At 65.1% G+C, this 56,477-nt stretch carries 56 protein-coding genes and 1 pseudogene (2 of these 57 only partly in view); 31 read left to right on the top strand and 26 right to left on the bottom strand.

What is annotated here, in order from left to right; genetic code table 11:
- The 3 genes from PRN20_RS21030 to PRN20_RS21020 form a co-directional block, all read right to left on the bottom strand.
- Window positions 1-738, bottom strand: the 5' portion of a protein-coding gene (locus tag PRN20_RS21030; RefSeq protein WP_273959596.1) for an ABC transporter substrate-binding protein. Its footprint begins 561 nt before the window's first position; the window shows 738 of its 1,299 coding nt (coding positions 1-738); its start codon is at window positions 736-738; its stop codon lies beyond the left edge, outside the window.
- Between the two features lie 80 nt (window positions 739-818).
- A complete protein-coding gene (locus tag PRN20_RS21025; RefSeq protein ID WP_273959595.1) occupies window positions 819-1,988 on the bottom strand; it encodes a serine hydrolase domain-containing protein in 1,170 nt (389 codons plus the stop codon).
- Complete coding sequence (locus PRN20_RS21020; RefSeq protein WP_273959594.1) at window positions 1,985-2,953, bottom strand: glycoside hydrolase family 68 protein; 969 nt, start codon at window positions 2,951-2,953, stop codon at window positions 1,985-1,987. The genes PRN20_RS21025 and PRN20_RS21020 overlap by 4 nt, the downstream gene beginning before the upstream one ends.
- A 114-nt stretch (window positions 2,954-3,067) precedes the next feature.
- Between PRN20_RS21020 and PRN20_RS21015 the strand changes: the two genes are divergently transcribed.
- A complete protein-coding gene (locus PRN20_RS21015; RefSeq protein WP_273959593.1) occupies window positions 3,068-4,087 on the top strand; it encodes a LacI family DNA-binding transcriptional regulator in 1,020 nt (339 codons plus the stop codon).
- Window positions 4,088-4,238: 151 nt separating this feature from the next.
- On the opposite strand, the gene PRN20_RS21010 is transcribed toward PRN20_RS21015, so the two are convergent.
- On the bottom strand, window positions 4,239-5,720 hold the full coding sequence (locus PRN20_RS21010) for an ABC transporter substrate-binding protein (RefSeq protein WP_273959592.1): 1,482 nt from the start codon (window positions 5,718-5,720) through the stop codon (window positions 4,239-4,241).
- 193 nt (window positions 5,721-5,913) lie between these two features.
- Between PRN20_RS21010 and PRN20_RS21005 the strand changes: the two genes are divergently transcribed.
- From PRN20_RS21005 to PRN20_RS20960, 10 genes are all read left to right on the top strand, one after another.
- Complete coding sequence (locus PRN20_RS21005; RefSeq protein WP_273959591.1) at window positions 5,914-6,615, top strand: GntR family transcriptional regulator; 702 nt, start codon at window positions 5,914-5,916, stop codon at window positions 6,613-6,615.
- 63 nt (window positions 6,616-6,678) lie between these two features.
- On the top strand, window positions 6,679-7,830 hold the full coding sequence (locus PRN20_RS21000) for a mandelate racemase/muconate lactonizing enzyme family protein (protein WP_273959590.1): 1,152 nt from the start codon (window positions 6,679-6,681) through the stop codon (window positions 7,828-7,830).
- 54 nt (window positions 7,831-7,884) lie between these two features.
- Window positions 7,885-9,060, top strand: coding sequence for a galactonate dehydratase (gene dgoD, locus PRN20_RS20995; RefSeq protein WP_273959589.1), 1,176 nt, complete (start codon window positions 7,885-7,887; stop codon window positions 9,058-9,060).
- A 638-nt stretch (window positions 9,061-9,698) separates the two neighbouring features.
- Window positions 9,699-11,996 (top strand): Tex family protein, encoded by a 2,298-nt coding sequence (locus PRN20_RS20990; protein WP_273959588.1) that lies wholly within the window; start codon window positions 9,699-9,701, stop codon window positions 11,994-11,996.
- Window positions 11,997-12,244: 248 nt separating this feature from the next.
- Window positions 12,245-13,201 carry a LysR family transcriptional regulator gene (locus PRN20_RS20985; RefSeq protein ID WP_273959587.1) on the top strand — a complete coding sequence of 319 codons (957 nt, stop codon included), beginning with the start codon at window positions 12,245-12,247 and terminating at the stop codon, window positions 13,199-13,201.
- A gap of 131 nt (window positions 13,202-13,332) precedes the next feature.
- A complete protein-coding gene (locus PRN20_RS20980; RefSeq protein WP_273959586.1) occupies window positions 13,333-14,364 on the top strand; it encodes an extracellular solute-binding protein in 1,032 nt (343 codons plus the stop codon).
- Between the two features lie 31 nt (window positions 14,365-14,395).
- The gene (locus PRN20_RS20975; RefSeq protein ID WP_273959585.1) at window positions 14,396-15,262 is read left to right on the top strand and encodes an ABC transporter permease; all 867 of its coding nucleotides are present in this window, start codon (window positions 14,396-14,398) and stop codon (window positions 15,260-15,262) included.
- On the top strand, window positions 15,259-16,050 hold the full coding sequence (locus PRN20_RS20970) for an ABC transporter permease (RefSeq protein WP_273959584.1): 792 nt from the start codon (window positions 15,259-15,261) through the stop codon (window positions 16,048-16,050). Before PRN20_RS20975 ends, PRN20_RS20970 begins: the two co-directional genes overlap by 4 nt.
- A complete protein-coding gene (locus PRN20_RS20965; protein ID WP_273959583.1) occupies window positions 16,050-17,135 on the top strand; it encodes an ABC transporter ATP-binding protein in 1,086 nt (361 codons plus the stop codon). Before PRN20_RS20970 ends, PRN20_RS20965 begins: the two co-directional genes overlap by 1 nt.
- A 15-nt stretch (window positions 17,136-17,150) precedes the next feature.
- Window positions 17,151-17,921 carry a 5-formyltetrahydrofolate cyclo-ligase gene (locus tag PRN20_RS20960; protein ID WP_273959582.1) on the top strand — a complete coding sequence of 257 codons (771 nt, stop codon included), beginning with the start codon at window positions 17,151-17,153 and terminating at the stop codon, window positions 17,919-17,921.
- A gap of 62 nt (window positions 17,922-17,983) precedes the next feature.
- Here PRN20_RS20960 and PRN20_RS20955 read toward each other — a convergent pair.
- The 13 genes and pseudogenes from PRN20_RS20955 to dctP all read right to left on the bottom strand — a co-directional run.
- Window positions 17,984-18,149: pseudogene (locus PRN20_RS20955) on the bottom strand (alpha-hydroxy-acid oxidizing protein); the annotation flags it as partial.
- Between the two features lie 368 nt (window positions 18,150-18,517).
- Entirely contained in the window at window positions 18,518-19,561 is a 1,044-nt protein-coding gene (locus PRN20_RS20950) for a 3-carboxy-cis,cis-muconate cycloisomerase (RefSeq protein WP_273959581.1), read from the bottom strand.
- Window positions 19,561-20,766, bottom strand: a complete 1,206-nt coding sequence (pcaF, locus tag PRN20_RS20945) for a 3-oxoadipyl-CoA thiolase (RefSeq protein WP_273959580.1) — start codon at window positions 20,764-20,766, stop codon at window positions 19,561-19,563. Before pcaF ends, PRN20_RS20950 begins: the two co-directional genes overlap by 1 nt.
- Before the next feature lies 1 nt (window position 20,767).
- Entirely contained in the window at window positions 20,768-21,439 is a 672-nt protein-coding gene (locus tag PRN20_RS20940; RefSeq protein WP_273959579.1) for a 3-oxoacid CoA-transferase subunit B, read from the bottom strand.
- Window positions 21,436-22,158, bottom strand: a complete 723-nt coding sequence (locus PRN20_RS20935; RefSeq protein ID WP_273959578.1) for a 3-oxoacid CoA-transferase subunit A — start codon at window positions 22,156-22,158, stop codon at window positions 21,436-21,438. Before PRN20_RS20935 ends, PRN20_RS20940 begins: the two co-directional genes overlap by 4 nt.
- Before the next feature lie 8 nt (window positions 22,159-22,166).
- Window positions 22,167-22,748: a protocatechuate 3,4-dioxygenase subunit alpha gene (gene pcaG / locus PRN20_RS20930; protein ID WP_273959577.1), complete on the bottom strand. Its 582-nt coding sequence runs from the start codon at window positions 22,746-22,748 to the stop codon at window positions 22,167-22,169.
- Window positions 22,748-23,494, bottom strand: coding sequence for a protocatechuate 3,4-dioxygenase subunit beta (gene pcaH / locus PRN20_RS20925; protein ID WP_273959576.1), 747 nt, complete (start codon window positions 23,492-23,494; stop codon window positions 22,748-22,750). Before pcaH ends, pcaG begins: the two co-directional genes overlap by 1 nt.
- Window positions 23,491-23,862: a 4-carboxymuconolactone decarboxylase gene (gene pcaC / locus PRN20_RS20920; RefSeq protein ID WP_443112597.1), complete on the bottom strand. Its 372-nt coding sequence runs from the start codon at window positions 23,860-23,862 to the stop codon at window positions 23,491-23,493. Before pcaC ends, pcaH begins: the two co-directional genes overlap by 4 nt.
- Window positions 23,855-24,649: a 3-oxoadipate enol-lactonase gene (pcaD, locus tag PRN20_RS20915; RefSeq protein WP_273959574.1), complete on the bottom strand. Its 795-nt coding sequence runs from the start codon at window positions 24,647-24,649 to the stop codon at window positions 23,855-23,857. The genes pcaC and pcaD overlap by 8 nt, the downstream gene beginning before the upstream one ends.
- A gap of 1 nt (window position 24,650) precedes the next feature.
- On the bottom strand, window positions 24,651-25,082 hold the full coding sequence (locus PRN20_RS20910) for a type II 3-dehydroquinate dehydratase (protein WP_273959573.1): 432 nt from the start codon (window positions 25,080-25,082) through the stop codon (window positions 24,651-24,653).
- Window positions 25,079-26,389 carry a TRAP transporter large permease gene (locus PRN20_RS20905; RefSeq protein WP_273959572.1) on the bottom strand — a complete coding sequence of 437 codons (1,311 nt, stop codon included), beginning with the start codon at window positions 26,387-26,389 and terminating at the stop codon, window positions 25,079-25,081. The genes PRN20_RS20910 and PRN20_RS20905 overlap by 4 nt, the downstream gene beginning before the upstream one ends.
- A gap of 2 nt (window positions 26,390-26,391) precedes the next feature.
- Entirely contained in the window at window positions 26,392-26,910 is a 519-nt protein-coding gene (locus PRN20_RS20900) for a TRAP transporter small permease (RefSeq protein WP_273959571.1), read from the bottom strand.
- A 60-nt stretch (window positions 26,911-26,970) separates the two neighbouring features.
- Complete coding sequence (dctP, locus tag PRN20_RS20895) at window positions 26,971-27,960, bottom strand: TRAP transporter substrate-binding protein DctP (RefSeq protein ID WP_273959570.1); 990 nt, start codon at window positions 27,958-27,960, stop codon at window positions 26,971-26,973.
- A 221-nt stretch (window positions 27,961-28,181) separates the two neighbouring features.
- On the opposite strand from dctP, the gene PRN20_RS20890 reads away from it, so the two are divergent.
- A complete protein-coding gene (locus tag PRN20_RS20890) occupies window positions 28,182-28,859 on the top strand; it encodes a GntR family transcriptional regulator (RefSeq protein ID WP_443112602.1) in 678 nt (225 codons plus the stop codon).
- Window positions 28,860-28,862: 3 nt separating this feature from the next.
- On the opposite strand, the gene PRN20_RS20885 is transcribed toward PRN20_RS20890, so the two are convergent.
- On the bottom strand, window positions 28,863-29,783 hold the full coding sequence (locus tag PRN20_RS20885) for a shikimate dehydrogenase (protein WP_337956274.1): 921 nt from the start codon (window positions 29,781-29,783) through the stop codon (window positions 28,863-28,865).
- A gap of 162 nt (window positions 29,784-29,945) precedes the next feature.
- Between PRN20_RS20885 and PRN20_RS20880 the strand changes: the two genes are divergently transcribed.
- From PRN20_RS20880 to PRN20_RS20855, 6 genes are all read left to right on the top strand, one after another.
- Entirely contained in the window at window positions 29,946-30,632 is a 687-nt protein-coding gene (locus PRN20_RS20880) for a TetR/AcrR family transcriptional regulator (protein WP_273959568.1), read from the top strand.
- 80 nt (window positions 30,633-30,712) lie between these two features.
- Entirely contained in the window at window positions 30,713-32,596 is a 1,884-nt protein-coding gene (locus tag PRN20_RS20875; protein ID WP_273959567.1) for a bifunctional sugar phosphate isomerase/epimerase/4-hydroxyphenylpyruvate dioxygenase family protein, read from the top strand.
- Between the two features lie 148 nt (window positions 32,597-32,744).
- On the top strand, window positions 32,745-33,068 hold the full coding sequence (locus tag PRN20_RS20870) for a hypothetical protein (RefSeq protein WP_273959566.1): 324 nt from the start codon (window positions 32,745-32,747) through the stop codon (window positions 33,066-33,068).
- A 222-nt stretch (window positions 33,069-33,290) separates the two neighbouring features.
- Window positions 33,291-33,497: a cold-shock protein gene (locus PRN20_RS20865; RefSeq protein WP_273959565.1), complete on the top strand. Its 207-nt coding sequence runs from the start codon at window positions 33,291-33,293 to the stop codon at window positions 33,495-33,497.
- A 322-nt stretch (window positions 33,498-33,819) separates the two neighbouring features.
- Window positions 33,820-34,170, top strand: coding sequence for a hypothetical protein (locus PRN20_RS20860; protein ID WP_273959564.1), 351 nt, complete (start codon window positions 33,820-33,822; stop codon window positions 34,168-34,170).
- 111 nt (window positions 34,171-34,281) lie between these two features.
- Entirely contained in the window at window positions 34,282-35,409 is a 1,128-nt protein-coding gene (locus tag PRN20_RS20855) for a calcium:proton antiporter (RefSeq protein WP_273959563.1), read from the top strand.
- Between the two features lie 8 nt (window positions 35,410-35,417).
- Here the strand turns inward: PRN20_RS20855 and PRN20_RS20850 are convergent, their stop codons facing one another.
- Window positions 35,418-35,966: an AAA family ATPase gene (locus PRN20_RS20850; RefSeq protein WP_273959562.1), complete on the bottom strand. Its 549-nt coding sequence runs from the start codon at window positions 35,964-35,966 to the stop codon at window positions 35,418-35,420.
- Window positions 35,967-36,017: 51 nt separating this feature from the next.
- Entirely contained in the window at window positions 36,018-36,557 is a 540-nt protein-coding gene (locus PRN20_RS20845) for an NUDIX domain-containing protein (RefSeq protein ID WP_337956273.1), read from the bottom strand.
- Window positions 36,558-36,600: 43 nt separating this feature from the next.
- On the opposite strand from PRN20_RS20845, the gene PRN20_RS20840 reads away from it, so the two are divergent.
- A complete protein-coding gene (locus tag PRN20_RS20840; protein ID WP_273959561.1) occupies window positions 36,601-37,308 on the top strand; it encodes a gamma-glutamylcyclotransferase in 708 nt (235 codons plus the stop codon).
- 2 nt (window positions 37,309-37,310) lie between these two features.
- Here the strand turns inward: PRN20_RS20840 and PRN20_RS20835 are convergent, their stop codons facing one another.
- On the bottom strand, window positions 37,311-37,622 hold the full coding sequence (locus PRN20_RS20835) for a DUF1905 domain-containing protein (RefSeq protein ID WP_273959560.1): 312 nt from the start codon (window positions 37,620-37,622) through the stop codon (window positions 37,311-37,313).
- 118 nt (window positions 37,623-37,740) lie between these two features.
- Between PRN20_RS20835 and PRN20_RS20830 the strand changes: the two genes are divergently transcribed.
- Window positions 37,741-38,160 carry a VOC family protein gene (locus tag PRN20_RS20830; protein ID WP_273959559.1) on the top strand — a complete coding sequence of 140 codons (420 nt, stop codon included), beginning with the start codon at window positions 37,741-37,743 and terminating at the stop codon, window positions 38,158-38,160.
- A gap of 18 nt (window positions 38,161-38,178) precedes the next feature.
- Here PRN20_RS20830 and PRN20_RS20825 read toward each other — a convergent pair whose 3' ends face one another.
- The gene (locus tag PRN20_RS20825; RefSeq protein WP_273959684.1) at window positions 38,179-38,766 is read right to left on the bottom strand and encodes a winged helix-turn-helix transcriptional regulator; all 588 of its coding nucleotides are present in this window, start codon (window positions 38,764-38,766) and stop codon (window positions 38,179-38,181) included.
- A 191-nt stretch (window positions 38,767-38,957) separates the two neighbouring features.
- On the opposite strand from PRN20_RS20825, the gene PRN20_RS20820 reads away from it, so the two are divergent.
- Window positions 38,958-40,187: an MFS transporter gene (locus PRN20_RS20820; RefSeq protein ID WP_273959558.1), complete on the top strand. Its 1,230-nt coding sequence runs from the start codon at window positions 38,958-38,960 to the stop codon at window positions 40,185-40,187.
- Window positions 40,188-40,241: 54 nt separating this feature from the next.
- Here PRN20_RS20820 and PRN20_RS20815 read toward each other — a convergent pair whose 3' ends face one another.
- On the bottom strand, window positions 40,242-40,622 hold the full coding sequence (locus PRN20_RS20815) for a hypothetical protein (RefSeq protein WP_273959557.1): 381 nt from the start codon (window positions 40,620-40,622) through the stop codon (window positions 40,242-40,244).
- A gap of 143 nt (window positions 40,623-40,765) precedes the next feature.
- Between PRN20_RS20815 and PRN20_RS20810 the strand changes: the two genes are divergently transcribed.
- The 3 genes from PRN20_RS20810 to PRN20_RS20800 all read left to right on the top strand — a co-directional run bounded on the left by PRN20_RS20810 (window position 40,766) and on the right by PRN20_RS20800 (window position 42,990).
- Window positions 40,766-41,788: an LLM class flavin-dependent oxidoreductase gene (locus PRN20_RS20810; RefSeq protein ID WP_273959556.1), complete on the top strand. Its 1,023-nt coding sequence runs from the start codon at window positions 40,766-40,768 to the stop codon at window positions 41,786-41,788.
- Window positions 41,789-41,827: 39 nt separating this feature from the next.
- Window positions 41,828-42,409, top strand: a complete 582-nt coding sequence (locus PRN20_RS20805) for an SOS response-associated peptidase (protein WP_273959555.1) — start codon at window positions 41,828-41,830, stop codon at window positions 42,407-42,409.
- A 197-nt stretch (window positions 42,410-42,606) separates the two neighbouring features.
- Complete coding sequence (locus PRN20_RS20800; RefSeq protein WP_273959554.1) at window positions 42,607-42,990, top strand: hypothetical protein; 384 nt, start codon at window positions 42,607-42,609, stop codon at window positions 42,988-42,990.
- 19 nt (window positions 42,991-43,009) lie between these two features.
- Here the strand turns inward: PRN20_RS20800 and PRN20_RS20795 are convergent, their stop codons facing one another.
- The 3 genes from PRN20_RS20795 to PRN20_RS20785 all read right to left on the bottom strand — a co-directional run bounded on the left by PRN20_RS20795 (window position 43,010) and on the right by PRN20_RS20785 (window position 45,975).
- Window positions 43,010-44,029 (bottom strand): TerC family protein, encoded by a 1,020-nt coding sequence (locus PRN20_RS20795; RefSeq protein ID WP_273959553.1) that lies wholly within the window; start codon window positions 44,027-44,029, stop codon window positions 43,010-43,012.
- Window positions 44,030-44,175: 146 nt separating this feature from the next.
- Window positions 44,176-45,423, bottom strand: a complete 1,248-nt coding sequence (locus tag PRN20_RS20790; RefSeq protein WP_273959552.1) for an NAD(P)/FAD-dependent oxidoreductase — start codon at window positions 45,421-45,423, stop codon at window positions 44,176-44,178.
- 63 nt (window positions 45,424-45,486) lie between these two features.
- Complete coding sequence (locus PRN20_RS20785) at window positions 45,487-45,975, bottom strand: Lrp/AsnC family transcriptional regulator (RefSeq protein ID WP_273959551.1); 489 nt, start codon at window positions 45,973-45,975, stop codon at window positions 45,487-45,489.
- A 102-nt stretch (window positions 45,976-46,077) separates the two neighbouring features.
- Between PRN20_RS20785 and PRN20_RS20780 the strand changes: the two genes are divergently transcribed.
- From PRN20_RS20780 to PRN20_RS20750, 7 genes are all read left to right on the top strand, one after another.
- Window positions 46,078-48,444, top strand: a complete 2,367-nt coding sequence (locus tag PRN20_RS20780; RefSeq protein ID WP_273959550.1) for a transketolase — start codon at window positions 46,078-46,080, stop codon at window positions 48,442-48,444.
- Window positions 48,445-48,718: 274 nt separating this feature from the next.
- Window positions 48,719-50,329, top strand: a complete 1,611-nt coding sequence (locus tag PRN20_RS20775) for a peptide ABC transporter substrate-binding protein (RefSeq protein ID WP_273959549.1) — start codon at window positions 48,719-48,721, stop codon at window positions 50,327-50,329.
- A 233-nt stretch (window positions 50,330-50,562) separates the two neighbouring features.
- A complete protein-coding gene (locus tag PRN20_RS20770; protein WP_273959548.1) occupies window positions 50,563-52,158 on the top strand; it encodes a peptide ABC transporter substrate-binding protein in 1,596 nt (531 codons plus the stop codon).
- Between the two features lie 58 nt (window positions 52,159-52,216).
- Complete coding sequence (locus PRN20_RS20765) at window positions 52,217-53,986, top strand: ABC transporter ATP-binding protein (RefSeq protein WP_273959547.1); 1,770 nt, start codon at window positions 52,217-52,219, stop codon at window positions 53,984-53,986.
- A gap of 13 nt (window positions 53,987-53,999) precedes the next feature.
- Window positions 54,000-54,932 (top strand): ABC transporter permease, encoded by a 933-nt coding sequence (locus PRN20_RS20760; RefSeq protein ID WP_273959546.1) that lies wholly within the window; start codon window positions 54,000-54,002, stop codon window positions 54,930-54,932.
- The gene (locus PRN20_RS20755) at window positions 54,929-55,828 is read left to right on the top strand and encodes an ABC transporter permease (RefSeq protein WP_273959545.1); all 900 of its coding nucleotides are present in this window, start codon (window positions 54,929-54,931) and stop codon (window positions 55,826-55,828) included. The genes PRN20_RS20760 and PRN20_RS20755 overlap by 4 nt, the downstream gene beginning before the upstream one ends.
- Window position 55,829: 1 nt before the next feature.
- Window positions 55,830-56,477: the 5' portion of an aminotransferase class V-fold PLP-dependent enzyme gene (locus PRN20_RS20750; protein ID WP_273959544.1), read on the top strand. It continues 558 nt past the right edge of the window; the window shows 648 of its 1,206 coding nt (coding positions 1-648); the start codon lies at window positions 55,830-55,832; its stop codon lies off the right edge, out of view.

Raw genomic sequence — 56,477 nt, 5'->3', positions numbered from 1 at the left:
CTTCACCCAGTTCTCGAGATGCTCGGCGGCCTTGACGTTGGCCTCGGTGTTGATGGTTGCGCCGTCCTTCTGGAAGATCCAGTCATTGATGGGCTCGGGCGGGCCATAGGAGCCCATCAGGTCCTGCAACGGGAAGGCGAGGCCGCCGGTCCCCTTGTTGAACTGCATGATCGGGACGATACCCGCGTCCTTCGCCTTCTGCATCAGCGCGTCGAGCTCGGCCAGCGTCTTGGGCGCCTCGGTCATGCCGATCTTGGCGGCCAGCTCCTTGTTGTAGAAGACGCCGGTCATCGAATAGTTGAGACCCATCGCCCACAGCGAACCGGCGCCGCGCGGGCGGCCGCCCTCTTCGACGCGCAACTGGATCAGCTGGCTCGGCGGGAACTTGTCCCAGCCGAAATCGGTGAAGTAGCCGTCGAGATTGGCAAGCAACTCGTTGGCGACCAGGTCGCTCATCGACGGCAGGCGGATCAGGTCGGGCGCATTGTCCTCGGAGAGGATGCGCGGCGAGTTCTCCATCATGTTGGCGAACTGATCTTCCTTGATGTCGAAGGTCACGTTCGGGAACTGCCTGGTGAACTCCTCAGCCAGCTTGCTGGGCAGCGGGAAGCCGGTCTCGAAATAGGCGTTCATCACCACCGGATCGGCGCCGCAGGTGGGAGCGGCCATAGCCGTTCCGGTGAGCGCGGCAGCGGTCAGCACCGCGAGGCCAGCGGCGTTCAGATGTCTAAGCTTCATGTTCATTCCTCCTCCAGTGATGCGTTCAGCATTCCGTTTGCTTTTGCTAAATGGATTTAGCACCAGACCCACGATCCTCGTCAAGAGGCTCCGAGCAGCTGGCGCAGCGTATCGACCAGCGCGGTGCCGCGGTTGTCGCCGGGACCCCGCATCCAGTTGGTAATGAAGGCAAATCCGACGCGATGCCGCGGATCGGCGAACGCCACCTGCCCGCCCGCGCCGTCATGGCCGAAGCTCTCCACGGTGAGAAAACGCCTGGCCTCCGAATCGAGCTGGAAGCCCCTGCCCCAGCGCGCATAGGGCGGCTCGGCCGGAAACACCGGCGCGCCCTCGCTCACGGTTGCCGTCGCCCGCTGCAACACATCCGCCGAGGCCAGCCTGACGCCGCGCGTCTCGGTGACCGCCGCCGACCAGATCGTGGCCAGGGCTTCCGCGGTGGCGATGCCGCCGGCACCGGGGATCTCAGCCTGCTGGACGCGCCGATCGTTGAAGCCTCCGTCACTGGTGACGAGGGCCGCCGGCAGCGCCCGCCCCAGCGTCATGGCGCGGTAGGGCCAGTTGATCTCGCCGGCTGCAGCCTTCGCGGCATCCGCCACCCACAGGTCAGCGAGTTCGGGCGCCACCTGCAGGTGCGCGACATTGCCGCGTGACGGCGGCAGGCCGATCCATGCTTCGGCCCCGAGCGGTGCAATGGTCTCGCGGAGATAGGCTCCGGGCGATTGCCCGGTCACCCGCCGGACCAGCTCGCCGGCCAGCCAGCCATGGGTCAGTGCGTGGTAGGCGTAGCCCTCGCCGGGCGGCCACAAGGGGGCCTGCGCCGCGAGCTTCGAGGTCGCCGCGTCCCAATCGAGGATGTCGGCGAGCTCGAAATCCTCGCGTGGCGCCGAGAGCCCGGCGCGATGGCCCAGCGCCTCCGACACCGTCACGGCGCCCTTGCCCGCGGCAGCGAATTCCGGCCAGTAGCGAGCAACTGGAGCGCCGTAGTCGAGACGCCCCTGCTCCACCAGCCGCGCCACCAGCAGCGACATCAGGCCCTTGGTGCACGAGAAGATCACCGAGGCGGTGTCGTGTTCCCAGCCCCGCCCGTCGCGTTCGTCGGCGATGCCGCCCCAGAGGTTCGCCACCAGCTCGCCCTCCACCAGGATGGCGAGCGCCGCGCCCATGCTCGGCACGCCGTCGAACGCAGCCTCGAACACGGTGCGGATCGGCTCGTAGCCGGGGGCTACGGTCCCAGCGATCGAAACGCTCATGACTGCGCCTCCAGTTCGAGCCTGGGCATCCCGTCGGCGTCGCGGCCGAGCGTCACCGGCAGCGGATCGGAAATGGAGCCGGCAAACACGCCGTCCGCCTGGACGTTGTTGAACGCCAGCAGCACCGCCCGACCGTTGCGGTCGTTGGCGATACGTCCGGCATAGAGTTCCTCGGGCACCAGCAGGCTTGCCCGGTCGATCGGATAGGGTCCGAGTTCCGATGGAACAGCGACCGACCATATGCCGCCCTTCTGGCCGGCGAGCCGGCCAGAGAGCTTGGGGCTGTCGCAGCAGAAGATCAGGTGCAGCGTGCCTTCGACGGTGACGATCTGCGGCACTTCGATATGGGCGAAGCCGCCGTTGATTTCGCTCAGCGCTGGCTGCACCTGCCAGGTCTGCATATCGGCCGAGGTCGCATGGCCGACAACGCCGCGCTCCTCGACTGCGCCATTGTTGGCACGCGCAGTGATCAGCATATGCCACAGGCCATCCTCGCCCTGGAACACCCAGGGGTCGCGGAAAGCCTCTTCGGGCCAGGCCGAAGTGCCCAGCGTCTCGTAGTTGGCGGGGTCGGCCACGGCAATTGGACCCGCCTGCTTCCGCCAGGCAAAGAGGTCGTCTGACACCGCCATGCCGATCGTCTCGACATTGGCATTGCTCGAGGGCGAGAGGAAGCGCGAGCCGGTGTAGTAGAGCCGCCAGAGCCCATCGCCACCGCGCACCACGCTGCCGGTCCAGGTGGCGGTGTCGTCGAAGCTGCCGGCTGGGCCGGTTTCGAGGATCTGGCCGTGGTTCTGCCAGTTGATCAAATCGCGCGAGGTGGCGTGGCCGATGCGGGCGTTGCGGTGCCGGAGATCCGGATTTCCCAGCGCGTGCGGCGCGTGCAGGTAGAAGATATGATAGTCGGCGCCGTCGTCGGCCAGCCAGAAATCCCAGACCCAATGGTCGGGCAGTGAAAAAGCCATCGCTTTCAACCCCTCGAACTTGCTAAATGGATTTAGCAGGCAGTGTGGGCCGCGCCAAGTTGTCAAATCGCCCGCGGCCCTTCTATGTAGAAACCTACGGAAAAAGCTGGAGCCATGGCGGGATTGTCGAAGAAGCGCGTTACCCTCGCCGATGTCGCAAGGCTCGCCGGCCTTTCGTCGGCCGCCGCTTCGATGATCCTGACCGGTCGTCCTGATACGCGGCTCTCGGCCGAGGCGCATCGGCGCGTCCATGAGGCGGCGGCGCAGTTGGGCTACCGCCCGAACCTCGCGGCCCAGGCGCTGCGCACCGACAAGACCCGAACCATCGCCTTCATCTCCGACTACGTCGCCACCACCCGCTATGCGAACGGCCTGATCCGCGGCGCCCTCGCCGCCGCGCAGGAGGCTGGTCACGTGCTGCTGCTGCTCGAAACCGGCGGCGGACCCGACCGCGAAGTCCAGGCCATCGAGGCCGCCCTCGACCGCCAGGTGGACGGCATCATCTTCGCTGCCATGCGGGCCCGCGAGATCTTCGTGCCGACGTTGCCGGCGGCAACGCGCGTGGTGATGCTCAACGGCACCAGCAGCCGCTTCCCGCTGTCGGTGCTGCCCGATGAACTGACAGGCGGCCGTACCGCGGTAGAACTGCTGGTCGCGGCGGGCCATCGCGATGGCATCGCCCTCGTTGGTCACAACAAGGTCGCCGAGCAAGGGCTGTTCCGCTCGGAAACCGTGGCGCGGCGCATCGCCGGCATCCACGCGGCGATGGACGAACATGGGCTCGATTTTGCTGTCGAGGAGAGTTGCTGGGAATGGGAGCCGCAGCACGGCTTCGAGCTGACGCGCAAGATCCTGGCGCAGCAACCGGACGTAACGGCCCTGCTCTGCCTCAACGACCGCCTCGCCTTCGGCGCGTACCAGGCGGTTGCCGAGGCGGGTCGGTCTGTTCCGGGCGACATTTCCATCGTGGCCTTCGACAATGACGAGGTCGCGGGCTACCTGCGTCCGGGGCTGACCACCGTTGCCCTGCCGCACGAGGAGATGGGCAGAGCCTCGGTCCGCCTGCTGCTGTCGCCCGACACCAGCGGCGAACACCTGATCCCGATGCCGGTCATCGTCCGCGCCTCGATCTGATCGGAAGGCCTGGAGCACCATCGGCAAGAGACTGCTCAGGGCACCGGATCAACCGAACCATTGGTTCCCGTCAACGGCCGGAAGACCTCGAATTGTGGGATTTTCCGGATCGGCGCGGGCCGGGCAATGTGCGCGGCCCGCGCCATGATCTTTAGAGCCCGCCGCCGCCGTGCAACTTGCGCACTTTTTCGACGGCGTCCTTGGCGGCCTGTTCGACCGTCATGGTGCCGGTGAGGGCGTTCTGCAGCATGTCGGGGACGATGATGTTCATGATCTCGGGCGCCTCCGGCAGCGCCGGGAACGGGATGCCGTTGGGCAGCATCGAGGTCGTCACATCGAGGAACTTGATGGTGTCGAGGCGCTCCTTCATCCACTCCGTCTTGAAGCCGTTGACATTGCCCGGGTTGGACCCAGCCCAGGCGAGCTTCAGCGACCATTCGGGGCTGGTCCACATGCAGATCAGCGCCTTGGCAGCGGGTTCGTCGACCTTGCCGCCCTCGACATATTCCGATTTGACGATGTGGATGTTGGAGCCGCCGAAGACCACGGCGCGCTTGCCGTCCGGCCCAGTCGGGATCAGCCCGTAGCGCATGTTCTCGAGCACCGAGTCAGCCACCGCCTTGTCGGCGCCGGTTGCCGTGCCGGCGAGTTCGACCATCCGCGCATACTCGGATGGATGCGAGATCATCATGCCCAACTGACCCGAGATGAACGGCGCCTGGTTCTCGCCCTGCGTGTTGGTCAGCGCCGAAACCGGCACCGACTTGTCGCGCACATACATGTCGTAGGAAGCCTGCAGCGAGCGGATGCTCTCCGGACTGTCGAGCCGGATCTCGCCGTAGGTCGGGTTTGCGTCGGCCTCGTCGAACACCCCGCCGCCGTAGCCCCAGAGCTGCGGCATGTAGCGATAGGGTGTGTTGCCCGCGTTCTGCTTGGCCACCATGCCGTAGCCGGCGATGCCCAGCTTGTCGTGGATCTGCTTGGAATATGCGACCACGTCGTCCCACGTGGCGGGCGGATTGTCTGGGTCGAGCCCTGCCCGCTTGAAGATGTCGGCATTCCAGATGAACGCCATCGTCTCGTTGTTGGTGGGAATGCCGTAGATCTTGCCGTCCCAGGTCACCGCCTTCATGGCGCCCGGCCAGAAGTCATCGGGCTTGTAGCCGACGTCCTCGGGCTTCAGCTCTTCGAGATAGCCCTTGGCCGCGAACTCGGTACCGCCGAGAATCTGCAGGCGGATCGTCATCGGGGCGGAGTTGCCGAGCAGTGCGGTGCGGAACTTGTCGAGCAGTTCGTTGTAGGTAATGCCCTGCTCGGTGAGCTCGATATTGGGATAGGTGGCGCGGAACGCCGCGAAGAAATCGCGGTAGTTGTCGCGCATGATCTGCGGGTCGGCTTCGAAGATCCCCTGGTACCAGAAGGTCAGCTTGCCCTTGTAGTCGGTCGGGGTGACCGAGTTGCAGTGACCGACGGTGTCGAACGTTTCCGTTCCGGCGATCGAACGCACATATTCGGGCGACCATTTGCTGATGTCGATGCCTTCTGCGAGCGCCGTCGAGGCCAGAAGACTCGTGGCCAAGGCAGCCGACAGCACGCCGTGCGCAAGCGCACGGCCAGTTCCGTGTTCTGACATGAATTCCTCCTCCCATCCGCGTCCTGCGCCCCTCGCGCAGTCGAGAATGCCTGCCGGCAACCGGCCGGTTACGCAATTAACGCCCGGATTTCGGCACAGGCAACCGGAATTTTGCAAAATCCTGGCCGCCTCTCTGGAAATCAGCGCAAGAAACCGGCAAAGCTGACGCGTGCACACGAAGAGATCGAAACCGATGAGTGAGTTCAGGGCCCGGCCGCCTGTAGGAATCGACCCGACCGGCGTGTCGGAAGAAGGCGCCGCGGTCTATGACCTGATCCGGGACGACATCATCTCCGGCCGTCTCGAAGCCAACTCCCGGCTGGTGGTGGCTGAGCTATCGGTACGGCACAACTCTCCGGCCAATGCGGTGCGGGAGGCGCTGCAGCTGCTCCGCTCGCAAGGGTTCGTGCTGATCGTTCACAACAAGAGCGCCCGCGTTCGTCCGATCGACCAGGATCTCGTGCGCGACGTCTACGAGATCGGCGTCTTGATCGAGCCCTCGATGGTGCGCTGGTTCGTCGACATGGCGACCCCGGCCGACATCGCCGAACTCGAGCGCATCCAGCACCAGATCGAGGCCAACAATTTCACCGACCCGATCCTGCACAGCGAGCTCGACACGCAGTTTCACACCGTGATGTACGAGCGCCACTACAACCACCTCGCGGCGGAGCTGTGGTGGCGACACCGCGAAATCCTGCGCGCCCTCGGGCGACGCTACAATTTCACGCTGTCCCGTCGCGCCCAGGTGCTGCGCGATCACCGCGATCTGATCCGGCTGGTCAAACAAGGCGACGCGACGAGCGCGGCGACGCTGATTGCCCAGCACGTCGATGGCGCCGGCCGACACGTCCTCGAGCAGATGCGGGCGGCCAGCTCGGCGCGTGCCGGCTGAGAGGTAGAATTTCGCATGCGCAACTATCGCGACATGCACATAGCCATTTGAGGGAGGCAGCAGATGAAGATCACGGGCGTTCGGCCCTGGCTGGTCAAGGCCAGCAGCTCGTATTGGGGTGAATACCTGTTCGTCGAAGTGACGACCGACGAGGGGGTTTCGGGCTGGGGCGAGATTACCTCGACCACCAGGATCGCCAACCGGGCGCTTTGTGCCATCCTCAAGCAGGTGGGCGGCCAGATCGCCGGCGAGGACCCGAGCCAGATCGAACGGCTGTGGCACAAGCTGTTCCGCAGCTTCACCTATATGGGCAGCCGCGGCGCCGCCTGCGAATGCGTCAGCGCCATCGACATCGCGCTGTGGGACATTCGCGGCAAGGTACTCGGCCTGCCGGTCTACGAACTGCTGGGCGGCGCGGTGCGCGACGAGATCTCGCTCTACACCCACCCCGACCAGAGCAAGTTCACCTCCGACGCGGGCGTGGTGGCCGAGATCACCGACATCGTGAAGTCGGGCCACAAGGCGCTGAAGTTCGACCCCTACCCGCACCAGCGCGGCGGGGCGGAGCAGCGCGACGGCTATCTCGATGGGATGATGAGCCGGGCCAACGAACGCAAGGCCGCCGACCTCACCGCCCTGATCCGCCAGACCGCCGGCCCCGACGTCGAAATCCTGATCGATGCGCATGGCCGCTTCGACGTGCCGACGGCGATCCGCCTCTGCCGCTCGCTCGAAGAGGCCGGGCAGATCGACTGGTTCGAGGAGCCGGTGCCGCCCGAGAGCTATGGCGCATTGCAGCAGGTGCGCGAGAAGGTGAATGCCGCCATCTCGGTGGGCGAGCGGGCCCACACCAAGTGGGATTTCGTGCCGATCCTCGAAAACAAGCTCGCCGACTACATCATGCCCGACGTCACCTGGACCGGCGGCATCACCGAGCTGAAGAAGATCGCGACGCTGGCCGAGGCCTACTACGTCCCGATCTCGCCGCACGATGCCGGCGGGCCGATCAACGTGCTCGCCGGTGCCCACGTGATGATGACGGTGCCCAACTTCTATCGGCTCGAAACGTCGCGCTGGGACCTCAGCGGCTACAACGAGCTGATGCACACGCGGCTCGACAACTCCAACGGCGCGCTGAAGCTGCCACGCGTCCCGGGCCTCGGCATCGAGCTGAATCGGGATTACCTCGAGGCCAACGAGATCAAGACGGCCTAGGCCGCCCATCGCACAGTCGCTCCAAGCAACAGCCATTCCCCGGGGGAACCAGCCGTGAAGATCACCGGCATCGAAACCGTCGTCGTCAACGCCGTGCACCGCAACTGGATTTTCGTCAAAGTGCTGACCGACCAGCCCGGCCTGTGGGGCTGGGGCGAGGCAACGCTGGAGTGGAAGACCCGGGCGGTCAAGGGCACCATCGACGACCTGGCGCCCTTCCTCATCGGGCAGGATCCGATGCGGATCGAGCACCTGGTCAACACGATGACGCGCTTCAGCTTCTGGCCGCTGGGCTCGATCGGCCTCACCGCCGTCTCGGGCATCGAGCACGCGCTGTGGGACATCAAGGGCAAGGCGCTCGGGGTGCCGGTGTGGCAGCTGCTCGGTGGCCGGGTGCGCGACAAGGTGCGGGTCTACACGCATTTGCGGCGCGGTGACGCTTCGGCTCGGGTACCCAATACCGACATTTCCCGCTTCTGCGACGCGGTGCAGGAGACGGTGGAGATGGGTTACGACGCCATCAAGCTCGGCTTCGTTCCCTACACCGGATACGACGCCCCCCTCCCCGCCGTCCGCCACGTCGAGAAGCTCGCCGCGGCGGTGCGCGAACGCGTCGGCGACGGCGTCGAGATCATGACCGATTTCCATGGCCGCCCGGATTCCCTCGATGCCGCCATCGCCTACATCAAGGCCATCGAGCCGATAAAGCCGCTGTTCTGCGAGGAAGTGATCCAGCCCGGCGATACTGCGGGAATGGCCGACATCGCGCGGCGCGTCGATTGCCCGTTGGCCACGGGGGAGCGCCTGTTCACGCCGCGCGAGTTCCTCGAAGTCGCCCAGACCCGCGCCGTCGCCTATATCCAGCCTGACCTCGCGCACTGCATGGGCTTTACCGGTGGCCGCAAGATCGCCGCCATTGCCGAAGCGGCACACATGGGTGTCTGCCCGCACAACCCGATGGGCCCGGTCGCCGGCGCCGTCGCCCTGCAGTTCGACGCCGCGACCACCAACTTCGTCATCCAGGAGGAAGCCGTCGGCATCGTGCCTTGGTTCGAGGAGATCTGCTCGACCTATCCGCTGAACCTGGTGAACGGCGCGTGGGCAATCCCCGACGGACCCGGCCTCGGCATCGAAATCGACGAGCGCGCCGCAGCCCGGCACCCGTTCGCGCCGGAGATCATCCCGGCCACGGAATCCGTACTGGCGGATGGCCGCATCGCCAACTGGTAGACGGGGCGCCGCGGCTGGGCACGAAGTAGGCGATCGAGTGAAATCCGCTATGTGCCGCAGGGGCCTACAGTCGCCGTCGAGTGGCGCGAGCAGTCAGACGACCTCCAGTCCCGCGGCCGCGAATGGCATTCAGCCGGAAGCAACTACTAGTTGTCGCCGGATGGCCTGCGGGTGGTGCGCTAGGACAGCTAGCTAGTGCAGGGTACTCCGCGGGAGGGTGCCAAGACGACCACCTGCGGGCCTAGATCACTTAGCCGCTCACCGCTGCCAGTCGTCACCTACCAAGATATCCTGATAAACCACCGCGAAACCGGCATCGTCAAAACCGGTCATTCCCACGCCCACGCCCCTAGCGCTACCCGCCGAGCTTGGTGCGCCTTTTGCGGCAAGTCGGTCGCACAGCCGACCTTGAGGCTACCCGGATCCTCATCCGACAACGTACCGTCTCAGACCGGGGACTCTGCCACTTCAGCTGTTCGAGTTCGGCGGACCGCGCTTGACCGCCGAGCCGCTCTGGCGCATCTGCCAGCTGGCCGCGCTTGTGGTCGCCCTGACAACTGAGGAAATCGCCCTGCGCTGGAAGTGCCCTCCGGCCCGGGGGGCGACCTTGGTCGTTCCAGCCGAACAGGAAGTGGCTCATGTCCCAACTCGACACCCGTATTGCCGCCCAGATCGCCACCGAAGTCACAGCCCGCCCCGAGCAGGTGCGCGCTGCGGTGGAACTGCTCGACGGCGGCGCAACGGTGCCGTTTATCGCGCGCTACCGCAAGGAAGTGACGGGCGGCCTTGATGACACCCAGTTGCGGCTGCTGGCGGAGCGGCTGACCTATCTGCGCGAGCTGGAGACCAGACGCGCTGCGATCCTCAAATCCATCGACGAACAGGGCAAGCTCACCCCCGCGCTCACTGCCTCCATCACGGGCGCCGCTACCAAGGCCGAGCTCGAAGACCTCTACCTGCCGTTCAAGCCCAAGCGCCGCACCAAGGCCGAAATCGCCCGCGAGCGCGGCCTGGGCCCGCTGGCCGAAGCCATCCTTGCCAATCGCAGCGCCGACCCCACTCTGCTCGCCGAGGGGTACATCACCGAAGAGGTCGCCGGAACCAAGGAAGCGCTTGAGGGCGCCCGCGACATCGTCACAGAGGGCCTGTCGGAAAACGCAGCCCTGCTCGGCCAGCTCCGTACCTATATGCGCGACAAGGCCATGCTCAGCGCCAAGGTGCTCAAGGGCAAGGAAGAGGCTGGCGCCAAGTTCTCCGACTACTTCGACCATTCCGAACGCTGGAACAAGGTGGCTGGCCACCGCGCCCTCGCCATGATGCGCGGCCGCGACGAAGACTTCCTCAGCCTCGATATCGAGGTGGATGCCGACGTCACTGATCCGATCAAGCCAGCCGAGCGCTTCGTCGCTGGCGCACTCGATGTCCAGGGCAATGGCGCGGGCGACAAATGGCTCCGCGAAGTGGTCGGCTGGGCCTGGCGAACGCGCCTCCGCATCTCGCTCTCCATCGACCTGATGGTCGAGCTGCGCGAGCGCGCCGAAGTCGAAGCCATCGGCGTCTTCGCCCGCAATCTCAAGGACCTGCTGCTGGCCGCCCCCGCCGGTGCCCGCGCCACCATGGGCATCGACCCCGGAATACGCACCGGCTGCAAGATCGCGGTCATCGACGCCACCGGCAAGGTGCTCGATACCGAAACCATCTACCCCTTCCCGCCCCGCAACGACGTGATGGGCTCGCAGGCCGCCATCCAGGCGCTGATCAAGAAGCACGGCGTGCAACTCATCGCCATCGGCAACGGCACCGGCAGCCGCGAGACCGAGAAGCTGGTCGCCGACCTCATCGAGCGCCTGCCCGCGCCCAAGCCGACCAAGGTCATCGTCTCCGAGGCCGGCGCATCGGTCTATTCGGCGTCCGAGCTGGCGGCGGCCGAGTTCCCCAATCTCGACGTATCACTGCGTGGGGCTGTCTCCATCGCCCGCCGTTTGCAGGACCCCCTTGCTGAACTCGTCAAGATCGAGCCCAAGGCGATCGGCGTTGGCCAGTATCAGCACGATGTCGACCAGTACCGTCTCGGCCGCTCGCTCGACGCCGTGGTCGAAGACGCAGTGAACGCCGTGGGCGTGGATCTCAACACCGCGTCCGCCCCCCTCCTCGCGCGCATCTCGGGTCTTGGCCCGTCCGTCGCCGAAGCCATCGTCGCCCACCGCGACGCCAACGGCCCGTTCCGCTCCCGCAAGGCCTTGCTCGAGGTGCCCCGCCTGGGCCAACGCACCTTCGAGCAGAGCGCCGGGTTCCTGCGCATCACCGACGGCACCGAGCCGCTCGATGCGTCCTCGGTTCACCCTGAAGCCTATGGCGTGGCCCGCAAGATCGTCGCCGCCTGTGGCCGCGATCTGCGCACCATCATGGGCGACAAATCGGCCCTGTCAGGCCTCGATCCGAAGCGCTTCGTCGATGAGCGCTTCGGCCTGCCGACGGTGCGCGACATCCTCTCCGAACTGGAAAAGCCCGGCCGCGACCCCCGCCCCGCCTTCAAGACCGCGACATTTGCCGAAGGCGTCGACGATATCAAACACCTCAAGCCCGGCATGATGCTGGAAGGCACCGTCACGAATGTCGCCGCCTTTGGTGCGTTCGTCGACATCGGCGTGCATCAGGACGGGCTGGTGCACGTCTCCCAACTGGCCGACAAATTTGTCAAGGACCCCCACGAGGTCGTCAAGGCGGGTGACGTGGTCAAGGTTCGCGTCGTGGAAGTGGACGTGCCGCGCAAGCGCATCGGCCTCACCATGCGCAAGGAAACCGACACCACCGCCCCGCGCGAACGCCCCCGCGACCAGCCCCTCCGCGCCAACCAGCGCTCGCCCCAGGAAGCGCCCCGCAGCACCGGCTCACTGGGCGACATGCTCAACGAAGCCATGCGCAAGAAGAAGTAGCGCCTGTTGGCGTGCCAGCAGCCCGCTTGGCCGACGCAAGCACAGCGAAATGGCACCAGTTCTGGATCTGAGGGGCACGAAGGTCGGTCTGTACCGTCTCGCGCTTTGCCGCCATCATGCGGCTATGCAGAGAAGTTTCAATCAGAGCCTGCCTGGTAGGCGTTTCGTCGCCGTGGGCCCGGAGGGCGCCCACTCCGACTGCCCGAGGCGGACGAGACCAGGCGCGGTAGTGGTAGTCTGTAGTGACTATGAATAGCCGCTCCAATTTCTTTGGCCTAAGCCTGCGCGAGCTAGACATTCTGCGTCGCCTGTTGACGGAGCGTAGTGTTTCGGGGGTGGCCGCGCAGCTTGGTCAGAGCCAGCCATCGGTCAGCGCCATCCTGCGCCGTCTGCGCGACATTTTCGGCGACCCGCTCCTGGTGCGCTCGGGGCAGAAGATGGTTCTTACCGATAAGGGCATGCTCGTCTCGACCCAGGTCGAGGAACTCATGAACCGCTTCGTCGAGTTGCTCGAGTCTGACGAGACATTTGATCCGGCCACGTCCGAGCGGACAATTCGAATTGCGGCCGCCACGTCATTCGAGTTTTTTCTCGTGCCCCACCTCATCGCCGAACTGCACAAGGTTGCGCCGCGCTGCAGGTTGGAGCTGTTCGTGCCGACGATGCAAAGCGGCGTGGAGACGGAGCGCGAGACGGGTGGTCTCGATGCAATTATCGGCAACTGGCCAGTGCCGCCGCCGCATCTGAAGCATATGCCGCTTGCGAACTCGGAGCTCGCATGCCTCGTCTGTGCTTCCCATCCCCTGCCCGCCGGCACGCAGCTGACGCTCGAGGATTATGTGAGGCTGAGCCACATCTCCCCCTCGTCCCCGCAGGATCTCTCCATCCGCCCGATCGAGGGCATGCTGGTGCGTTTGGGGCTTGAACGTCGCGTGGTAGTGTCGGTACCTGACTACTCGATCATTCCGCAGCTGTTGCCCGGAACGCACCACGCCTTCACCGTGGGGCGCCGCTATGCAGAGCACGCGGCGCGGGGCGGCAAGCTCAAGGTCCTGCTGATGCCGGATGAGCTCAAGGTAATGTCCTTCTACCTGCTCTGGCATGAGAGATCGCAGTCCAGCCGCTATCATCGCTGGCTGCGCGAGACCATCCGCCGTCTGGTCCGGGAGCGGGACGTACTGGCGGTTCCAGTCACCGCCCCATAAGGGCGCGGTTATGACTCCTATACGAGAAGGGCACCTGTCCCTGCGTTTGTGCCATGCCTAGTCTCCTCGCAACGTGCCTTTGCGAGTGGGCACGGGAACAGCATGACAACGATCAACACAGCAGGGAATCCATGAAACGCATTGCTTGTTACGCGGCTTTGACCGCCGTGAGCCTTTTCCCGTGCCTGCCAGCCCTTGCGCAGGACTACTCGGGTCGCACTCTCGTCGTCGGCACCTGGGGCGGCGATATCGAACGGCTGCTCCGGGAGCATGTCGCCGGCCCCCTCGAGGCCATGACTGGTGCCAAGGTTGAGTTTCTGCTCGGCGGCAGCGGTGACCGCATGTCCAAGATGGTTGCAGAGCGCAACAATCCCACCATGGATGTGACCTTCCAGAACATCTATGAGGCGCCCGCCGCCCTGAAGGAGGGTCTGGTTGTCGCCCCAGATGCCGCTTTGGTGCCGACGGCCGCCGACGTCTGGGCCGGCATGAACGATGGTTGCTATGCCATGAGCCTGGTTGGCCTCGGCATTGCCTATAGCAAGGCTCTGTTCCCTGAAGCGCCCGAATGGGCCGATCTGTGGAAAGAAGAATTCAAGGGCAAGATGGCCTATGCCCCGTATCCCAGCTCGGAAGGCGACGGGATGCTGGCCGTTGCCGCCCGTATCGCTGGCGTCAGCGAACGCGATCCGGACGCCACTTTTGCCAAGCTGGCGGAACTGGGTGCGCCCGTGCTCAGCTACAGCAGCCTCGACGAGGTCTTCACGCTCATGGATGCCGGCGAAATCGCCGCCGCGCCGATGATTTCGGGCTACGTCCTGTCAAATCTGGAAAACTATGAAGGCATCGGCTTCGTGTTCCCCAAGTCGCCGGGACCGGTGCTGGTGCGTGACATGGTCTGCCAGGTGGCCAACAGCCCTGAGCCTGAACTGGCCCAGATGTTTATCGACCTTGCACTCAGCGTTGAGACCCAGACGGCCTATGCCAAGGAACTCAATTTCGGTCCCACCAACTCCAAGGTTGAGCTGACCGAAGCAGAAGCCGATCGCGTGATCAATACCCCGGAAGAAGTGACAAGCCTGCTTCAGCTGGATTGGCCCTACGTCATCGAGCAGCGTTCCGACTGGACCGATCGCTGGAACAAGCAAATCCTTGGTCAGTAATCACGCCGGCCTGAACTAGGGATCTAGTGCATTGAAACAGACACCGGACATCAAGCCGATCGCAACGGCGCTGCTCGTTGCACCAGCGGCCATCCTGATGTTCGGTGTCTTCGTCTTGCCGTTTCTGTTTTTGGTTGTGCTCAGCTTTTGGAGCCAGGTTCCCGGCTCTCTCGGCCTGGACCCCACCTTCACACTGGCAAACTACGCTCGCATCATCAGCGACAGCTATTATCTGGGCGGCTTGTGGACCACCCTCTGGCTGAGCGGGCTGGTGACGCTGCTCTGTCTCGTTCTCGCCCTGCCGCTGGCGCGCTGGATAGTGCTGCACGCCAAACGGACCAAAGGCCTGCTCATCGGACTTTGCATCCTGCCGCTGGTCTGTGGCGCGCTGCTCCCGACCCTTGGTCTGGTCAATCTCTTGAGCCCGCTGGGCTTCATCAATGGCGCGCTCAAATCCATGGGGCTTATCAAGACCAGCCTGCCGCTGCTCGGTAATATCGCTGGGGTCAGCATCGGATTGATCCAGGCCTTCCTGCCGCTGATGATCCTGCCCCTCATCAGCACCAACGAGCGCATTCCGCACGACTACGAGAAGGCGGCCATGTCGCTGGGTGCAACCCGCCTTGTGGCGTGGCGCCGCGTGCTGTTGCCGCTGATGTTGCCGGGCATTGTGGCTGGCAGCCTTCTGGTGTTCTGCGCATCGCTGACCGCGTTTGTTACCCCCCAAATTCTGGGTCAGGGCAAGGTAGTGACCTTTGCTTCGCTGGCCTATCAGCAGGCCGCAATGGTGTTGGACTGGCCGTTCGCGTCGGCTCTCGGCATGGTCATGCTGCTGTTCCTGGCGTTGGCAGGGATCCTGGGAGCGCTGGTTTCCCGCGGTCTTGGGAGAAGCTCATGACGTCCCGCTTTGGCAAGGCAATGCTGCTGGCCGCCGTCGTGGCTACCCTGCTCTTCCTGTTGGCGCCCATTCTGGTGCTGATCCTTTCGGCATTCGACAGCGGCAACGTCTTCCGTTTTCCACCACGGGTCCTGTCGTTCCGCTGGTTCGAAACAGCGCTCAACCATTCCGAATATCGCAGCAGTCTGTGGATCAGCACGGTGCTCGGCCTGATCTCCACTGTGATCGCGGTGGGGCTGGCCAGTCTTGCCGCCTTCGGGCTGGTGCGCGGCAAGCCATCCTACCGTCTTGCCATGGAGGTGCTGCTGCTGGCGCCGCTGACCCTGCCGCTGGTGGTCTGGGCTATCGCGCTGCTGTCGATCTATGCGCAACTGGGCATCAACGGCACGCTGCCGGGCCTGATCCTCGCCCATGTCACCATCACCATGCCGTTCGCGACGCGCATCATGATCGCCGCGTTCGACGAGATCGATCCCAACCTCGAGGCCGCCGCCAAGAGCTTGGGCGCGTCACCTTGGCAGGTGGTTCGCCGCATCACTCTGCCACTGGCTCGGCCAGGCCTGCTGTCCAGCATGGCGATCGCCTTTCTCGTCTCGTTCAACGACGTCGTCGTAACGACGCTGATTGCCGGCGCCGGCTGGATCACCTTCCCCGTCCGCACCTTCTCCCGGCTTCGCACCGAGGGTATCGACCCGACGACCATTGCCATTGGCGCCATGATCGTCGCCTTCACAATTCTGGTGATCGTCCTCGGACAACGCCTCTTCCAGCTTTCAAGGCGCTTCTGATGACCGGATCTCCCTATCTTCGCATCCGCTCCGTGCAAAAGAGCTACAAGGGGTCCGTGGCGCTGCACGATATCGACCTCGATGTCGAACAGGGCGCGTTCGTTTCCCTGCTTGGGCCGAGCGGCTGCGGCAAGTCGACCTTGCTGCAGATCCTTGCCGGCCTCCTGGAACCCGATCGTGGTCAGATCCAGCTCGACGGCGCGGACATCACCAATCTGCCGCCGTGGCGGCGCAATATCGGGCTGGTATTCCAGAACTACGCTCTGTTTCCTCACCTCAGCATTCGCCAGAATGTGCGCTTTGGCCTCGACATGCTGGGCATGGGGCGCGTTGAGGCTGAAAAACGCGTTGACGAGTCGCTGGAGATGGTCGGGCTCGATCCATCGCTGAGCCGACGCCCGGGCGAGCTTTCCGGTGGCCAACAGCAGCGTGTGGCAATTGCTCGGGCCATTGCGATCCGGCCCCGGCTGCTGCTGATGGATGAACCCCTGTCCAACCTCGATGCGGTACTGCGCCACAAGGTGCGCCTCGAACTGCGCGAACTGCATGACCGCACCGGCATCACCACGATCATGGTCACCCATGATCAAGCCGAGGCTCTGGCCACATCAGATCGCATCGCGGTGATGCAGAGCGGCCGGATTCTGCAATATGAAGCCCCCGAAACCCTCTATGGCGCCCCCGCGACGGCATTCATCGCCGGCTTCGTGGGCAGCCCGCCGGCAAACCTGTTACCCCTCACGGCAAGCGGGCCAGACAACTGGACCCTGGCTGATGGTCAGGTCTGGCAGCCCGCGGCAGTCCTCGCGCCAAAAGCCAACGGCGCGCAGTCCGGCAGGGCCTGCCTGATCGCCTTGCGGCCGGAGACCCTCACCATCGGCACGTCGGGTGACGGCGGCCTGCCGGCGCGCGTCGCTGCGGTCGAATTCAACGGTGGTGATCGTCTGGTCCATGCCGAAACCGGCGGCACGCGGATCACGGTTCGCATCGCCGCCAGCCAGGCCATCGCCAGCCCCGACATTCTGCTTTTCCCGCCGCAACAGGCGCCCGTGTTGTTTGACGCGACGACCGGCACGCGGCTCTGAACTTCCAAGAGATTGATGGAGATCGTCATGACTGACCGAGGTCGTTGGGCAGGACGCAACCCTGCCAAGGACGAACTGCGCAACGCCATCTGGGATCAACTCGTCGCTGACGGGGTGGCGATCGGCCCGGCGCGGAGCCACATCCCAAACTTTACCGGCGCAGATACGGCCGCCTGGCACATGGTACAGATACCTGCCTGGCGGACGGCCAAAGCCGTGAAGGTCAACCCCGATTCAGCTCAATACTCGCTGCGGCTGCGCGCCTTGTATGAGGGCAAGACGCTTTACTGCCCGGTTCCGGAGCTGGTGCAGAAGGCTCCCTATGTCCGGATCGATCCCGACCAGCTCAGGGACAAGGGCATATCGTACGAACTGGCGGCGAGCCACCAGGGTTACATGCACTATGGCGAGCGGATCGAGTTTACCGACATTCCCGAACTCGACTTCTGCGTGTTCGGCTCGGTCGCCGTGACGCGGCGGGGCGCGAGAACCGGCAAAGGCGGCGGATTTGCAGACCTGGAGGCCGGCGTGCTGAACGAACTGGGTCGCATAAGGCCCGATACGCCGCTCGTCACCAGCGTGCATTCGAGCCAGATCGTGCCCGACGGGGACATTGTCATGATGGATTTCGATTGCTGGATGGACTACGTCGCCACCGAGACAGAGCTGATCGCCACGACCAGCACGCACCCCCGCCCCAAGGGCATTTCTTGGGACCATGTCCAGCCTGACCAGTTCGACTCGATCCCCTTCCTGCGCGAGCTGCAGCCCAAAGCGAAGCCGTAGCTAGCATGATAGGCAGTTGAAAGAGGGCAAGCGCCATCTGACAATCATGCTGCCCTAGTTCGCACTATGGCCGGCAGCGCTGCGATGGTGGATGGTGCACCGTCGAGCTGGCGGCCGCCATGATTGGAGAGAGCATTGGCGCCGGTCTGATGGCCCTTGACCACGAATGCGACGCACGTCGTCCCAGTTCAGACTGGGATCGAACTGAGCATCGGTCCACTCCGCCAAGCGACACTCGGCTGCGCGAAAGCATCGCGCTTGCCATCCGCTCGCTTGACTACCGGCAGACAGTCGACATTGCGGTGAGTGAGCACGAGGCCATCTACCAAGGCATCCTTGATCGGTCATCGGCGAGGGCCGCTGAAACCATGCGTCTTCACCAATGCCTCGCGCCGGCTCGGTCTGTAGTAGAAGCTGCAAGTGACGCTGCGCCGTTGGGGCAGACCCAAGGATGTCCCCAACCTCATCTGCTTCCCGTCGTCCGACCTCGCCTCGTACATCACCGGCACCATGGTCGATGTCTCTGGCGGCAGTTCGCCACGCAGATGCCCCGGGTTGCCCACCGCGAACCGTAGGCGAACGCCAATGGGTCGCCACTAAGCTCGATCGCCCATCCTGGTGACACCGGAGAGAAGTCCGGTGGCGTGCTGCAGGGCGGCACCGGTGACGATGACGAGGGGCGGCAAGGTCAGCCACTCGAGCGTCCATGCGGCGCCGGAGCGCTCGTTCTCGTGCACCACGGCGTGGTGGAGCGTGCCGGCAAGTCCGGCCGCATGGCGCGACAGGGCGACCAGCAGTTCCGCGCGCACGGGGTTCGCCTTGTGCGGCATGGCCGACGAGGAGCCACCTTCCGCGAGGGCGATCGCACCGACCTCCGTCTGGGCCAGCAGCGCGACGTCCGCTCCGATCTTGCCGAGCGAACCGGTGAGGGCTGCAAGCCGGCTGCCGAACATGACGATCGGATCGCGCGTCGAATGCCAGGGCGTAGCGAGGCCGAGATCGAGCAGTGCAGCCAGCCCGCGAGCCACTTCCTCCCGCTTGCCCGAGAAGCTGCTGCCATCTCCCACAGGGCCGCCGAGCTGAACCACCAGCAGTTCGGGACGCAGGTTTGACAGTGCGCTGCGATGGCGCGCCAGCGGGTCCGACCAGCTCCTCAGCTTGTCGGCAACGGTGAAGGGCAGAGCCGACTGCATGCGCGTATGGGCCATGAGCGCCCGGCCGCCATATCGGTCGACGAGCCCGGAGAGCACCGCTTCGAGCGCGGTGATGCGCTCGAGAAGCACCGGGATGACGCGGGCGAGTTGCAGCATGAGCGCAGTGTCCACCACGTCCTGACTGGTGGCGCCCAGGTGGAGTGCAGACGCATGCGGCTCGCCCAGGGCCGCACGCAGCTGGCGTACAAGGGCCGGGACGATCACGCCGTCGCGCCGCATACCGGCAGCAAGATCGTCCCAGTCGGGTTCGAAGCTTGAAATGGATTTGGCGATCGCGGCCGCGGCGACCGGACTGACGAGGCCGGCATCGGCCTCGGCCTCGGCCAGCGCGACCTCGAAGCGGAGCATGGCGGCCAGTTGCGCCGAGTCGCCGAGCAGCAGCTCGATCTCCGCATCGCCCGCCAGTTCGCTCAGCAGCGGACGCATCACACGGCCTCGAGTGCGATGGCGATGCCCTGCCCCACACCGATGCACATGGTCGCCAGTGCGCGCCGTTTGCCGGTGATCTGCAGTTCGAGAGCCGCCGTCCCTGCGATGCGGGCGCCGCTCATGCCGAGCGGATGGCCCAAGGCAATGGCCCCGCCGTTGGGGTTCACATGCGCAGCATCGTCGGCGATGCCCAGTTCGCGCAGAACCGCGAGACTCTGGCTGGCAAAGGCCTCGTTGAGTTCGATGACATCGAGTTCGGCAGGCGACCACCCGAGGCGGGCACAGAGCTTTTGTGTTGCGGGCACCGGACCCATGCCCATGATTCGCGGGGGCACTCCAGCCGCGGCACCGCCGGCGATCCGCGCCATCGGGGTCAGGTCGTAGCGCGCCGCCGCTGCCTCCGAGGCGACGATCAGCGCCGCGGCGCCGTCGTTTACCCCGGAGGCATTGCCGGCCGTCACGGAGCCCCCCTCGCGGAACGGCGTCGGCAATCTGGCAAGAGCTTCGAGCGTGGTATCGGCCCGCGGGTGCTCGTCGGTGTCGATGACGACAGGGTCGCCCTTCCGGCGCGGAATGCTCACCGGCACAATCTCGCGGGCGAAGCGGCCGCTCTGTTGCGCGGCAGCGGCGCGCTGCTGCGAACGGAGGGCGAAGGCGTCCTGGTCGGCACGGCTCACAGAGAAATCGGCGGCGACGTTCTCGCCCGTCTCGGGCATGGAATCGACGCCGTAGAGCTGCTTCATCAGCGGGTTGATGAAGCGCCAGCCGATGGTGGTGTCGTAGATCTCGGCATTGCGCGAGAAAGCCGTTTCGGCCTTGGGCAGGACGAACGGGGCGCGGCTCATCGACTCGGTGCCGCCGGCGATGACGAGGTCGGCCTCGCCGGCCCTGATGGCACGGGCGGCGGTGAGCACCGCATCCATGCCCGAGCCGCAGAGGCGGTTGATGGTGGTGCCGGATATGGTCTCTGCCAATCCGGCGAGCAGCAGGCTCATGCGGGCGACGTTGCGGTTGTCCTCGCCGGCCTGATTGGCGCAACCGAAGATGACGTCGTCGACGGCCCCCCAGTCGACCTTTGGATGCTCTGCCACCAGCGCGCGCAGCGGGATGGCACCCAGATCGTCGGGGCGGACGGAAGCGAGTGCGCCGCCGAAGCGGCCGATCGGGGTACGCCGGTAGGCGCAGATAAAGGCGTCGGCCATCTCAGACCTCCGGAGCGACGAGGTCGCCGACCGTAGCAGGAATGACGAGCCGGGCCCCCGTCAGGCCCTGCAGCTCATCGACGCTGATGCCGGGGAGCTTTTCGCGCAGCACAAAGTGCCGGTCCTCGATGTCGAGCACGGCGAGGCTGGTATAGACGCGCGTGACGCAGCCGACACCGGTGAGTGGCAGGCTGCAGCGCTCGACCAGCTTGGGCCTGCCGTCCTTGGTGACGTGGTCGGTGATGACCGCGACCCGTTTGGCACCGTGGACGAGATCCATCGCGCCACCGACGGCCGGCACGCCCCTGGGGCCGGTCGACCAGTTGGCCAGATCGCCGGTCTCGGCCACCTCGTAGGTGCCGAGGATGGCGACGTCGAGATGGCCGCCGCGCACCATGGCGAAGCTGTCCGCGTGGTGGAAGAATGCGGCACCGGGCTTCAGCGTAATGGCTTTCTTGCCGGCGTTGATGAGGTCCCAATCCTCCTCGCCCTCGGGTGGGCTTTCGCCGAAGTTGAGGACGCCGTTCTCGGTGTGGAAGATGGCATGGCGGCCGGGCGGCTGGAACTTGGCCACGAGTTCGGGAAAGCCGATGCCGAGGTTGACATAGGCGCCGTCCTCGATGTCCTGCGCCGCGCGCCAGGCGATCTGGGCATTGGAAAGCCTGGTGCTCATGCGTAGGCGACTCCGTCGCGCATCAGGGCCTCCTCCTGTTGCGGATCGGCGACCTCGACGATGCGATCGACGAAGATGCCGGGCGTGATGACGTGCTCGGGGTCTATCTCGCCGGGAGCGACGATGCGGCTGGCTTGCACGATGGTGAGCTTCGCCGCTGCCGCCATCAGTGGTGAGAAATTGCGGGCCGCCTTGCGGTACGTGAGGTTGCCCAGAAGATCGGCAAGCTCGGCCTTGATCAGCGCGGCATCGGCCTTGAGCCAGCGCTCCTGCACGTAGTGCCGCCCCTCGAACTCGGCGATGGGCTTGCCGGCGGCCAGGTCGGTACCATAGCTCGTGGGGGTGTAGAAGGCGGGGATACCGGAGCCGCCGGCGCGGATTCGCTCGGCGAGCGTGCCCTGTGGCACCAGCTCGAGACCGATCTCGCCACCGAGATACTTCTCGGTGAAGGCGCGGGGATCGGCCGAGCGCGGGAAGGAGCAGATCATCTTTTCCACCATGCCAGCGTCGATCATGGCGGCGATGCCGACGCGGCCATTGCCGGCATTGTTGTTGATGATGGTCAGCCGGCCGGGGCTGCCGGTGGCCTTGAACTGGTCGATCAGCGCGTGGATCAGTTCGATCGGCGCACCGGATCCACCGAAGCCGCCGACCATAAGGCTCATGCCATCGGTGATGCCGGCAACGGCGGCAGCGAGGTCGGGAACGGTCTTGTCCATGCGCTGTCCTAGATGTCGAAGAACACGGTTTCGCCCTCGCCCTGCAGGCGAATATCGAGCGTGTACGTGGCGCGTCCCGCCACCTCGGTTCGCTTCGCGACCAGCGTCGTCCGGCGGCGCGGGTCGATGATGCGGTTCAGCACGAAGTCGGAGGCGTTGGCGGTGGCTTCATCGTCGAAGTAGAGCCGAGTGTGCAGCCCGACATTGATGCCTCGCGCGACGATCCACAGCGTCAGATGCGGCGCCATTGGTTTGCCATCGGGGCCGGCGACGCGGCCCGGCTTGACGGTCTCAAAGCGGAAGCTGCCATCGGCGCCGCATGCGGTCCGGCCCCAGCCGGCATTGTGCCGCCCGTCGGCGTCGGCCTGCCAGAGCTCGACCACCGCATCACCCACCGGCGCCGCCGAACCATCGAAGATGCGGCCGATGATGTTGATCGGCTGACCGGTGCCCGCGGCGATCGGCCCGGAGCCGAGGTCGGGCACGTTCGGCCCGGAGATGCCCTCGAGGCTTGGCGTGAGCCCGATATGCACATAGGGGCCGGCAGTCTGCGACGGGCTCTCCCTCAGCGGCGGCAGGCGGTTGAGCATCAGTTTCCCTCCGGCCGGTTCTCGAACAGCGTCGAACGCCGTCCACGCAGCACTATGTCGAAGCGATAGGCCAGCGCGTCCATGGGCGTCGTGTTGTGGCGATCCAGCCTTGCGATCAACTGCTCCACCGCGGCGCGATCGGGAATCGAGAGCGCGATCGGATCCTGCCAGATCATCGGGTCGCCCTCGAAATACATCTGGGTGATCAGCCGCTGCGCGAAAGCATGGCCGAACACGGAGAAGTGGATGTGCGCCGGCCGCCAGTCATTGCCGCCATTGGGCCAGGGATAGGCGCCGGGCTTGATGGTGCGGAAGTGGTAGTAGCCGTTGTCGTCGGTGATCGCGCGGCCGCAGCCGCCGAAGTTCGGATCGAGCGCCGCGAGATAGCCCTCGCGCTTGTGGCGGTAGCGCCCACCGGCATTGGCCTGCCAGAACTCGACGAGCGTGCCGCGCACCGGCCGGGCATTCTCGTCCAGCACCTGCCCGTAAACGATCATCCTCTGGCCGATGGCCTCGCCGCCATCCTGGCTGAAGTTGCGGATCAGGTCGTTGTCGAGTGGGTTGAGGATGCCGTGGCCGAAGGTCGGGCCGGTGAGCTCGGATCTGGTCTGGCCGAGCGACAGCAAGGCGTGCCGGGGCGCGCGCAGCGTCGTGCTCTTGTAGCCGGGCGTATTGGCCGGCGGATGCCAGGCGCGGTCGCGCGGGTAGAGCGAGCCCTCCTCGCCATAGGGTGGGACGATGGTCATTGCCGCGCCTCCAGTTCCTTCCTCGCGACCCTGAAGGCACGGTTGGCGGCGGGCACTCCAGCGTAGACCGCGACGTGCAGCAGCGCCTCCCTGATGTCGTCGGGGCTGGCGCCGGTGTTCGCCGTCGCGCGGACGTGCATGGCCAACTCCTCGTCGTGTCCGAGAGCGGCGAGCAGCGCGATGGTGATCAGCGAGCGCTCGCGGCGGGTGAGACCTGGGCGCGACCACACCGAGCCCCAGGCACCCTCGGTGATGAAGGCCTGGAAGTCGGCGTCGAATGCGGTCTTCGCCGCCTCGGCGCGATCGACATGGGCGTTGCCGAGCACCGCGCGGCGCGTAGCCATGCCGTCTTCGAAATGGTCAGCCATGCGCAGCCTCCTCGACATGCCTGCGTATCAGCCGGGCGAGATCCGTCGGCCGGTCGATGGACGGGATGTGCCCTGCCCCGGCGATGAGCTCGAAACGTGCGCCCGGTATGCGGTCGGCGGTGGCGCGAACGAGATCGGGAGGGGTCGACTGGTCCTCGGCGCCGACGACCATGAGCGTCGGGACGGCGATATCGGCGACGGCGGCGGTGAGGTCGGCATCGCGCAGGGCGGCGCAGGTTCCGGCATAGCCCTCCACCGACGAGCGTAGCAGCAGGTTGCGCCAGCCGGCCATCTCGACGTCGCGACCGGTGCGGATGGAATGGGGGAACCAGCGGAGGAGGACGGCGTCGGCGATCGCCGCCATGCCGCCCCGGCGGATCGCATCGATGCGGGCGTTCCAGGTCGCTAAGTCACCGATCCTTGCGGCGGTGTCGCAGAGGACCACACTCGCCAGCCGCTCCGGATGATCGATGGCGAAACGCATGGCGACCATGCCGCCCACCGAGACTCCGGCCAGCACGAAGTGATCGAGGCCGAGGTGGTCGACCAGTTCCAGCAGGTCGCGCGACAGGTCGGCGATCGCGTAAGGAGCCGGCGGCACCGACGAGAGCCCGTGCCCGCGCTTGTCGTAGGTGATGGCACGGTGGTCCGTTGCTAGTTGCTCGACCACGCCATCCCAGATGCACAGGTCGGTGCCGAGCGAGTTGACGAATACGAGCGCAGGTGCGTCGCGCGGGCCGGTATCGCGATAGTGGACGAGGCCGAAGCTCGAGGCCGCGAAGGCCATCTCAGGCTGCCAGCCGCGCCAGCATGGCGCGCACCGCGATCGGATAGCCGGCGGCACCGAACCCGGCCATCACCGAGGTCGCGACCATCGAGACGTAGGAGCGATGGTAGATCGGCTCGCGCCGGTGGATGTTCGAGATATGGAGCTCGATGATCGGGCCGGGAAACATCTTCAGCGCATCGAGCAGCGCCAGCGAGGTGAAGGTGAAGGCGGCCGGGTTGATGATGATCCCCGCCCCTTCGTCGATCGCCTCGTGCACGAGTTCGATCAGCCTCTCCTCGCTGTTGGTCTGGTGGAACGCCACCGGATGCGCGCCCGCCACGTCGCGGCACATGGCCTCGACCTCGGCCAGCGTGGTGGTGCCGTAGATCTCGGGTTCGCGCTTGCCCAGCCGGTTCAGGTTGGGGCCGTTGAGGATGTAGATCGGCTTCATGGCACGACACTCGGGCTGACGTAGCCGAACATCTTGGGCAGCCAGAGCACCGTGTCGGGCACGAAGGTGAAGACGAACAGCGCGACGAGCAGGCCGACGAGGAACGGCGCCACGTCGCGCACCAGCGCCCGCATCGGCGTGCCGGCTATTCGCGTCATGATGAAGAGCAGCAGTCCATAGGGCGGCGTGATCAGCCCGAGCATGATGTTGACCACGACGACCACGCCGAAATGCACCATGTCGATGCCGAGCGCCTGCGCGGTCGGGATCAGCACCGGCACGATGACGAGGAGGATGGTCGTTCCTTCAAGGACGCACCCGATCAGCAGCAGCAGGATGTTGACCGCGATCAGGAACGTCACCGGATCGAGGTCCCAGGCGAGCAGTGTCGCGCTGATGGTGCGCGGGATGTTCTCGATGGTCACGACGTAGTTGAACACCAGCGCACCGGCGATCAGCATGCCGATCGACGCCGTGGTCTTGGCGCTGAGCAGCACCGAGCGATAGAGGTCGGGCGCCTTTACGGCGCGATAGACGACCACCGACACGATCAGCGCATAGAACGCGGCAACGGCCGCGGCTTCCGTCGGCGTGGTGATGCCGCCATAGATGCCGAACATCAGCACCGCCGGCATGAGCAGCACCGGCAGCGCGTCCCAGGTCATCTTCGGGAGCCGGCGCAGCGGCACGGGCTCTTCGACGGGAAAGTTCTTCAGCCGCGCCGTCACCGCGACCTGCAGCATCATCACGCCGGCCATCAGCAGGCCCGGCACGACGCCGCCGAGGAACAGGTAGCCGATCGAGGTATCGGCGACGAGCGCGTAGAGCACCATCGGGATCGAGGGTGGGATGATCGGCCCGATCACCGCCGTCGCGGCGGTCAGCGCGGCGGCGTAGCTCGGGGTGTACTTGCCGTCCTTGGTCATCATGTACTGCATCATCTTGCCCGAGCCGGCGGCGTCGGCGATGGCCGAACCGCTCATGCCGGCGAAGACGATCGATTGCAGGATGTTGACCTGGGCCAGCCCGCCGCGGAAGCGCCCGACGACGGCGTTGCACCAGTTGAGCAGCCGCTCCGACAGGGACCCCGAATTCATGATCTCGGCGGCGAGGATGAACAGTGGCACGGCCAGCATGATGTAGTTTGTGTACATGCCGTTGAGCAGCTGCTCGGCGACGATGCCCATGTCCTGCCCGCGCATCAGCAGGTAGAGGATGGAGCCGGTGATCATGGACACGCCCATGGGCAGGCCCATGAAGGCGAGCACGGTGATGAGCCCGAGCGAGAGGGCGAAGGCCAGCGACACGGCTAGAACCCCGACTTGATCTTGGTGACGTCGATTTCTTCAGCCGGCCTGCCCCAGATGGCGTGGTAGCCGAGCCAGAGCTGACGGACGATCACGGCGACGGCGAACAGGCCGTAGATCGAGTAGAGCCAGTCGAAGCGGATCTTGAGGTAGGCGGTGCGCTCCACCTTCATGAACCCGATATAGTCGAGCACGGCCGGCAGCGAGATCGTGAAGAAGAACACGACGGTCGCCGCGCATACGACCACCATAATGCGCCGCGTCCGCTCGCTCACCGTCGCATAGAGCAGATCGAAGCGGATCTCCTCGTACTCGCGCACGACGAAGGCGGTGCCGAACAGCACCAGCCAGACCCACATGATGACGGAGATCTCGTGCGTCCAGCCGATGGGAAAGTTGAGCAGGTAGCGGAAGACGATCTGGATGATGAAGACGACGAACATGGTCGCCAGCATCGCGGCGAGCAGGTTCTCTGCACGCGCATGCAGCCACGCGCCGATCTGCTGAAGGCGTGAAGACATCGTCCCTCCCCCGCGGTCTATGGTCAGGCGGCACCACTCGGCGCCGCCTGCACTGGGAGCTTAAAGCGCGTTGATCTTGTCGAGCACCCCCTCGGGCCAGCTCTTGGCGAGCTCGGACTCGAGGTAGAGCTTCTGCGCATTGGCGCGGAAGGAAGCGACATCGGGCTCGTAGATGTTGAGGCCGTCGGCCTTGAACTTCTCGAGCAGCTCGGCCTCGCGGGCAACGTGCTTGTCCTGGCTGAAGTCGATGGCCGCCGTGGCGGCCGCCTGCAGCGCCTCCTGGTCGGCGGGCGCCAGCTTGTCCCAGGCGGCCTTGGAGATGACCAGCAGGTCGTAGCCCACGAGGTGCGAGGTCAGGACGATCTGGTCCATCACTTCGTAGAACTTCATGTTCTCGACGTTGGGCAGCGGGTTGTCCTGGCCGTCGATGGCGCCGGTCTGCAGCCCCGTGTAGACCTCGGCATAGGCCATCGGCGTCGGGTTGGCGCCGAGCGCGGTGCCGAGGAACTGCCAGGCGTCACCACCCGGCATGCGCAGCTTGATGCCCGCCATGTCGGCCGGGGTCTTGATGGCCTTGTCGCCGCGAAGGCCGACCTGGCGGATACCGAAATAGGTGGGCCCGAGAATGCGGATGCCGAGCTGGTCCTCGGCCATCTTCTTGAACTCGGCTCCGACTTCACTGTCAAAGAAGGCACGGAGGTGGGCCGCATCCCGGAACAGGTAGCCCGAGGTCAGTACCGACCAGGCCGGAATCTGGTTCGAGACGTCCTGCGGGGCGATATTGCCCATCTCCAGGTTGCCGCGCTGCAGCGCGACGAGCTCGGTGCCCTGCTTGAACAGGTTGCCGCCATAGTAGGGCTCGAGGGTCGCGAAGCCGGCGACGCCCTCGCCGAACTGCTTCATCATCTCGGCGCGGATGTCCTGCTCCGAGAACACGGCCGAGAAGCGCAGCACCGGCTTGTCCTGCGCGAAGGCAGGCACGAACGAGGTGGCCGCGAGCAGCGCCACCGCGCCGAACAGGGTGGCCCGCCGCTTGATACGGAAATCCATGTCATCCTCCACATTGGGCCCCTCGGCCCCATGAGCCCGCATGGCGGGCACTCCCTCGCCTTCCCGGATCTTGCCGTCCGCCAAGGCCCGCTCACTTTGTACGAAACGGTTCGTACATGTCAATCGACGGCAACGGCGTTTCGACTGGTCTTCTTCGATCGCAGAGTGGACACGAACTCCCTACTCCGTCAATATGACGTTTATCCGATAATCCTGATTTAATCCGACAGATGACCGAGAGCACCAGCGACACCATTGGCGAGAGCACCTTCCGCACCATCCGCGGCGAGATCATCCACGGCGTGCTCCGCCCCGGCGACCGGCTGACGCTCGACAGGCTGAAGCAGCGTTACGAGGTCGGCGTCGGAACACTACGCGAGGTCCTGACCCGGCTCGCCAGCGAATCCTTCGTCGTGGCCGAAGGACAGCGCGGGTTCGAGGTGGCGCCGGCGACGCTATCGGACCTGAGGGAACTGGGCGCACTGCGGCTCCTGCTCGAGAGCCACGCGCTCGGGCTGTCGCTCGGGAACGGCGACCTCGAATGGGAGGGGCGTGTCGTTGCCGCCCACCACAAGCTGGCCGCCATCGAGAAACGCCTGCTGGCCGGCGAGAGCAACCGGACACCGGAGTGGATCCTCTACGACCGCAGTTTCCACGAGGCTCTGATCTCGGCCTGCGGCTCGCGCTCGCTCATGGCCCTGCACACCACGGTGTTCGATCGCTTCGTGCGCTATCACATGCTGGCCGGCAGCTTTCGCGGGCAGCCGGTGGCCGACGATCACCTAGCCCTGCTGCAGGCGGCCCTCGCCCGCGATGCCGGGACGGCCCAGCGGCTCCTCGAGGCGCACGTGAACAAGGGCATCGACCACATCACCGCCTCGGGGACGATCACCGGCTGAGGGTCAGGCCGCGGTGCGGAAGTGCTCGGTCATCGCGGCGCGGTCGGGTGGAATGCCGGTGAAGAGCTCGAAGGCCTTCACAGCTTGGTAGACGGCCATTCCGGTGCCGGCGAGGGTTCGGCAGCCCAGCGCACCTGCCCGGCGCAGCAGTGGGGTTTCGGGCGGGAAGTAGATGATCTCGGCGATCCAGTGGTCCGGCCGCAGCATGGCCTCGTCGAACGGCAGGCCGGGGAACTTGTCCATGCCGACGGGCGTGGTGTTGACGATGCCGGACGCCTGCCCCAGCGCCCGCACCACATCCGGTTCGGTCAGGACGGAGACGGCGAAGCGCTCCGAAAGGCGTTCGGCGAGTTGCCGCGCCCTGGCGATGTCGGTCTCGCAGAGCGTCAGTTGCTTCACGCCCAGCGAAAGCAGCGCATGCCCCACGGCTGCCCCTGCTCCGCCTGCCCCGAACTGCACGACAGTGTCGAGGTCGACCCCGGCGAGCCCCTCGCGAAAGCTCTCGGCAAAGCCCCAGCAGTCGGTGTTGTGGCCGGTGCGCCGGCCGCGCGACAGCACCACCGTGTTGACCGCGCCGATGGCGGCGGCTTCCGGCGCCAGGTCATCGAGCAGCGGCAGAATGGCCTGCTTGAATGGAAAGGTGACGTTGAGGCCGGCAAAGCCGAGCGCCTCGGCAGTTTCGATGATCGCGGCGAGATCGGAATCGGCGAGACCCAGCGTATCGAAATCGATCAGCAGGTAGGCGTAGTCCAGCCCGATCCGGCCGCCCTCCAGCTCGTGCATGCGCGGCGTTCGCGAAGCCTGGATGCCGCGGCCGACGAGTCCCACGACGAGCTTGCGCTCCAGTCCGGCGACATCCTTCCGGCGCGCCGCAACCGCTCCGGCAAGGTACCGGCGGGCGGACTCGACACTGGCTGCAGTCACGATCGTCTCCAAGCCGCCACGAACGAACCCTGCACAACCGGCGGCGTCTCTTGTCATTCGCCCCAGCCCGCCGATAATGGTCGCGTCACGTACGCATACATAGATGTACGAACTGGTTAGTTTAGTCAATCTCTCCCCCGGGAGGGACGGGGAGCAGGACGCATGGCGGCCAAGACGGCAGGATCCGAAGCGCAGGCGGACAAGGCGCAGGTGCGCACTCAGGACCCCGAAGGCACGCGCCACAACATCATCGAGGTCGCCTCGGAGGAGTTCGCGCTGAACGGCCTGTCGGGCGCGCGCATTGACGAGATCGCCGCGCGCACTCGTTCGTCCAAGCGGATGATCTACTACTACTTCGGGGACAAGGAGGGGCTCTACCTCGCCGTGCTCGAGAACGCCTATCGCAAGGTGCGCGAAGGCGAGGCCAAGCTCGATATCGACGGGCTGTCGCCGCTCGATGCCTTGCGCAGGCTGGTGGAGTTCACCTTCGACCATCACCACAAGCATGAGGATTTCATCCGCATGGTGATGATCGAGAACATCCACCACGCCGAGTATCTCGAGAAGTCGAAGGTCATCCGCCAGCTCAACGTCACCGCCATCGGCACGATCGAGGCGCTCTACGAGCGCGGGGTCAAGGAGGGGCTGTTCCGCACCGGGCTCGACCCGATCGAGTTGCACTGGCAGGTGAGCGCGCTGTGCTTCTTCAATGTCTCGAACCGCGCCACGTTCTCAAAGCTCTTCGGCCGCGACCTCAGTACCGCCAAAGCCCAGGCCTCGCTGAAGCGCAACTCGGTCGACATGGTGCTGCGCTACGTCGTGCGACCGGAGAAGCTGCCCAAGGAATAGCCCCGGCACGGTCGACTTGACCGCAACCCGATCGGCCTCTACCGATTATGTACGAACTAGTTCGTTTATCGGAGGGGACGATGAAGACCTCGATTGCCACGGTCTCGATCAGTGGCGAACTCCCCGACAAGCTCTCGGCCATCGCCCGGGCCGGCTTCAATGGCGTCGAGATATTCGAGAACGATTTCCTCGCCTTCGACGGCAGCCCGGCAGACGTCGGCAGGATGGTTCGCGACAGCGGGCTGGAGATCAGCCTGTTCCAGCCGTTCCGCGACTTCGAGGGCATGCCGGCCTCGCACCGGCAGAGGACCTTCGATCGAGCGGAACGCAAGTTCGACATCATGCAGGAACTGGGCACCGACCTGCTTCTCGTGTGCTCGAACGTCTCGACCCTGGCGCTCGGCGGCATCGATAGGGCGGCCGACGACTTCAGGGAACTCGGCGAACGCGCCCAGAAGCGCGGCTTGCGCGTCGGCTACGAAGCCCTGGCATGGGGCAAGCACATCAACGATCACCGCGACGCCTGGGAGATCGTGCGCCGGGCCGACCATCCGGCCATCGGCCTCGTGCTCGACAGTTTCCACAGTCTGTCTCGCCGCATCGACATCAACTCGATCCGCTCGATCCCCAAGGAGAAGCTCTTCATCGTCCAACTGGCCGATGCCCCCCAGATCGACATGGACCTGCTGTACTGGAGTCGCCACTTCCGCAACATGCCCGGCGAGGGCGACCTGCCCGTGGTCGACTTCACCGCGGCCGTGGCCGACACCGGCTATGACGGCTATTTCTCGCTCGAGATCTTCAACGACCAGTTCCGCGGCGGCTCCGCGCAATCCATTGCGGCGGACGGTCATCGCTCCCTTATCTACCTCGGCGACCGCGTCCGCCGCCTGACGGGGGCTGGAACCTCGCAGATCGAAGCGATCCCGGACCGTATCGACGTTAAGGGCGTTGCGTTCGTGGAGTTCTCCGCCGACGAGGCCGATGCGCTCAACCTCGGCGTGCTGCTGACGACTCTGGGCTTCACGAGGCTCGCCGAGCACCGTTCTAAGAAGGTCGCCCTCTTCCAGCAGGGCGATATCCGGATCATCATCAACACCGAGAGCTCCGGCTATGCCCATGCGGCTTTCAAGGCGCACGGAACGTCGGCTTACGCCGTCGCCCTCGTCGTCGACGATGCCAATGCTGCCTTGGCACGGGCACTTGCGCTCGGCGCCGAGCCGTTCAGGCAACCCGTCGCCCCCGGTGAACTGGAAATTCCCGCAATTCGCGGCATCGGCGGAAGCCTGATCTACCTCGTCGATGACGCCAGCAACCTGGGTCGCTTCCACCAGATCGACTTCGATCCGATCGGCCTCGACTTCGAGGAGCTGCCCCGACCGGCAGGCCTGAAGAGCGTCGATCACCTGGCGCAGACCGTCCCGTACGACCAGATGCCGACATGGCTGCTGTTCTACACTTCCATCTTCCGAGCTGACAAAACCCCGGTAGTGGACATCGTGGATCCCTCCGGCGTCGTCCGCAGCCAGGTGATCGAGAACGCGTCCGGGACCCTTCGCATCACCATGAACGGGGCCGAGAACAACGCCACGCTTGCCGGCCACTTCCTGGCCGAGAAGCTAGGTTCGGCAGTCCAGCACATCGCCTTCGCCAGCAGCGACATCTTCGCCAGCGCAACTGCGCTCGAGGCAAACGGCTTCCGGTCGCTGCGGATATCGCCCAACTACTACGACGACGTAGAGGCTCGCTTCGGCCTCGAGCCCGAGTTCACCGAGCGGCTGCGATCGCACAACATCCTCTACGACCGCGATGATCACGGCGAGTACCTGCAGCTCTACAGCACGACCTTCGGCGAGGGCTTCTTCTTCGAAGTCATCGAGAGACGCGGCTACCGAGGCTACGGCGCCGCCAACGCCATCTTCCGCATCGCAGCCCTGAAGAAGGACATCCGGCGGGCGACCTGATAGCCGCTTCAAGGAAATCCGCACCTCTCCGTCCGCTTCGCGCCGGATGCGGTCACTCGCGACGGCCACATTTGCGTATTCAGCGGTTGTTTTGAAACAATCTTGCGAGCTCCCCTCTCACTGAGTAACGATGCCCTAGGGGGCAATCATGTACTTCTGGGTCAACGCACTGCAAATCGCTGCGGCCTGTCTGTTCTGCGGCTTTCTTGCCACGCACAGTTACGCGCTCGCCGTCACTGTCTGCGCCATGCAACTCTTCGTGGCCTGGCTGGGCGGCTGGTTCAACGTGATGGACGGATACGGTCTGGCGATGCTGATCCTGCCGACGGCCCTCGCCGCTGCCGGCGCCTGGCTCGGGGCCTACCTGCGCCGCCGGCAGAAGGAGTTCGACGCCGCGAACACATTCGTGCCGCCACCGCCCCCTCCCGGCTGGACTCCGCGGCGTCGCCGGCGTCGCTCCGATACCCGCTGAGCATCGTCCGCGGCTGCGCCATCGGGCCGCAAGCGGTAGATTTGCCTTGCAATTGGCGCAAGAGCTGGCCAAAGACAGAAATACGCTTCGCTGTCACTCGATACCTTTGGGCCCTGGCCCGCGGAACTCCTTGATATCGTGAACGTTTAGGCCGGGCTGGCATGTTGCCAGTTGGGAACGGGTGTCGCGTTTGCGACCCACATATCAGGAAAGGCGCCTCACATGATCGAAGGCACCGTCAAGTTCTTCAACACCACCAAGGGTTTCGGCTTCATCCAGCCCAACGATGGCAGCAAGGACGCATTCGTCCACATCAGCGCCGTAGAGCGCTCGGGCCTGTCGACCCTCAACGAGGGCCAGAAGGTGAGCTACGAGCTCCAGACCGGCCGTGACGGCAAGGTCTCGGCGACCAACCTGTCGCTGCTCTAAGCCTCGCGCCACAGCGCACCTGCTCTTTGAGGCCACGGACCGACACCGGTCCGTGGCCTTTTCGCGTCCGGGCATCACCCCTTGGGCGAATCGCAATGCACAGGACCCAGGCCCACGCACCGCTCACCCTTCATCCGCCGTCATCCCCGGGGATCGACCCGGGGACACATGCATGGAGCGGCCCGCCACAATTCGCCTAAATCAAGCTCGGCATTCGACTATCAGTTGCTCCCTCCCGCACCGCGAACGATCAACGCTTTCGCTGTTCACTCGGCCAGCCCACCAGCGCCGGTCCGCCAGAGGCGGCCGTAGGAGACGAGCCATGATGCGCCCCCTGCCCCTAGCCGGACTTGCCTTGCTCACCCTGGCCGCGCCGGCCCTCGCCCTCGAATGCCCGATCCCGGCACAGATCGACAACGCCGCAACCTCGGCGAGCGTCGCCAAGGTGCTGACGCCCGGCATCGACCTTCAGGCGCCCAATGCCGTCGAGGCCGCCATCTTCGATCTCAAGCAGGCCGGCGTCCCCGAGGACATCATCCTCGACAACCTAGTCGCCAGCTACTGCCAGACGGTCGCCGCCGAATCCGGTCTCTCCGAAGATCAGAAATCGCAAAAGCTCGAGACCTTCAGCAAGTCCACCGAACCGCTCGTCTTCGCTGACGCGCCGGACTGACGCCGCACGCCATAGCGCCTCGCCGGTACTTGCAGTGAGCCTTGGGCCTAACCGAAACTGAGCGCCACCTGCATTGACGATGTTGCCCGAAGTTCCAGTCCGAGGAACGACATGACGAGCGCCAGCAGCATCAAACAACCGGCGCCCTGGTTCCGCGACGCCGGGGTCATCCTGCCGGTCGTGGCGCTTTGCGTCGGTATCGTCTTCCAGGTCCTCGACGCCGGCGGAATGCACTCGCCACTGGCCGTTGAAGCCGTGCAGGGCATTGCGCTCCTCGGCCTCGTGTTCTGGACCGTCTTCGTCGCACTGCGCCACGCCGAGGCAATCGCCCACAGGGTCGGCGAACCCTACGGCACGCTGGTCCTCACCTTCGCCGTCACAGCCATCGAGGTATCGGTGATCGTCGCCGTGATGCTGCACGGTGAACCAAACCCCACCCTCGCACGCGAGTCGGTGTTCTCGACCGTAATGATCGTCTGCGGCGGCGTCATCGGCCTCTGCCTTACCCTCGGCGGCTGGCTGCACGGGCACCAGGAGCTGAAACGCCAGGGGACGAGCGCTCTGCTCGCCGTAGTCATGGCCCTGTCGGCGTTGACCCTGATCATGCCCAATTTCACGCTGACCGGCACCGGGACCTATTCCACCCTGCAACTCGTCTTCGTCAGCCTCCTCTGCCTGCTTCTCTATGGCACGTTCATCCTCGCGCAGATGACGCGCCATCGCGACGACTTCGTCGAAGAGCGGACCAGCCCCCAAGTCGAAGAGCCGGTTCCCCCCGGCCGCGGCCTCGTGGCGAGCTTTGCGCTGCTCATGGCCGGGCTGATCGGCATCGTCCTGCTTGCCGAGCACCTGGCCGCCGGCCTCGAAACCAATCTCGAGGCCCTTCACATTCGACAGCTCGATGCGATCATCGGCGCCTTCATTGCGACTCTGGTGCTCATGCCCGAGATGGTGTCGGCGGTTCGCGCGGCTCTCGGCAACGACCTTCAGCGCGCCATCAACATCGCGCTGGGTTCAGCCTGCGCCACCATCGGGCTGACCATTCCGGTCGTGGCCGCCGTCAGCCTCCTCACCGGCAGCGAACTGACGCTTGGTCTCAAGGCGGGCGACATGGTGCTGCTGGTCCTCGCACTCGCCATCAGCATCGTCAGCTTCGGAACCGGCCGAACCACGGTCCTCACCGGCGCGGTCCACCTCGTCGTCTTCGTCGCCTTCCTGCTCCTGATCGCCGTTCCCTAAGCCGGGTATCAGCCGATGCCGAGCTGGCCAAGGCGCGCCACCCGCTCCTGCCGAGCTCCCGCTACCTCGACGACCTGCGGGCCATCGACCAGAAGCCCCAGGTCATCTTCGCGGAGCATCGTCTTGAGCCGCGCATCCACCCGCAGCCTGAGCTTGGGGAACTCGATCGAAACCGTTATGTCGTCGGGTCGCCTCAGCGGAACGAACACCACTCGATCGAGGCTTGCGAGTGCCTTCTCGATGCGCACGAGAAGCTTGCCATCCGGGCTCCACTCAAAGCCTTCCCCTGCGCTGACCACGTCGAGATATGCGAGGAAATCCAGCGGACACCGGTCGAAGACCACATTCGTCTCGCTCGTCTCGAGGATCAGCGAACAGCTCTGCTTCAGTTGCTCCTCGAGGTCCGCCACCGATGGCCCGTCAGCGAACACCACCCCCTGCTGCGCCAACAGCCAATAGGGCTCCGCAACGTGCTCGTAGTGCGGGTTTGCGATGCAGAAATCCTCGATGAGCGTGGTCTTCCCGCTCCCGTGTGTCCCCGTCACCGCTATCCGCATGATCACGCCCTCCGTGTCGGCCCTCTTGCCACCACACACGGCGCAAATCCACTACCCGAGAAGGCCAACCAGTGCATCCACCAGCGGTTGCTGACCCTTGTGGAGCTTGCCTCGCGCTTCATCCAGGCTGAACCACTCCGCCCGATCGACTTCGGGAAAGCTCTGGCGATGCCCCGACTGGGGCGGCCATTCGAGTTCGAACGTGTTCGAGGTAAGGTTGGCCGGGTCGAAGTCTCCTTCGAGAGCGAAAGCAATCAGCATCTTGCTGCCAGAGATGCGAAACTCCCCGAGCGGCACGAGCGGACCATCAGGAAGCACCCCAACCTCCTCGGCAAACTCCCGCCTCGCCGCCGCCGCCCGATCCTCGTCAGCCTCGATCAGTCCCTTGGGAATGGACCATGCCGCAACATCCTTCCCGGCCCAGAACGGTCCCCCCGGATGGACAAGCAGCACCTCCCGCCCCCTCGCGCCGAGGCGATGCAAAACGATGCCGGCTGAAGTCTCAGGCATGCAGCGACCTCCCATCGTTGGCGCAGCCGGAGCCATTTCCGTACCACGAGTCCACTTGATCCAGCGGCGCGTGGCCGTCATATCCCGCGCCATCCTGCGGGGGGCACCCGCAAGGAGATGGACGATGCCCACTATTCGTCCCGAAATGGACCTGACCGCCGAACTGGTGGCCCTGGTCGAGCGCACCGAGCCCGATCCCGGCCCGCCGCCCGGCACCCGCGAACCGACCAACGACGAACTCCGCGACATGGCGGAGCGCGTCCTCGCTCAACGTCCAGCCGGCCCGATCTGGCTCTTCGCCTATGGCTCGCTGATCTGGAAGCCCGAGCTCGAGCACCTCGAAACCCGCCCCACCCTCGCGCGTGGCTGGCACCGTCGCTTCTGCATGCGGCTGACACGCTGGCGCGGCACCCGCGAAGTGCCCGGGCTGATGATGGCGCTCGATCACGGCGGCTCCTGCGCCGGCCTCGCTTACCGGCTGCCCGACGCAGATCCGCTGGAGCAGATCACGCGCCTGCTGATCCGGGAGACGGACGACGCCCGCCCGACCAACGTGCCGCGCTGGATCCGTCTGGAGACGCACACCGGGCCGATGGAAGCGCTGGCCTTCGTCGTCTCGCCCCTCGGCGCCAACTATGCCGGCAGGCTGCCGCACCCCGAGGTGGCTCGCACCCTCGCCCGCGCCGCAGGTCATTGGGGCTCGGGCGCGCAGTACCTCCACAACACGGTCGATCGCCTCGCCGCCCACGGCATCCGCGACCGCAACCTGTGGACGCTGCAGTCCATGGTCGCTGACGAAATCAGGATGCTCGCACTGCCCCGCGCAGCGTGACGCTAGAGGTCGGGCTCGCGCATGCGGGCCCGGCCGATCGTCATCTCGACGCTCACCTCGTCGTCCACCGTCACCCCGATCCGCCTGCGCACTGCGTCCTTGAGCGGCAACAAGTAGGTATCGCCCTTGGGAAAGAGCGACGTCTCGAAGGTCACGCCCTCGATCGTCGCCTCAACCGGGATCACGCCCCAGCCATAGCTCGCGGCCCGCTTCACCTTGCCGATCTCGGCCCCGATCTCAGGCGGTATCCGGGCATAGAAGAACGGCGCAGGTCCGCGCCACTCGATCACGACAGCACTGAAACTGAGCTCCATCGCCCTGCCCTCCGGTCGGCTTGATGCATGGCGCAGCCTACGTCGATTGCCGCCCACCGCGTCAATATCCGGTCACGCCGCGTCGCTACGGTCTGGCCCGCAACGTAGGAGGACCACAATGCCGACGCGCCTCAATCCCTATCTCAGCTTCGACGGCAACGCCCGCGAGGCCATGGAATTCTACAAGTCTGTGTTCGGTGGCGAGCTCACCGTCAGCACTTTCGCCGAAGGCGGCATGCCGCACGATCCTGCCGACAAGGACAAGGTTATGCACTCGCAGCTCGAGGCGCCGAACGGCTACTGGCTGATGGGTGCCGACACGCCGCCCGGCATGCCATTCACGGCTGGCAACACCATGACCGTATCGCTGAGCGGCGACAACGACGCCGAGCTCCGCGGCTACTGGAGCAAGCTCTCCGCCGGCGGCAACATCATGATGCCGCTCGAAAAAGCCCCTTGGGGAGACAGCTTCGGGATGCTGACCGACAAGTACGGCACGCCCTGGATGGTCAACATCGCAGGCGCCGGCAACGCCTGACCGAGAGCAAGGAGGAGCTCAAGAGCCCCTCCTTTCCTGACAAGGCCCGAAACGGCTCACGACCGGCCCCTCATCGGTGGGGCCGTCCAGCGACTCCACTATGCGAAGGGAGCTTACCCACCCGCTATCGACTTGCCAGCGTCCATCCCGGTTCAGTTCGGCCAGCACCGACCTCTTCGGTTGCTGCGCGCCCAGATGCAGATGACGCAACTCGTCCATGAAATCCTCCCACATCGGGGGGCCACCCTCCTGGAGCGCGATCGAGCGCGCCGCCAGCTCCGGTGCCGCCCGCAGATGGCGAACGCCCCAGTTGCCGAGCGCGACCATGACAGGCATCAGTTCAATCGCCTTCTCGGTCAGGCTGTAGATCGTACGCTGCTTGTGAGCAGGATCAGGCGCACTCGTCACCAGCCCCTCCTCTGTCAGCCGCTTCAGCCGGTCAGCCAGGATGTTGGTGGCGATCCCCTCGAGCGAGTTCCCATGCAGGTCGCGATAGGTCCGGAGGTTGCCGAACATGATGTCGCGCAACACCACCAGGCTCCATTTGTCGCCTAGCACTTCAACTGACAGGTTTATGGGACAGCCCGAACGCCGATCCATGCGCAACTCCATTCCGCTTGCACTTTACAAGCGGTTTAGCTCACGGTAAACCACTTGCACTTCACAAGCAGTTAAACTGAGGCATTGACTTAACTATCGGAAGAGCGTTAGTTAAGCCATCGCTTAAGTGCGTAACGTATGTCGATTTGACGGCCTCCCCTTCGTCTAGGAGGCAGAGTGTCCCTGAGGAGGTTGCCATGAATTCCCGATACGGCTGGGTCGTCGTCGCGGCCGGCGCAGTCATCACCTGTCTGGCGATGGGCGCCATGTTCTCGTTGCCCGTCTACCTGCAACCCATTGCCGACGAAACCGGCTGGTCCCATGCCGGAATCTCCGGAGCCATGACAGTCGGATTCATCGTGATGGGCGTCGCCGGCTTCGGCTGGGGCACGCTCAGCGACCGGATCGGCGCGCGGCCCGTGGTCCTCATGGCCGCCCTTCTCCTCGGCGCGGGACTCGTTCTCGCCAGCCAGGCACGCGACCTTCTGGTCTTCCAGTTCGCCTACGGCGGACTCGTCGGCGCCTCCGGTGGTGCCTTCTTCGCACCGATCATCTCGACGACGCTCGGCTGGTTCGACAAGAACCGCAGCCTGGCCGTGTCTCTTGTGTCCATCGGCGGCGGCGTCGCCCCGATGGTCATCACTCCATTCGCCAGCGTCCTCATCGGGCAGTACGGTTGGCGCAGTGCCATGCTGATGATCGCTATCGGCGCGCTGGTCGTCGTCATCCCGGCAAGCCTGCTCATCCGCCGCGCTCCAGCCGTCCTGGCAGGCCCCACGCCCGAGGCCCCCGGCGAAGCGACTGCTCCTGCCAGGCGCAGCTCGATGGGCTCGGTGCTCCGCACCCCGCAGTTCATCGTTCTGGCCACCACCTTCTTTTTGTGCTGCGCCGCCCATTCGGGCCCGATCTTCCACACCGTGAGCTACGCCATGCTCTGCGGCGCCCCCGCTCTTGCCGCTGCGAGCATCTACAGCGTCGAAGGCGTCGCCGGGCTTTTTGGCCGCGTGATCTTCGGCACACTGGCGGATCGCCTTGGCGTCCGCCGCGTATTGGTCGCCGGCCTCGCCCTCCAGGCGATCGGCATCTACTCCTACATCTACGTGTCCGAACTGCCGCACTTCTACATGCTCGCCGTCGTTCTCGGCATGGCCTATGGCGGCGTCATGCCCCTCTACGCCGTGATCGCCCGCGACTACTTCGGTCCGAACGTGATGGGCACCGTGCTCGGCGCCGCGACCATGACCTCGAGCATCGGCATGGCCTTCGGCCCGCTCGGCGGTGGCTGGCTCTACGACACCTTCGGCACCTACCACTGGCTCTACATCGCCTCGGCCGCGGTCGGCCTCGCAGCAGCCGCAATGGCCCTCGCCTTTCCACCGCCAAGGAAGACGAGCGACGACCAGCCCGGCACGCTTCAACCGGCCTGACCGAGTATCAAAAGGGGCCACTCAGGGCCCCTTTTCCATTGCCGGCAGAAGGCCTCAGGCCACCTCGGCCTCGACCTCAGGCGCCTGCTGCGCGAGGACGATCTCGCCGTTCCCATCGATGAAATCGTCGAACAACACGGTCGTCCGCTCCTCGGTGCCGACTACGACCGCCATCTGCCCCGGCCCCCTCAGCCGGCGGATCGGAGCCGATGGCTGGTCGACGTTGAAGCTCACCGAGTAGTGCCCACCGGCCAGCGTCGTGAACGGCAGCCCCCGCCAGGTTGCGGTCGAAGTCAGGTGCACATGCCCGGCGATGACCTGCCGGACATCCGGATGCGTCTTCAGCGTAGCGATGAACGCATCGGGCTCCAGCATGCGGATGTCGTCCGAGCCGATATGGAGCGCATTGGCATTGTGATGGAGAATTACGATCACCGGCCGGTCCATGGCCTCAGCCAGCCGCGCCCTCAGCCAGTCGATCTCCCCGCGCGATGACTGCTGCGTGACAGCTGTGGCGTCGTCCCGAGGAAAGGAGTACCGCCGTTGACCGACGCAACCAGGAACCCCGGCGCATACCCATGAAGAAGATCGGCTTTCTCTCCTTCGGCCACTGGACGCCCTCGCCCCACTCGCAGACCCGCTCCGCTGCCGACACTCTGCTCCAGTCGATCGAGCTAGCGGTCGCGGCCGAGGAACTCGGCGCGGACGGCGCCTACTTCCGCGTCCATCACTTTGCGCGCCAGCTCGCCTCCCCCTTCCCGCTGCTCGCCGCGGTCGGCGCGCGCACGAACCGCATCGAGATCGGCACCGCCGTCATCGACATGCGCTACGAGAACCCGCTCTACATGGCCGAGGACGCCGGTTCGGCCGATCTCATTGCCGGCGGCCGGCTGCAGCTCGGTATCAGCCGCGGTTCGCCTGAACAGGTGATCGAAGGCTGGCGCTACTTCGGTTATGCCCCGGCCGAGGGCGAGACCGACGCAGACATGGCCCGCCGCCACGCTGAAGTGTTTCTCGACATCATCCAGGGCAAGGGCTTCGCCGAGCCCAATCCGCGCCCGATGTTCCCCAACCCGCCCGGGCTGCTCCGCCTCGAGCCGCACTCCCCCGGCCTGCGCGATCGCATCTGGTGGGGCGCGGCGACAACGCCGACCGCACAATGGACCGGCAAGATGGGCATGAACCTGCAGAGTTCGACCCTCGTCATGGCCGAATCCGACAAGCCGTTCCACGTCCAGCAGGCCGAGCAGATCGCAGCCTACCGCGCCGCCTGGAAGGAGGCCGGCCACGAGCGCGCGCCCCGCGTGTCGGTCAGCCGCTCCATCTTCGCCATCGTCAACGACCTCGACCGCAACTATTTCGGCGGCGACGGCGAGAGCCAGGACCACTTCGGCTACATCGAACCCGGCAAACAGGCCGTCTTCGGCCGCAGCTACGCCGCCGAGCCCGACAAGCTCATCGAACAGCTGAAAGAAGACACGGCCATCGCCGCCGCCGACACCCTACTCCTCACCGTCCCCAACCAGCTCGGCGTCGCCTACAACGCCCACGCCATCGAAAGCATCCTCAAGCACGTGGCCCCGGCGCTGGGGTGGAGGTAGCCTTCCAGCGACTACACCCTCGGAGTAGCCTCAGCCTCCATGTGCAACTCCTACGAGCAGCTCGTCACCTATGCCCAGTACCGCGACGCCGTCCGCGCTGCGGAGCTGGCGACACCCGCGTCTGAGTCAGAATCTGACCTCCCGCAGTCCGACAACATCCGCATCGGCGACATGGGGCCGGTGCTCCGCGCTGCCGGCAATGGTGTCGAGCTTGTGCTCATGCGGTTCGGGTGGCCCGCGCCGCGGCCCAAGGCGGCGCCGGTGTTCAACTTCCGGTCCGATGGGAGGCATTTCGATGGCTCGAAGCGCTGCATCATCGTGCTGTCAGGATTCTTTGAGTTCACCGGCTCGAAATCCCCCAAGACCAAGCACCGGCTCCGCCTCAAGGATTCGCCGGTGATGGGCATAGCGGGCCTCTGGAGCGAGGATGCGGATGGCGCGCTCAGCTTTACCATGCTCACCGCCCCGCCCGGCCCGGATATAGAGCCCGTTCATGATCGGCAGGTCTGCGTCCTGCGCCCCGATCAGTGGGCCGATTGGCTGTTCCTGCAACGGCCCGAGGCCGAACTGCTCACCCCGCTGCCGGCCGGCACGCTCATCGTCGAGATCGTCCGGCCCTAGCACGCTGACCGCAAGCAGCACCAACCTTGCGCGCCATCCAGCGCAGTACATCGCGAAGCCGTGATTGCGCCCTTGCGCAACCCGACCTCCGGTCCCGCTGTTAGGGAGCAGCGCCCGGGGCTCGGTTTCCCTCCCGGCCGTGCCCCGGTGTCGCTTCAGACGACGACAGGAACGTCCTCGTTCCGAAAGGAGGCGTCATGAAAGCCGCGCTTCTCGCCTTGGGCTTCGCCTTGCTTCCCGCCACCGGCCTGGCCCAGCCCCCCGGCGAAGGAACCACCCACACGTTCGTCGACCCCGAGTTCACCCGTACGATCTTCTGCGACACCTATTTCGAGGTGCTCGCCATCGCCACGGCGGATGATCCGGCGATCGTCTATGCCAACTTCATGGCGCGTCGAAATGAAAAGAATGAGCCGGTCTGCGCCGCAATCGCGCCGACCGGCTTCATCGTCGATGTCCGCGAGCTCGGCATCATGGTCCGCGGGGAGCAGCGCTACGACGCCTGGGCCGTGGAGACGCGCATCGGCACCGCCACGGGCTTCGCGCTCTATCTCGAACGGCGTCACGACATCGTCGCGTGACGCCGCCCGATGGGCAGGATCAGGGTTCGATACGGCCCTGATGCGGCGCTTCCTCGGCATTTGCCTCGGGCTCGCCGCGCGTCTTCCACAGCGAGTAGAGCACGCCGCCCGCAAGCACGCCGATCGTCACCACCAGCGACAGGAGCGTGTCGATCTTCACGCCGAACGGTACCAGGGCCACCTTCGCGCCGATCAGCACCAGCACGATGGCCAGCGAGACCTGCAGGTAGCGGAAGCGGTTCATCGCCGCCGCCAGCGCGAAGTAGAGCGCACGCAGGCCGAGGATGGCGAAGATGTTCGACGTGTAGACGATGAACGTGTCCTGCGTGACCGCGAACACCGCCGGCACGGAGTCGACGGCGAAGATCAGGTCGACGGTCTCGACCATGATCAGGGCGACACCGAGCGGCGTGAGGAAGGTCACGATCTTGCCGGTCTTGGTGTCCGGCAGCTTGGTCAGGAAGTGGTGGCTGTCGATCTTGTCCGAGATCCGGAAGTGCTTGCGCAGGAACTTGAGGATCGGGTTGGCCTCGATGTGATGCTCTTCGTCCTTGTGCGTAAACAGCCTGACGCCAGTGAAGATCAGGAACGCGCCGAACAGCACCAGGACCCAGCTGAACGAGTGCACCAGCGCCGCGCCGAGACCGATCAAGACCGCGCGGAACACGATCACGCCCAGGATACCCCAGAAGAGCACCCTGTGCTGGTAGATGCGCGGGATGGCGAGGAAGCTGAAGATCGTCGCGATGACGAACATGTTGTCCATCGCGAGGCTCTGCTCGATCAGGTAGCCGGTGTAGAACTCGAGCCCGGCTTCGGCACCGCGGCTGAACCAGACCCAGATGCCGAACAGCACCGCGACGAAGACGTAGCCCGCATAGAGCGTCAGGCTCTCCTTGGCGGAGATCTCATGCGCGTTGCGGTTGAGGATGCCCAGGTCGAAGACCAAGAGGCCAATGACGATGGCGAGGAACGCCACCCAGAAGTAGACGGGAGTACCAAGGAAGTCGCCCATCAGGGCGCTGAGCAGCATATCCATGCCGGACCTCTCCATGAAAACGTTGGAGCAGTTCCGACATCACGGGGCTTAGAAACGCCGCCGTCAGAGGGGCCCGGTAACCGCCCGCTGAACGTAGCGAGTGTTTTGCCAGCTTCAAGCCCCCATCCAGCGACAAAATGCGGCAGTTACCCGAAACGCCTGGGGGAAAATGCCGTGGGATTCACGAACGGAGCCTCGCCGGTGATCATCTCGGCGATCAGCCGGCCCGTTGCCGGTCCGAGCGTCAGCCCGTGGTGAGCATGCCCGAATGCGAACCACAATCCCTTGTGGCGCGGCGCCGGCCCGATGATCGGCATCATGTCCGGTGTCGCCGGCCGTGCCCCACGCCAGGGTTCGGCATCGAGCCGCTCGCCCAGGCCCGGGAAGAGTTCCCGCGCCTCCGGTTCGTCCCGATCGATCTGCACCGGCGTGGACGGCGCGTCGCGCAGCGCGAACTCGGCGCCGCTGGTCAGCCGGATGCCGCGCACCATCGGGGTCAGCAGGTAGCCGTATGAGGCGTCGAGAATCCAGTTCGTCAGCGGGTTCCGTGCCGGTTGCACATAGTGCATGTGGTAGCCGCGTTTCACGCCGAGCGGCAGCCGATAGCCCAGCAGGCTCGTCAGGTCGCCTGCCCACGGACCGAGCGCAATCACCGCGTCCTTGGCCTCGACAAGGCCGTCGGACGTACCGACACGCCAGGCCGCGCCGTGCTGCTCGAGGCCGAGCGCCTCGCCGGTCACCGTCCGGCCTCCAAGCGATTCGAACAGTTCGCGATACTTCACCACCAGCCCGCCCGGATCGCGGACGCTCCACGGGTCGGTCCAGTGCAGCGCCCCCTCCAGCGGCACGCCCAGCCCCGGTTCGCGCCGCACCATCTCCGCTCCGGTGAGTTTCTCGTGCCGCACGCCGAACTCGCGGCTCATCCATTCGGCCTTGCCGAAGGCGTCGTCGCGCATCGCCGCATCGCGATAGAGCTGGTACCAGCCCTTCTTCTCGATCAGGTGCCCGGCGCCCGACTTCTCGATCAGCGGCGCGTGCTCGCTGATCGAGGCCGCGATCAGCGGAGCATAGTCGCGCACGATCCTGAGGTAGTTGTCTGAGCGGGAGTTCCACCAGTATCGCGCGAGGAACGGCGCGATCCGCGGCAGCGCTGCGAGGTGGTAGTGCATGTCCGTACGGTTGTTGAGACCGTAGGTCAGCAGCTTGTCGATCCCCTGCGGAAAAGGATGCGGCATCACCCCTTCGCGCTGGATGAGCCCGGCATTGCCGTAGGAGGTCTCCTCCCCGGCCCCGCGCCTGTCCACCAGCACGGTCGCCCTGCCCCGCATCTGCAGGTGCACCGCCACGCTGACGCCCACGATCCCTGCGCCAAGAACGATGCTATCGGCCTGCATGACTCACCCGAAATACCCTATCGGCGTACAGCTTTAGCGTTGTTTGCCGTTGTCGTAACTGCGTCAGATCGGCAGCACCCGCGAGTATTTCACCTGGCCTAGCGAAAAACTTGATTCGATCGAGCTCACTCCCGCCACCTGCGTCAGCTTCTCGCGCAGGAACGCTTCATATGCGGCAAGGTCGGCGCAGACAACGCGCAGCATGAAGTCGAACTGGCCGGTCATCAGGTAGCACTCCATCACCTCGGACCAGCCGGCAATCGCGGCGCCGAACCGATCGAGCTCTTCGGCCCGCTGCCGTTCAAGCTTGATCGAAATGAACACCGACACCGGCAGGCCGACCGCCTTCTGGTCCACCACGGCGCTATAGGCGGCGATGATCCCGGCTTCCTCCATCTGCCGGATACGGCGCAGGCAGGGCGAGGCCGAGAGCCCAACCCGGTCGGCGATGGCCTGAATCGTCATCCGGCCATCCTCCTGCAGCGCGCGGAGGATACGGCGATCGACGACGCTCAGCTCGGTTTTGGCAGAATTCACTAATCTGGTGGGCATTTCGCTCTGAATCCTGCGCGCGACGATGGCGTGACGGTCACAATAGGCAGGAAACACCCCAACGGCTAGTGCACCGTTAATGTCAGACATTTGGGAGGGTACATGTCGACGGAGCGTATTGCCCTGATTGAGGCACTGGCTGGGAAGGCCCTGTGGTTGTCCAATTGGATGATCCATCACGCCAACCATCTTCGCCCCAATCCGGACGGAGTGAAGGTCGGTGGCCACCAGGCCTCTTCCGCCTCGATGACAGCCATCCTGTCGGCGCTCTACTTCGGCATCCTCAAGCCTGAGGATCGCGTCGCGGTGAAGCCGCATGCCGCGCCGGTATTCCACTCGATCCAGTACTTGTTCGGCAAGCAGAGCCTCGACAAGCTGAAGGCATTCCGCGGCTACGGTGGTGCGCAGTCCTACCCGTCGCGCACCAAGGATACCGACGACGTCGATATCTCCACCGGTTCGGTCGGCCTCGGCGTGGCGTTCACCGCCTTCGCCTCGATGATCCAGGACTACGTGCGCGCCAAGCCATGGGCGAAGAAGCGCGCCGAAGGGCGGATGATCGCGCTGGTCGGCGACGCCGAGCTCGATGAGGGCAACGTCTACGAGTGCCTGCTCGAAGGCTGGAAGCACGGCCTCCGCAACACCTGGTGGATCATCGACTACAACCGCCAGAGCCTTGACGGCGTGGTGCGCGAGGGACTGTACGACCGCATCGAGGCGATCTTTCGCGCCTTCGAGTGGAACGTCGTGACGCTGAAGTACGGCGCCAAGCAGCGCCGCGCCTTCGCCGAACCCGGCGGCGAGCGGCTGCGCGAGTGGATCGACGCCTGCCCCAATGCGCTCTACTCGGCATTGATGTTCCGTGGCGGCGCCGCCTGGCGCGAGCGGCTCACCGACGAGATCGGCGACCAGGGCTCCGTCACCGCCCTGCTCGAGCGTCGCACCGATGCCGAACTGGCCGAACTGATGGCCAATCTCGGCGGCCACTGCATCGAAAGCCTGCTCGAGCAGTTCGAAGGCCAGACCACCGACAAGCCGACGGTGTTCATCGCCTACACCGTCAAGGGCTGGGGCACTCCTCTCGCCGGCCACAAGGACAACCACGCCGGGCAGATGACCGGCGCTCAGATCGAGAGCCTCAAGGCCTCGATGCGGGTCCGTGAAGGCCACGAATGGGACCGGTTCGAGGGGCTGCAGCAGTCCGAACGTGAACTCGAGGCCTTCCTCGATGCCGTCCCGTTCAACACCACGCAGTCGCGACGGCTTGTCAGCCCGGCCGTCCCGGCGCTCGGACCGCAGTTCGTCGGACCTGGCGCCACCTCCACGCAAACGGCGTTCGGCAAGATCCTCGATGCCATCGCCAAGACAGACAGTGAGCTCGCAAAGCGGATCGTCACCACATCGCCCGACGTGACGGTCTCGACCAACCTCGGCACCTGGGTGAACCGCCGGCATCTGTTCGCCAATCACGAGATGGCGGACATCTTCCAGAAGGAGCGGATCCCGAGCGCGCAGAAGTGGCAGTTCACGCCCGACGGCCAGCACATCGAACTGGGCATCGCCGAGATGAACCTGTTCCTGCTGCTGGGTGCAGCCGGCCTGAGCCACTCGCTGTTCGGCGAGCGGCTGCTGCCGGTGGGCACGCTCTACGACCCGTTCATTTCCCGCGGCCTCGATGCGCTGAACTATGCCTGCTACCAGGATGCCCGGTTCCTCCTGGTCGCCACTCCTTCCGGCGTATCGCTCGCCGGTGAAGGTGGCGCGCACCAGTCCGTCGGAACCCCGCTGATCGGCATGGCACAGGACGGTCTCGCCTCGTTCGAGCCTGCCTTCGCCGACGAGCTATCGGTGATCATCGACTGGGGCTTCGACTACATGCAGCGCGACGGCAGCGACCGAGCCGATCTGGCCGACTGGCCGCGCGACGTCTCCGGCGGCTCGGTCTACCTCCGCCTCTCGACCCGCACGATCGAGCAGCCGCCGCGTGAGGTCACGCCGCAGCTCGCCAACGACATCATTCGCGGCGCCTACTGGCTGGTGCCGCCGACGCCGAACTGCGAAGCGATCATCGCGTACCAGGGTGTGCTGGCCAGCGAAGCCATCAAGGCTGCCGGCATGGTTGGTGGCGACCGTCGCAACGTCGCGGTCCTCGCCGTCACCTCTGCGGATCGCCTGAATGCCGGCTGGCACGGCGCCCAGCGCGCCCGCCTGCACGGCGATCTGGATGCCACCTGCCACATCGAGGGCCTGCTGGCCGAGGCGCCGGATACCGCGGCCCTTGTGACGGCCATCGACGGGCATCCGGCCACGCTCGCCTGGCTCGGCAGCGTCCGTGGTCATCGCGCCATCACGCTGGGCGTCGAGCACTTCGGTCAGACCGGCACCGTGACCGATCTTTATCGGCATTTTGGCATCGATGCCGAAGCCATCGCCAATGCCTGCCGCACCCTGTTCGGCGGAAGGCGATGAGAGCTATCCAACTGTTCTGCCATGGCTTTTCGCCACGGAGAGCTTTTTGCTATCGCCCGGGAACAAACGTCTTGCCAAGCCGGGCCAGAGTTGTCAGACATATGTCATATGGCAGTTTCTCGAGGGGAGAAGCTTGTCAGGATACGGCCGCCGGGAGGGGCGTCTAGGCCCGACGGTCGTGCTTTCGACCCCGTTTGAACCACCATCGTGCACTGGTTCACGCGGGCACAGGGGACGTCAAGGCAAAACGGCTCTATTTCAAGGAGGGAGCTTTATGAACGCGTTGCTGAAGTTCGTCGGCGCGGTCGCGCTGGCGGCAAGTCTTACTGCCGTGCCAGCGCTGGCACAGACAAAACTCACCGTACCGGGCGGGTCCACCACCGGCACGTACATGGACTACATGAAGACGGTCTACGCTCGCGCTTCGGGCGCCGAGCTTCTGCAGGAGCCGCTGACCAGTTTCGACAACGAGTATCAACTGACCCCGCTGGCCGCTACGAGTTGGGAGCAGTCGGCCGACGGCCTCACCTGGACCTTCCACCTGCGTGACGGCATGAAGTGGAGCGATGGCGAGCCGGTCACCGCGACCGACTACATCTTCGCCCTGCAGCGCGCCGCCACCACCGGCTACGACTTTGCCTGGTACTGGAGCTTCGCGAGCGGCATCAAGAACTGGGACGACGTGACGGCCGGCAAGGCGGACGTTGCGACCCTCGGCCTCAGGGCCGTCGACGACAAGACCATCGAAGTCACCACTGCGGCGCCCAAACCCTACCTGCCGGGCGTGGTTTCGCTTTGGTACCCGGTGCCCAAGCACCAGTTCGACAAGTTCGGCGACGACTGGGCCTCCAATGTCGAGAACGTGCTGTCGTCCGGCCCCTTCCTGCTCAAGAGCTGGGAGAAGTCGAACAACTCGGTCGTCCTCGTCAAGAACCCCGACTATAACGGCCCGTGGGTAGCACAGGTCGATGAACTCGACGTCGATCCGTCGGTCGGTCTGCCGGAAGTGGGCATGCCCGCCTTCCTCGCCGGCGACCTCGCCTATACGACGCTCAATGCCGGTCAGATCCCGGTGGTGAAGCAGCGCTTCCCCGACTCGATCCGCACCGAGGCGGTGTTTGCCACGTCCTACCTCGCCTTCGATCTCGAAAAGGCGCCATTCGACAATGCCGACGTCCGCAGGGCGCTCTACTACGCAGTCAACCGCGACGAGCTGACTGCCACCGTGCTCAAGGACATCGCCATTCCGGCGCACTCGATCCTGCCGCCCGGCTACCCTGGCTACAGCGACAAGGTCGCCGCGCAGGCAGTGTTCGATCCTGCCAAGGCCAAGGAACTGATGGCCAAGGCCGGCTACCCGAATGGCGAAGGCTTCCCGACCGTCGAAGTCTGGTTCCGTGAAGAAGGCGGCTATAACGGCGCCATCCTGCCCTCCATGGCTCAGTACCTGCAGGCCCAGTTCAAGGACATCCTGGGAATCACCATGAATATCAAGGTGATGCCGGGCAAGGACTGGATGGAAGGCATGCTCGCGCGCAAGAACAACATCTATCTCGCGCCCTACGAGTACGACTATCTCGACCCGTCGAACTTCTATGGCCTGTTCTACAATGGTGGCCGCCACACCTACCATGTGAAGGCCTATGACGACCTCGTCGCCGAGGCCGACAAGGCTCCCGTCTGGGAAGACCGCGTCAAGCTCTACGAGCAGGCCGAGCAGGTCATGATCGACCAGGGCCTCATCGTGCCGCTGGTTCACCCGGTCATCACTGCCGCCGTCAGCGACGACATCACCGGGCCGGGCGTCACGCCCAACTCGCGCGGCTTCACCCCGCTCGGTCGTATCGGTAACTTCCTCTACTCGCACATCACTGTGAAGCAGTAGCAAGCCCTCGTTCCCCGGCTTCGGCCGGGGAACCCCTGCCCTTCGGGGTCTCGACACCAACGGGCAGCAAAGCCCGGCGTCCATCGTATCGCGACGCGTGAGGAACCTGTGACATCCCCAAAACGGGAGCACAGTCGGGTGTCGCAAACATTATGTCCGACGGCCGCCGTAACGAGGACTGCACACCTCTGGCCGACGGGGTTCTGCGTGCATGACTACTTGAGGAGAATAAGTTGAATTTGCTGCTGAAATTGGCAGGAACGATGGTGCTCGCCGCCGGCATGAGCGGGCCGGCGCTGGCGCAGACCGTGGTCGTCCCCGGACAGTCCACGACGGCCACCTACATGGACTACATGAAGACCGTTTATGCCCGAGCCGCCGGCTCGGACATGATCCAGATCGCCCTGACCGCCTTCGACAAGGACTTCAACCTCACCCCGATCGCGGCGGAGAGCTGGTCGCAGTCGGCCGATGGCCTGACGTGGACGTTCAAGATCCGGCCCGAGCTCAACTGGAGCGACGGCGAACCGCTGACCGCCGAGGACTTCGTTTTCGCGCTGCAGCACGCTGCTACCACCGGCTATGATTTCGCCTGGTACTGGAGCTTTGCCGGCGGCATCAAGAACTGGGACGACGTGACGGCCGGCAAGGCCGACGTTTCGACGCTCGGCCTCAAGGCCGTCGACGACAAGACGCTCGAAGTCACCACTACGGCGCCCAAGCCGTACCTGCCGAGCGTGGTCTCGCTCTGGTATCCGGTGCCCAAGCACCAGTTCGACAAATACGGCGAAGAATGGTCGACCAATGTCGACAACATCGTTTCGTCCGGTCCGTGGGTGGTCAAGGAGTGGGTGAAATCCAACAACACCGTCACTCTCTCCAAAAACCCCGACTACCAGGGCCCGTGGAAGCCCACGATCGATGAAGTGGTGCTCGACTCCTCGCTCGGCATGCCGGAAGTCGGCGTCCCCGCCTTCCTCGCCGGCGATGTTGACATGACCTCGCTGAATACCGGGCAGGTCGCGATGATGCGTGGTCGCTATGCCGACCAGATCCACACCAACCCGGTGTTCGCGACCCAGTACATCGCCTTCGATCTCGAGAAGGCTCCGTTCGACAACGTCGATGTGCGCCGCGCCTTCTACTATGCCATCAACCGCGACGAACTGACCTCGACCGTCCTCAAGGACATCGCCATCCCGGCGCACTCGATCCTGCCGACCGGCTTTCCGGGCTATAGCGAGAACGTCGCCAAGCAGGCCGTATTCGACCCCGCCAAGGCCAAGGAACTGATGGCCAAGGCCGGCTATCCGAACGGCGAAGGCTTCCCGACGATCGAAGTCTGGTTCCGTGAAGAAGGTGGCTACAACGGCGCCATCCTGCCGCCAATGGCGCAGTACCTGCAGTCGCAGTTCAAGCAGATCCTCGGGATCACCATGAATATCAAGGTGATGCCGGGCAAGGACTGGATGGAAGGCATGCTGGCGCGCAAGAACAACATCTACCTTGCGCCCTACGAGTACGACTACCTCGACCCGTCGAACTTCTATGGCCTGTTCTACAACGGCGGCCGTCACAGCTACCACATCGCGGCCTATGACGACCTGGTCAAGCAGGCCGACTCCGCCCCGACCTGGGAAGAGCGCGTCAAGCTCTACGAGCAGGCCGAGCAGGTGATGATCGACCAGGGGCTGATCGTGCCGCTGACCCATCCGGTCACCATGAACGTCGTGTCCGAAAAGCTCGGCGGCGATGCCATGACGCCCAACAAGCAGGGCTTCTACCCCAACTGGTCGGGCTACGTTTACACCCACCTGACCAAGAACTAGCCCTCGCGGAAACCAGTGCTCCCGGCCCCAGCCGGGGGCGCCCAGTTCGGAACAGCGCATGACTCTCGTAAATATCAAGGGCCTGAAGGTCAGCTTCAGTCAGCATGGCGGCCAGATCGACGCGGTACGCGGCGTCGACATCCAGCTTGGCGAGGGCGAAAGCCTGGGCATTGTCGGGGAGTCCGGCTCGGGCAAATCCGTGTCCTGCCTGGCGCTGATGCGGCTCCTGCCCAGCACCGCGACCATCACCGCCGACCGCCTCGAACTCGACGGCATCGACGTACTCAAGGCCAAGCCCCGGCAGATGTCGGCGCTGCGCGGCAAGATCGCCGCCCTGATCTTTCAGGACCCGGCCACGGCCTTCGATCCGGTGTTCACCATCGGCCACCAGATGGTCGAAACCATCCGCACACATCGCGACGTCTCCAAGGAGACCGCGTTGGCCGAGGCCGAGCAGTTGCTGCTCAAGGTCGAAATCAAGGCCGCCAAGGATGTGCTGAACTATTACCCGCACCAGCTTTCCGGTGGCATGCTGCAGCGCGCGATGATCGCCATGGCGCTCAGCTGCCGGCCCAAGGTGCTGATTGCGGACGAGCCGACCACGGCGCTCGACGTCACCATCCAGGCGCAGATCCTGCAGCTCATCAAGGGCCTCCAGGTCGAAATGGGCATGGCGCTGATCATGATCACCCACGACCTGGGTGTCGTCGCCGAGACCGTCGATCGTGTCGTCGTCATGTATGGCGGCCGGGTGATGGAGGAAGGCACGGTCGACCAGATCTTCGATAACCCAAAGCACAGCTACACCCAGTCGCTGCTCGCGAGCCTCCGCGCCGGCGAATCCCGGCAGGCCGAGGCGGCCACCGGCGAACCGATCGCCCCTGCCCTCGAGCTCCGCAACCTCTCGAAGGTCTACTCGCTCCGCCGCCGCGGCCGCATCTTCTCGACCTATGTCGACTTTCCGGCGGTGCGCGGGGTCAACCTCGTGCTGCCGCGCAACAAGATCGTCGGCCTGGTCGGCGAGTCCGGTTCGGGCAAATCGACCACCGGCATGATGGCGATGCGGCTACTGGAGCCCACCTCCGGCCAGATCTTCGTCGACGGCACCGACATCTCCAAGCTCGACGTCGGCGCGCTCAAGGCATTCCGCCGCCGCATGCAGGTGGTGTTCCAGGACAGCTACTCGGCGCTGGATCCGATGATGACGCTGGCCCAGATTATCGCTGAGCCGCTCCACATCCATGGCGTGAAGAGCTCGCGCGAGCAGACCGAGGAAGCACTGACCTGGCTCGAGCGCGTCGGCATGGATCGCAGTTTCGGCAACCGCTACCCGCACGAACTGTCCGGCGGCCAACGGCAGCGCGTGGCCATCGCCAGGGCCCTGATCCTCGGGCCTTCGGTGCTCGTCGCGGACGAACCGACCTCGGCGCTCGACGTCTCGGTGAAGGCACAGATCATCGGGCTCCTCAAAAACCTGCAGAAGCAGATGGGGCTCTCGATGCTGTTCATCAGCCACGACCTCAGCGTTGTGCGCTCGCTCACCGACAGCGTCGTGGTGATGTACAAGGGCCGGGTGGTCGAGCAGGCACCGACGGCCGACATCTTCGCCAGCCCGCAGCACCCCTATACGCGCTCCCTGCTCGATGCGATCCCGGTCACCAACCCCAGGGATCGCCGCGAACGCTCGTTCATCACCGCCGACGACATTGCCGCCGGCACCCCGCGCCTGTCGCGCTCCAGCCTCGCGGCTGAGGCGACGGCCGGCGACATTCCGCAGCTCGTGAGCGTGGCCCCCGGCCACCTCGTCGAAGCTATCGTCACCAACTGATGGAGGTCCGGGCATGATCGTCTATCTCATCAAGCGCCTGCTCTCGGTCGCCGTGACCTTCTTCATCGTTTCGCTGGTCATCTTCCTGATGATGCACGCGGTGCCGGGCGGTCCGTTCACCGAAAAGGACATGCCGCTCTCCGAAGCGGTGAAGGCCGCGCTCAACGCCCGGCTCGGCCTCGATCAGCCGCTCTGGGTGCAGTACACCAACTACATGGCCGGCGTGTTGCAGGGGAACTGGGGCGTGCCCTATCAATCCCCCGGCGAGACCGTCGTCAGCCTGCTGGCGCAGGCCTGGATACCCAGCCTGATCCTTGGTGGTTCGGGCGTCATTATCGGCGCCGCGCTCGGCATCCTCATCGGCATGGCGGCGGCGCTCAAGCGCAACAGCTGGATCGACTACCTCGCCTCGACGCTGTCGGTGCTCGGCCTCACGATCCCGGTGTTCGTCATCTCTATGCTGCTGATCCTGATCTTTGCCGTCTGGCTCGGCTGGCTGCCGGCGAGCGGCTGGGGCAAGCCCGAGAGGTGGATCCTGCCGATCGCCGCCTATGCCGCGATCCCGCTCGCCACCTATGCCCGCTACACCCGCTCGGCGATGCTCGATACGCTCAACCGGCCCTTTGTCACGGCGCTCCGCGCCAAGGGGCTGAGCGAGCGGCGGATCATCTTCCAGCACGTCTTGCGCAACTCGGCCATCCCGATGGTCACGGTGTTCCTGCCGATGTTCATGGGCACGGCCACTGGCTCGATCTTCGTCGAGGCCATGTTCCGCATCCCGGGGCTCGGCAGCTACTTCGTCTCCTCGATCGAGAACCGCGACTATCCGCTCGAGATGGCGCTGGTGCTGATGTTCACCATCGGCATCTGCTTCGCCTACCTGATTTCCGATATCGCCTACGCGTGGCTCAATCCGCGCATCCGTCTGGGGGACGACGCGAAATGACCACCGACATCGAAAGCGGCGCGCTCGCCGTACCACCCGCGCATACTCAACATAGTCCGGCCTACTTCGCCTGGCGGCGCTTCGCCGCCAACAAGGCGGCGGTGACCGGCGGCGTCGTGCTGGCGGTCATCATCCTCGCCGCGATCTTTGCGCCCCTGTTCACCAAGAGCGCCCCGGACGCGCAGCTCTACCTGACCCAGTCGCTCGCTTTCCCGTCGGCCGAATTCTGGTTCGGCGTCGACGATCTGGGGCGCGACTTCTTCACCCGCATCGTCTATGGCGCCCGGGTGTCGCTGCTGATCGGCTTTGCGGCCGCGACCTGTAGCCTGCTGATCGGCATCCCGGTTGGCGCCATCGCCGGCTATTTCGGCGGCAGGGTCGACTGGTTCATCATGCGCATCATCGAGATCTTCTCGGTGGTGCCGCCGCTGCTGGCGGCGATGCTGCTCGGCGCGCTGGCCGGCGGCGGCTTCATCACCATCATCGTGGTCGCCTCGCTGTTCGGCTGGTTCGGCGTGTGCCTGCTGGTCCGAGCCCAGGTAAAATCCTTCCGCGAAAAGGAGTTCGTGCGCGCCGCGCAGGCGCTCGGCGCTTCGCCCTGGTATATTCTCCGCCGCCACGTCATCCCCAACTCGCTGTCGCCCATTATCGTCGGCTTCGTGCTGTCGGTGCCCGGCGCCATGATGCTCGAGGCGAGCCTCAGCTTCCTCGGCATCGGCGTTGCCCCGCCCACTCCGAGCTGGGGCCAGATGATCAACGTCGGCATCAACTTCATGTTCTTTTACTGGCATATGGCCGTGTTCCCCACGGCAGCCCTCGCAATTACCGTGCTCGCCACGACGCTGTTCGGCGACGGTCTGCGCGACGCACTCGATCCCACCTTGAAAGGCCGCTGACTTGTCCTCGAACCTAGCCAAGCACTTCCTCCTGCGCGAGGACGTGACTTTCCTCAACCACGGTTCGTTCGGCGCCTGCCCGAGGCCCGTCTTCGAGACCTACCAGCGCTTCCAGCTCGAGCTGGAAGGCGAACCCGTCGACTTCCTCGGTCGGCGCCTCACCGAGTTGATGAAGGCACCGCGCGTCGCGCTCGGTGAGTTCCTCGGCACGAGCTCCGAGAACGTCGTCGGCGTCATCAACGCTACCGGCGGCCTCAACATCGTGGCCCAGTCGCTCGACCTCAAGGAAGGCGACGAGATCGTCACGACCGATCACGAATACTCGGCGCTCGAGAAGACCTGGGCCTATGTTACCCGGCGCACCGGCGCAAAGGTCGTTGTGGTCAACGTGCCCATGCCGTTCGTCTCCGAAGCCGCCTTCACCGACGCCCTCGTTGCCGCCTTCACCGACCGCACCAGGGTCCTGTTCCTCTCCCACATCACGTCCCCGACCGCGCTCGTCTTCCCGATCGAGCGGCCGATCGCCGAGGCGCGGAAACGCGGTATCTGGACTGTCATCGACGGCGCCCACACCCCTGGGCACATCCCGCTCGATCTCGATGCGATGGGCGTCGATTTCTACTCGGGCAACTGCCACAAGTGGATGATG

Source organism: Devosia sp. ZB163 (assembly GCF_028613635.1).
In the GTDB taxonomy this organism is placed as follows: Bacteria; Pseudomonadota; Alphaproteobacteria; order Rhizobiales; family Devosiaceae; genus Devosia_A.
The sequence above is the reverse complement of the archived record's forward strand: the minus strand, read 5'-3'. Positions and strand labels throughout refer to the sequence as shown.

Coding starts and splice junctions, on each gene's coding strand:
- PRN20_RS21025 (WP_273959595.1), bottom strand. CDS start 1,988: ATGAGCGTTTCGATCGCTGGGACCGTAGCCCCCGGCTACGAGCCGATC.
- PRN20_RS21020 (WP_273959594.1), bottom strand. CDS start 2,953: ATGGCTTTTTCACTGCCCGACCATTGGGTCTGGGATTTCTGGCTGGCC.
- PRN20_RS21015 (WP_273959593.1), top strand. CDS start 3,068: ATGGCGGGATTGTCGAAGAAGCGCGTTACCCTCGCCGATGTCGCAAGG.
- PRN20_RS21010 (WP_273959592.1), bottom strand. CDS start 5,720: ATGTCAGAACACGGAACTGGCCGTGCGCTTGCGCACGGCGTGCTGTCG.
- PRN20_RS21005 (WP_273959591.1), top strand. CDS start 5,914: ATGAGTGAGTTCAGGGCCCGGCCGCCTGTAGGAATCGACCCGACCGGC.
- PRN20_RS21000 (WP_273959590.1), top strand. CDS start 6,679: ATGAAGATCACGGGCGTTCGGCCCTGGCTGGTCAAGGCCAGCAGCTCG.
- PRN20_RS20990 (WP_273959588.1), top strand. CDS start 9,699: ATGTCCCAACTCGACACCCGTATTGCCGCCCAGATCGCCACCGAAGTC.
- PRN20_RS20985 (WP_273959587.1), top strand. CDS start 12,245: ATGAATAGCCGCTCCAATTTCTTTGGCCTAAGCCTGCGCGAGCTAGAC.
- PRN20_RS20980 (WP_273959586.1), top strand. CDS start 13,333: ATGAAACGCATTGCTTGTTACGCGGCTTTGACCGCCGTGAGCCTTTTC.
- PRN20_RS20970 (WP_273959584.1), top strand. CDS start 15,259: ATGACGTCCCGCTTTGGCAAGGCAATGCTGCTGGCCGCCGTCGTGGCT.
- PRN20_RS20965 (WP_273959583.1), top strand. CDS start 16,050: ATGACCGGATCTCCCTATCTTCGCATCCGCTCCGTGCAAAAGAGCTAC.
- PRN20_RS20960 (WP_273959582.1), top strand. CDS start 17,151: ATGGAGATCGTCATGACTGACCGAGGTCGTTGGGCAGGACGCAACCCT.
- PRN20_RS20950 (WP_273959581.1), bottom strand. CDS start 19,561: ATGCGTCCGCTGCTGAGCGAACTGGCGGGCGATGCGGAGATCGAGCTG.
- pcaF (WP_273959580.1), bottom strand. CDS start 20,766: ATGGCCGACGCCTTTATCTGCGCCTACCGGCGTACCCCGATCGGCCGC.
- PRN20_RS20940 (WP_273959579.1), bottom strand. CDS start 21,439: ATGAGCACCAGGCTTTCCAATGCCCAGATCGCCTGGCGCGCGGCGCAG.
- PRN20_RS20935 (WP_273959578.1), bottom strand. CDS start 22,158: ATGGACAAGACCGTTCCCGACCTCGCTGCCGCCGTTGCCGGCATCACC.
- pcaG (WP_273959577.1), bottom strand. CDS start 22,748: ATGCTCAACCGCCTGCCGCCGCTGAGGGAGAGCCCGTCGCAGACTGCC.
- pcaH (WP_273959576.1), bottom strand. CDS start 23,494: ATGACCATCGTCCCACCCTATGGCGAGGAGGGCTCGCTCTACCCGCGC.
- pcaC (WP_443112597.1), bottom strand. CDS start 23,862: ATGGCTGACCATTTCGAAGACGGCATGGCTACGCGCCGCGCGGTGCTC.
- pcaD (WP_273959574.1), bottom strand. CDS start 24,649: ATGGCCTTCGCGGCCTCGAGCTTCGGCCTCGTCCACTATCGCGATACC.
- PRN20_RS20910 (WP_273959573.1), bottom strand. CDS start 25,082: ATGAAGCCGATCTACATCCTCAACGGCCCCAACCTGAACCGGCTGGGC.
- PRN20_RS20900 (WP_273959571.1), bottom strand. CDS start 26,910: ATGTCTTCACGCCTTCAGCAGATCGGCGCGTGGCTGCATGCGCGTGCA.
- dctP (WP_273959570.1), bottom strand. CDS start 27,960: ATGGATTTCCGTATCAAGCGGCGGGCCACCCTGTTCGGCGCGGTGGCG.
- PRN20_RS20880 (WP_273959568.1), top strand. CDS start 29,946: ATGGCGGCCAAGACGGCAGGATCCGAAGCGCAGGCGGACAAGGCGCAG.
- PRN20_RS20875 (WP_273959567.1), top strand. CDS start 30,713: ATGAAGACCTCGATTGCCACGGTCTCGATCAGTGGCGAACTCCCCGAC.
- PRN20_RS20870 (WP_273959566.1), top strand. CDS start 32,745: ATGTACTTCTGGGTCAACGCACTGCAAATCGCTGCGGCCTGTCTGTTC.
- PRN20_RS20865 (WP_273959565.1), top strand. CDS start 33,291: ATGATCGAAGGCACCGTCAAGTTCTTCAACACCACCAAGGGTTTCGGC.
- PRN20_RS20860 (WP_273959564.1), top strand. CDS start 33,820: ATGATGCGCCCCCTGCCCCTAGCCGGACTTGCCTTGCTCACCCTGGCC.
- PRN20_RS20855 (WP_273959563.1), top strand. CDS start 34,282: ATGACGAGCGCCAGCAGCATCAAACAACCGGCGCCCTGGTTCCGCGAC.
- PRN20_RS20850 (WP_273959562.1), bottom strand. CDS start 35,966: ATGCGGATAGCGGTGACGGGGACACACGGGAGCGGGAAGACCACGCTC.
- PRN20_RS20845 (WP_337956273.1), bottom strand. CDS start 36,557: ATGACGGCCACGCGCCGCTGGATCAAGTGGACTCGTGGTACGGAAATG.
- PRN20_RS20840 (WP_273959561.1), top strand. CDS start 36,601: ATGCCCACTATTCGTCCCGAAATGGACCTGACCGCCGAACTGGTGGCC.
- PRN20_RS20835 (WP_273959560.1), bottom strand. CDS start 37,622: ATGGAGCTCAGTTTCAGTGCTGTCGTGATCGAGTGGCGCGGACCTGCG.
- PRN20_RS20830 (WP_273959559.1), top strand. CDS start 37,741: ATGCCGACGCGCCTCAATCCCTATCTCAGCTTCGACGGCAACGCCCGC.
- PRN20_RS20820 (WP_273959558.1), top strand. CDS start 38,958: ATGAATTCCCGATACGGCTGGGTCGTCGTCGCGGCCGGCGCAGTCATC.
- PRN20_RS20810 (WP_273959556.1), top strand. CDS start 40,766: ATGAAGAAGATCGGCTTTCTCTCCTTCGGCCACTGGACGCCCTCGCCC.
- PRN20_RS20805 (WP_273959555.1), top strand. CDS start 41,828: ATGTGCAACTCCTACGAGCAGCTCGTCACCTATGCCCAGTACCGCGAC.
- PRN20_RS20800 (WP_273959554.1), top strand. CDS start 42,607: ATGAAAGCCGCGCTTCTCGCCTTGGGCTTCGCCTTGCTTCCCGCCACC.
- PRN20_RS20795 (WP_273959553.1), bottom strand. CDS start 44,029: ATGGATATGCTGCTCAGCGCCCTGATGGGCGACTTCCTTGGTACTCCC.
- PRN20_RS20790 (WP_273959552.1), bottom strand. CDS start 45,423: ATGCAGGCCGATAGCATCGTTCTTGGCGCAGGGATCGTGGGCGTCAGC.
- PRN20_RS20785 (WP_273959551.1), bottom strand. CDS start 45,975: ATGCCCACCAGATTAGTGAATTCTGCCAAAACCGAGCTGAGCGTCGTC.
- PRN20_RS20780 (WP_273959550.1), top strand. CDS start 46,078: ATGTCGACGGAGCGTATTGCCCTGATTGAGGCACTGGCTGGGAAGGCC.
- PRN20_RS20775 (WP_273959549.1), top strand. CDS start 48,719: ATGAACGCGTTGCTGAAGTTCGTCGGCGCGGTCGCGCTGGCGGCAAGT.
- PRN20_RS20765 (WP_273959547.1), top strand. CDS start 52,217: ATGACTCTCGTAAATATCAAGGGCCTGAAGGTCAGCTTCAGTCAGCAT.
- PRN20_RS20760 (WP_273959546.1), top strand. CDS start 54,000: ATGATCGTCTATCTCATCAAGCGCCTGCTCTCGGTCGCCGTGACCTTC.
- PRN20_RS20755 (WP_273959545.1), top strand. CDS start 54,929: ATGACCACCGACATCGAAAGCGGCGCGCTCGCCGTACCACCCGCGCAT.